Below are 57,671 nucleotides of genomic sequence, written 5' to 3' on the forward strand. Positions count from 1 at the left end.
ATTCTGGCGTGGTCGCCGGATTCTAAGAAGATTGCTACCTTCAAACAGGATCAGCGGCAGGTGAGCGATATGTATTTGGTGACAACCAACGTGGGCAAACCCACGCTGAAACAGTGGAAATACCCCTTCCCCGGCGATTCTGTCATTCCCACTATTCAGCGGGTTATCATCGAGGTCGATAATCCGAAGGTAATTACGCTGCAAATACCACCCGACCCGCACCGGGCTACGCTGAGTGATGACATTTCCAGCAGTGGCACGTTCGATGATGTTCACTGGACCGAGGATGGGTCGCAACTGGCGTTCGTATCCACCTCCCGCGACCATAAGCAGGAAAAAGTCCGGCTGGCCGATGCCAGAACGGGGGCGGTGCGGGAAGTGTTTGACGAGGTTGTAGCTACCCAGTACGAATCGGGCTGGGGGTCCATCAACTGGCGGTATCTGCCCAAAACAAATGAGTTTATCTGGTTCTCGGAGCGCGACAACTGGGGCCATCTGTACCTGTACGATGCGACCACCGGCAAGGTGAAAAACCAGATTACAACCGGTGACTTTGTGGTTACCCGGCTGCTGAAAGTGGATGAATCCAAACGGATGCTCTACTTCATGGCCGTTGGGCGGCAGCCGGAAAATCCTTACTTCGCCCAGTTTTGCCAGATCGGATTCGACGGTAAGAACTTCGCCGTACTCACGCCCGAAGCGGGTAATCATCAGGTGAGCCTTTCGCCCGACGGTACTTATTTTGTGGATACCTATTCAACACCGACGGTCCCACCCGTGAGCGTGGTGCGCAGTTTGACCGGCAAAAAGACGCTGATGCTGGAGAAAGCCGACATTTCGCGGCTGACGGCTACGGGCTGGCATGCGCCAACGCCCATTAAGCTAAAAGCGCACGACGGAGAAACGGACATTTACGGACTACTATACACGCCCACCAACCTTGACCCTGCGAAGAAATACCCCGTTATTGACTACATCTATCCGGGTCCGCAGGGTGGCAGCGTGGGCAACTGGGGCTTTTCGGCAGCCCGGAAAGATAACCAGGCCCTGGCCGAACTGGGGTTTATTGTGGTCGAAATAGAAGGGACCAGTAACCCACTGCGTTCCAAAAAATTCCACGACATGAGCTACGGCAATATGTCGGAGAATACGCTGCCGGACCAGGTGTCGGGCATCCGGCAACTGGCGCGGCAATACGCCTACATGGATACGAGCCGGGTGGGCATCTGGGGGCACTCCGGGGGCGGATTCGCTACCGCAACGGCCATGTTCAAGTACCCCGATTTCTTCAAGGTAGGCATCTCCGAATCGGGTAACCACGACAACCGCAATTATGAGGACGACTGGGGTGAGCGGTACGACGGCCTGACCGCGAACTCAGACTACGAAGCCCACGCCAACCAGAACTACGCTAAAAACCTGAAGGGAAAGCTGATGCTGGCCCACGGCATGATGGACAACAACGTGCCGCCATCCAACACGCTGCTGGTGGTTGAGGCCCTGGCGAAAGCCAACAAGGATTACGACCTGGTCCTTTTCCCGAATGCGGCCCACGGATTTGGCAGCTACTCGCCGTACATGACCCGCCGACGCTGGGATTATTTCGTCAAAAACTTGTTGGGTGCTGAGCCGCCACACGAATTCAAAATCGAGATGAAGGCCGATCCGAGAAATGCAATGCGGTAAAGACGGAGTACATTAGACAATACCCCACCCCAACCCCACCCTCGTAGGGTGGGGTATCGAAAAAATGACGGCTTCGTTCATCAACCGCTTGTCTTTTTCTCACTGACGATTGATAAAAAAAGGTTACCGTTTCGGGTAACCTTTTTTTATGCCCCGTACCCGGTGAATACGGCTCCCCTTCCAGGCCGTGCAAAAAACGGACAAAACGTTCATTATTGAACACACACTGTCCGTTTCCGTACAAATAACCAGACACCTTTCCTGAACATATCCCTGATAATCAGCGTATTGCTATTTATGGCACACCGTTTGGCATAAAGAGGGAGAACAGTAAACAACAAAAACGTATAAAGCCATGATTCATTTATTCAGCCAGGCCAGTCTGTTGGCCAGCAGCAAAAGTTTAGTAAGCGGACTCCTTTTCAGTGCCAGCGCACTGCTTGCCAATCCGGAAGCCCCGAAGAAGCCCACCTCGTTCGATGCCAGTATGTACGTAACCCAGCAGGGTAAAATCAGATTGGCCGTAGAGAAAGTTGCGCCCACTCCGGTATATGTGCAACTGCTCGATGAAAAGAAGAACGTCCTCTTTAGCCAGTACGTGGCTAAAAAAGACCTCAAAACGGCCATGCTTTTCGATGTAAGCGGTATACAGGATGGTTTGTACACCCTGGAAATCAAATCGGGTGAAGGTAGTATTATCAGGCAGGTAAGCCTGACCACCGAGACTCAAAAGCGGGCCATAAACTTCAGCAAATAGACTGAAATAGGTTAAGAAAAGTTGATTCGGAAAGCCCGTTCGCAGGGCGAACGGGCTTTTTTTATTACCCTGTGAAGTCAGTAGCAATATCACCAATCCATAATTTCGCCGGAAAAGGGTAGACAAGTGCAGACCGTGGTATTATTGTCAGTCGGTAGTACTAACAGCTCCGCCGTACTGAAAAGTAATAGGCTGACAATTGGCCAGACTGTTGTTTGTACACGTAGGGCTAATCCACGAGAAGAGGGATTGAAACGGTCGTTTATCAAACGGTGTCGACTTTGGTGACGCCACCCCGGCGTAGTGAATCGGGCCGGAGCCGGCGTCCTTTCCGCTTTCCGGGTAGCGTGGTATCCATGGCTGCTTCTTTTCTGCGCCGTTCCTGCTGGCTTATTTTCTTCTGCGCCGGATCTATCTGCTTGGTATTCCCTGGCGTGGCGGTCGCCGGTTGCGTGGTTGGCGACGGATTACTCTGCCCCGATGCGCTTATCAGCAAACCGATGCTGAGCATACTACCAATTATCAGGATTCGTTTCATACCGATGTTGCGTTAATACCCCCTGGTAACACGCACTGGTGATGTTCGGTTATACTTTTGGCCGGATGTTGCGTAAATAACCCATTGTTGTGTGGAATAAAGATGCTTTTTGCATCCATTACGTGTACTGAGCGGCCCCTGTATGTTTCTTAAACTGTTTCGTAAATCCAGACCTACCCCACCCCGTAGTAATGCCGCCGATTACGTGGCGGCCTATCGCGCTACGGGCGATCTGGCAATTTTGGGTGAGTTGTATGAACAGCACATGGAGTTGATTTATGCCGTTTGCTACAATTACCTGCGCGATGAGGAGGAGGCAAAAGATGCCGTTATGAGTCTATTCGAGCAGTTGATAACCGACCTGCGTAAACACGACGTGCAGCAGTTTGGCCCCTGGCTGCATAGCGTTGCCCGTAACTACTGCCTGATGCAACTACGGAAAAATCAGGCCCATCCCAAAGCACACCTGGTGACCAATGCCAGCGGTGAGTTGGTGGATGGCTCACTGACGGCCTTATTGCCCGATGAAACCGACCCACTTGACCAGGAGGCAGACCTGACACTCATGGAAACCTGCCTGAAAACGCTGCCCGCCGAGCAGCAAACCTGCCTGACCCTGTTTTATCTGGAACGCAAAACGTACACCGAAGTAGCCGACCTCTCTGGGTTTGACATGAAACAGGTAAAAAGTTTTTTGCAAAATGGCCGCCGAAATCTGAAAATTTGTATGCGTAAAGAAAGTCTATGAATAACCAACTGACGTTCGATGAATTGCAGGCCTACCAGGAGGGGCGGCTAAAAGGCCCGGCCCGGCACCGGGTAGAACGACTGCTGCTGGAAGACCCTTTTTATGCCGATGCGCTGGCGGGTCTGGAAGCCATGCAACATACCGCTACGGGTCTGGCAACCGGCCCCATGAGCGGACAAATAGCGGATCTTCGCGATGCGCTGCACCAGCGCATCCACGAATCGGCCACGCAAAAAAGGCTTTGGCCCCTCTGGATTGCCACCGCTACAGCGGCCATTCTTTTTATGCTGGCAGTGGCTATTTACCTTATTTATTTCGCCCCAAAAAGACCTGCCAAACCAATACCGACGGCCCCTCAGAAAACAACGTTCGTATATCCTGCACAGTCTGGAGACTACCCCTTAGACTACCCTCTTTTTTCATAAAAACCTTTCTATTTTTACCGCTGCGCTATCATTTCTTTATAACATTTGTGGAACATCGGGCGTTAATCCGGCATATCAACTAGTATTCCATCTATGTTTCGCGCAACTTTAGTACGCTCCATCCTCTTTTCATTTATCCTTTTTTCCTATTGCCTATCAAGCAGTTATGCTCAACAACGCTTCAGCGTGGGTCCCCGTGTCGGCTTGAATTTGTCTAATTACTGGGGTAATGCGGACAACATGAGTTTCACCCCCGGCTTATCGGCAGGAGCCTTTCTGATGTATAGCTCCCTGAACCATTTTGGCATCTCGGCCGATGTGCTGTATTCGCAGCGGGGCACAAGCTATAACGATCACCGACTGAAGTTTATCCAGCGTGTCAACTACCTCGAAATTCCGGTGCTGGCCCGCTATTTCCTGACCCTGTCCGGCAATTTTAGGCCCAACATCTTTATCGGACCGTCACTGGGTATAAAGATGAACGCCAAACGAATCAAAGGGGATTATCTTCAGGGAACCGGGCCCGTTCTCAACGGCGACAATTCGAACGATTTTAATGACCTGGACCTGGGTGCAGCCGGCGGATTCCAACTCAACTGGGGCACCGGCAACCGGCAGCACTTTTTGATTGATGCCCGCTATACACTGGGTCTCAGCGACGTACAGAATAACCTCCCCAACGTGTGGGGTACCCGCAACTCCCTGCAAAATTCAACCTTTACGCTGGCGCTGGGCTATAGTTTTGGCGTTGGCCGGGAACACCCCAGCCGCTACAAACGGTAATTGGCTGTGCGGCCAGGCAGGAAAACTAAACTACTACCATTCGGGTTGGCGCGTACGCGCCAACCCGTTTCATTTACCGCGTCGACCTTCCAGAATTCGATAAAACGACCGGCTGCGAATTTCGTCCAGCGTCAGGCCCGTAGTCAGGGCTTCCTCTTCGGAGATGGCCCCGCAATTCATGGCTTTCAGGAAGAAATTGAGCAGGCCCTGCCCGGTGGCGGCATCGTCGAAAATATCTTTCGTGAGTGTGGAAATAGCCGCCCGTTCCACGAACGTTTTCAGGCGAAAAACGGCGTCTTCGTAACTACTCAGAAAAAACGCGTAAGTGGCAGCGTAGCGCATCGGTAACTGAGCCGGGTTAAGGTCCCAGCCCTGGTAAAAGCCATTGATGAGCGAGTGGGTGGTGTGATTAAACCCAAGCCGCCAGGCACGATGGACCGATTCCCGGTTTTCGGCCAGTTGCTCAAACGTCAGAGTATCGCCCCGGTGCGGCCCAATGGGAATAACATTCGTTGCTCCATCCGACAGGAAAATGCCGGTACCACCCAGGGCCACTTTGGTCATGTGGTGGGCAAAATCGCAAACCGGGTGCCCCATCGTCTGGTATTTGGCCGTAATGCCGCAGGAAGCCGTGTAGTCGTAGGTTCCGAAATGGGCGGCTATGCAACGCCCTTCGCTCGCCCTGATGATGCGCATGAGGGGATTGCGTCCTTCGTCGTCCATCACAATCTGCGTGGCCTCCACCATCGTTTCCATACGTAGCGTGCCGGGGGCCAGGTTGTTCCCTTTTTCGAGCAGGTCAAACAGCCGGACAATCGTACTGACCTGTTCGGGAATGGTCACCTTGGGCAGCATCACCACGAAATTATCGGGCAGTAAGCCCCCCGTTTTGTCGAGCAGGGTGGACAGAAATAAGTCGAGCGTACGAACACCCCGAAACTTTAAATCTTCGGTAAAGGGCTTGATACGGATGCCGATAAAGGGCGATAGGGTGTTGTTTTTCATACCCTCGGCCACTTCCAGCGCGGCCCGAACGGCGGTGGCATCCTCTTCATCGTCGGGCCGGTTACCAAAGCCATCTTCAAAATCAATCCGAAAATCCTCAACGGCTTCGGTCTGAAGTTTTTGCCTAATTTTAGTGTAAACCGAATAGGCCAGCCAGGCCGGTTCGTTCCGTCGCTCCGTGTCGGACAGGGCATCCAGCCGACTGGTGAGGTCGGCGATTTCCTGTAGGCCGTGTGGCAGGTATTCATAGCCGGGTAGTTGCAGCACACGGGCCAGCACCACAAAATTGGGCGCATAGGTCTGGAGGTTGGTCAACGCAATCTCCCCCATCCGGACACAGGTATCCGATTTGAACAGATTTGCTCCGCCGTATACGGTGTGTACCGGTTGCCGGTCGGGTTTATCACCGGGATAAGTGCTCTGGAAGGCCAGATTAGCCGTTTTCAGCGTGTCCAGTAACTGGGTTTTATCGCTTTCCTGAATCGAAAACTTCATGGTTGTTGGTTTAGTGTCACTACGTCATGACCCGCGATAGGTCGAATAGCCGAACGGATTCAGCAACAGGGGAATATGGTAATGCTCGCCGGTAATTAGCTGGAACACGATTTCGACAAAGGGGTAAAACGCCGGAGTATCCAATCCAGCGAAGTAAGCGCCCGTATCAAATCGCAGTTTATAAACTCCCGATGTAAGGACGGCTTCTTTCGGTAATAAATCACCGACTCGACCGTCGGCATTGGTGATGCCACGCGCTACTTCGGTCCATTCGCGCTGTTGCCGGGACAAAATAACATGAACACCCACGGCTGGTTTCCCCCGCGAAGTGTCGAGAATATGGGTTGTTACGGGGCTCATGTCAGTAGTTTTTCCAGTCGTATTCGCGTTATCTTTCCCTGTTCCTGCATGGCAATCCGGATTTCGGCTTCGGGGGCATTGGGCAGGCGGGCGTTCAGACTGTCCAGCATGTCGCCCGCCGATTTCCCGGTGGCGCAGATGATAAAGATATAACCAAATTTTTCTTCGTACAGCCGGTTTCCCTCAGCCAGTTCTTCCAGTATTTGTTGCGACGCCGACGAAACACCCGCCTGCTCTCCCGCAGCCCACGCCTTGGTACTGGCGAATTTGGCCCGCAGGGAATCGATATCGCCAATTTTAGGATGGTGCGTGAACGCTTCCCGCCAATCCGTTTCAGCGCAGGTAAGCCAGGTGGTTTCGGCCTGTTCAAAAAGCATCCCGGCAGTCTCGAAGGGAAACAGGCTGGCCATCCTATCCACCCAAACCGATGAACCGCAACAGGTAGTGAGGGCGGCTTTTCGTTGAGAAACGGGCAACTGATTGAGTTCGGCTAACGTCATGTTGTATTGAAGGAATAAGGGATAACGTCTGATGAGTCTATCCATAATAAACCCCGCTCAGCCCTCTCTACTGGGGAGAGTTGGGTAGGGTTTTTAATCCTAAACCACTGTGGGAAACCGGTTCACGTTTTTATAATAAATATACACTGCTGGTTCTTTCCCCATCGCCGTAAACCATTGCTGGCAGTAGGGTGCCATCCAGATCGAATCCCCTTTTTTGATGGGATACCAGTCCTTATCGAGCATGTACACTCCCTGCCCCTGCAGGTAAATCAGGCCGTGCTCCATGATGTGCGTTTCAACCAGCGGCAGATGTCCACCCGGATCATAGGTGAAAATATTGACGGCCATATCAAAACGCAGGTCGTCGGGTAACAGCACCTGCAACCGCAGGGCCGGATCGCCCATGTACATCGGCCCGGCTACACTGGCCGCATCCCCGAACAGCACCGACGGTACATCATACCCATCCAGTTTTTCATAGACCTTGTGGAATGTAAGCAGTTGCGTACCGGCATCCGGCTGGTCAATCAGATACTCGTTGCCAATGGGGATGTACACAAACTGGCCCGTTGCCAGCGTCTGTGTTCCCCCATGTACAGTAGCCGTACACTGACCGCTGATGACGTAGAAAAACAGTTGTGACGCGACGGTTTTACCCGTGAGTTTGCCGGTGTCGGTCAGGGTAATGAGCGTCTGACAGAGGTTTGCCCCCATCTGCTCGTTGATGATGACGTTAACGGTGCAATTGTCCCAGCCGGGTACGCGGCTATTAATGTATCCGTCGGGGCTGATAACGGCGTGATTGCGTTTGACAACGGATCGGGTGAGCGCAGAAATTTCCATCTGGTTTTGTTAGGGATATTGTTCAATGAGGGAATCAAGAAATGTATCGGCCACCCGGAGCGCAGCAGCCATGTCGGCCAGTTCAACGTCTTCCAGCGGGTTATGGCTGATGCCTTTATAACAGCGGACAAACAGCATGGCAATGGGCGACACCTGCGAAATTGGTACACCATCGTGCCCGGCCCCACTCACCAGCGGAATCACGTCATATCCGCTCTCCTGTATTGATTTAGCCAGTACGGTCGTCAAGCCAGTATCACAAAGCACCGGTGCGGTTTCCTGAATCAGGTTCCAGTTCACCCTAATGGGTCGGTTGGCACCGATGCTGATTGCCAGTTCGTGCAGGGCCAGATAAGTGGTTTCCAGCAGATCCGCATCGTTACTCCGCACATCCAGGCTACAGCTCACCTCGCCCGGAATGACGTTACTGGCGGCATTCACCACGGTCAGTTTGCCCACGGTAGCGACCAGATTATCTTTGTGCGTGAGGGCAAATTGCTCCACGGCCAGCACAAACCCGGCGGCCGCGCACAGGGCATCCTGACGCATAGCCATCGGTACAGTTCCGGCATGACCGGCCATACCGGTAAAGGTGATTTCTACCCGTTTCTGCCCGGCAATGGCCGTAACGACCGCAACGGGTACGTGACGTTCGTACAATACGGGGCCCTGCTCGATGTGTATCTCAAAATAACCCAGCCAGTCGGCGGGGGCCAGTGCGTCGGATGGCAGGTCCGTGATTGTAGAGCCCATCCGTTGAAGTACCTCGGTCAGGGTCATGCCGAATGCGTCCTTTTTGTCGAGCAGGGCATTGTCAAACGAACCCGCAATCACTTTGCTGCCCAGATAGGTGGTATGGAACCGCACCCCCTCCTCGTCGCTGAACGCGATTAGCTCGATGTGAAATGGCAGCGGCTTCCCGGACTCGACAAGGCGCGTAACGAGGTCCAGCCCCATCACGACGCCCATCGGCCCGTCGAACTTCCCGGCGTTGACCACCGTGTCGATATGCGAGGCAATAACGAATGTTTTAGCCCCCGCGTTTGGGCTCACAAACCGCGCCCGGACGTTGCCAATGGCATCGACCCGCGTTTGCAAACCCGCCAGTTCCATCCAGTCCTGCACCCTTCGCCTGCCCGCCAAAAAGGCATCGGTGCCGAACGTTCGGGTTAGGCCCGTGGCGTCTTCACTAATGGCAGCCAGTTCGTTGATTTTTTCGAGAACGGCGGCAGCGCGCTGTACGTAATCAGTCATTGCCGTCCCTTAAAATTAGCTTCCCGGCATTCAGTTTCGTGGTTGCTCCCTGGCTGAAAACAGGCACACCACCCAGATACGTTTGCTCGACAACCCCGTACAGTTCCTCGTTCAGATACGGCGTCATTTTGTGTTTATGGTACAACCGATCTTCCGAAACGGTAAACGACTTTTCCGGATTCCAGACGACCATATCGGCATCGTACCCCGTTTCAATCGTCCCTTTTCTGGTGGATACGCCCGCTAACCGGGCCGGTTTTTCACTCAGCCACCGGGCCACATCATCCACCGTACAGCCACGTTGCCGGGCGGCTGTCCACAGCACGGGCAGGGCCAGTTGGAGTGAAGCAATCCCTCCCCAGGCGGTCATAAAATTACCGCTTTGCCGCTGTTTCAACTCGGGTGGGGCCGGTGAATGATCAGTAGCCACAAAATCAATGATACCGGCACGTAAAGCTGCCCACAACCGATCGTTATTTTCATTCTCCCGAATGGGTGGCGCACATTTGAACTGAGTCTGCCCATCCGGGATGGTCTCGGCGTTGAAAAACAAGTAATGCTGCCCTGTTTCAACCGTCAGGGGCAAGCCTTTCCGCTTCGCTTCGGCAATGGGTTCGATGGCACTGGCCGAGGACAAATGCACAATATGCGTCCGGCAGTTGTATTGCTCGCACAGCCGAATCATCAGCGCAATGGCCGTATCTTCCCACGCGTTGGGCCGCGATGCGAGGTAGTTGGCGTAGGACCGGACATCGCCTGTAGCCAGCGTTTCGTCCGTCGATAGTTCACAGTGGACCAGCAAGGGCAGGCCGTGCCGGGCAATAATTGGCATGGCTTTGTGCAGATCAGCCTCCGTTACGTTCGGAAATTCGTCGATGCCGGAATGCGTCAGGAAAGCTTTGAACCCCAGAACCCCTTTTTCAATCAAGCGTTCGATCTCGCCTGTATTACCCGGAACCAAACCACCCCAAAAGCCACAGTTGGTATGCAGTTGTCCGCTGGTAGCCGCCAGTTTCCGGTCTAAAGCATTAGCAGTAGTCGTTACGGGCGATGCGTTCAGCGGCATATCGACCAGCGTTGTAATGCCACCGGCAATTGCGGCTTTGGTAGCCGTATCGAAGCCTTCCCAATCAGTTCGGCCGGGTTCGTTGATATGAACGTGCGGGTCGATAACGCCAGGCATCAGGACACTATCCTGTAGGTCGATGACGTCGGCGTCAAACCCGGCCGGCACTTCCGACAGTACATCGGCAATCCGCCCGTCTTTTACCAGCACAACGGCGGGCCGGATACCGGTTGGTGTCAGGACGTTGTTTCCCCTGATGGCAAAATCAATCATACGACTAAATAGAAAATAAATTTCTATACTAGGGGTCAATACTAGCCAAAACCGCGCACACAACCATGAAACCTACGCTGAAAACGAATGCATACGGTAAGAATGCCATCAACCTGTCCAAAATTATCCGGTATCTCGATTACCATGAGTTCAGGCAAATTTCGGTCAATGTATCGCTGAAAGGGGATTTCGAGACGGTCCACACTCTGGGCGACAATACCCATATTTTACCCACCGACACCCAGAAGAACACGGTGTACGCCCTGGCAAAAGAACAGTTTACGGGGTCAATCGAGGACTTCGGGCTTTACCTGGCCAATTATTTTATCACAAATAACCCGCCGGTATCACAGGCGACAATTCATATCGTTGAACACCCCTGGACGCGAATGACCTTCGATGGAGAGCCGCACCATCATGCCTATACGGGTGGGGGCTCAGAGAAGCGAACGACGACCATTGTGCAAACGGCAGCCGGTATCACCATTACGTCGGGCATCAAAGACCTGTTGATTCTGAAAACGACCGACTCCGGTTTCGAGGGCTACATCAAAGACCAATATACGACGCTGAAGGAAACGTCGGACCGGATTCTGGCTACCCAGTGCGAAGCCAACTGGACGTACACCAGTACAGACCATGACTTTACCGCGTTGTTTGCCCGTATCCGCGAAAACCTCCTGAAGTCATTTGCGCACCACAAGAGCCTGTCGGTTCAGCAAACGCTACTGGCCATGGGGACGGCGGTGCTGGAAGCGAACGAGGTGGTCAGTGAGATTAGCCTGATTATGCCCAACAAGCACCACATCCCCTTCAACCTGGAGCAATTTGGGATGGAGAACAACAACGAAATCTTCATCGCCACCGACGAACCGTACGGCTACATTACGGGGACAGTAGTGCGGGAAGGATGAACGATAACCGGGTTACCGGTGCGACTACGTCTTACCGGTCAGGGCTTCAGGATGCTGAAACGATCAACAACTAGAGGGCCGAACGGCTTCCGCAGAATGGTATTAGTCTGTACATCGGCTGTTTTTCACCCGAATAATCTCGGCGGCAATACTCACCGCAATCTCTTCGGGGGTCTGGCTGGCAATGGCCATACCAATGGGTGCATGCATACGCTGTAGCCACGCTTCATCCAGCCCTTCCGAGCGATAGGCAGCCAGTAACGTCTCCACCTTGGTTTTGCTGCCCAATACCCCCACATACGCAAAGGCATTGCCTAATAACGTTCGGATAACCAGATCATCGGTACGGTAGCCCATGGTCATGACCACCACGTACTGATGGCGGCCGGCGGGAATCAGCCCGGTTAGTTCGCTGTAGTCGGCTAGTATAATCTGCTCATGAGCAGCCTGGTTCTGAATCATTGTATGCAGGTCGGGCCGGTCATCGAAAACGAGGACATAAAAATCCATTCGGCGCATCAGTTCGCTGAGGGCCAGCGCGCAATGCCCCCCGCCAATGATCGTAAGCTGGTTTTTGTAGCCAAGTTTCTCCCGGTAGAGCCAATCTAAATCCGACTCCTTTGTGAACTGATAATCAGCTTCGGGAACCTGATCAGGCAAAAACCGAATACCGGCAGGCGATAAGTCGAGCCACCCGTTTTTGTGCTGTTCCAGACAGGTAACAATGGCCTGAATCGCAGCCGAATCGCCGGGCTGAACTGGATACAGCAGAATCGTCTGCTCACCGGAGCAGATCATGCCACTTTGATTGTGGGCCGCATTCTTGTCGTGATACTGCGTCCGGATAGCAGGTTCGGGACTGGTCAGAGCGGATTGACTTTGCCGGAGCACGTCTTTCGCCAGCTCGACAAATTTGTGCTCCATAATGCCCCCACCGATGGACCCGGCCATTACACCAGCACCATTTACCGCCATCAGGAAACCCTGTCGACCGGGGCTGCTGCCGTGGCTTTCGAGCACGTACAACAGCGCAACGGGCAGGTTCTGCCGGAGGCTATTATGAATTAACTGCCAGGTCGTCAGCGATTTTATCATGGGCAACAGGTGATGCGGTAGGTGTCGTGTCGTACAACGCCAGCAGCACTTTTTCGGGGGTCATGGGTGCATCGAAGGGAATAACTACCGATGGATTGAACGCCCGAATAGCGTTGCGCAGGGCGAAATAGACGCCAATGCCGTACATCAGGGGAGGCTCACCGACGGCTTTAGACCGGAAAATAGCCAGGTTATCCGCCTGCGTTTCCAGAAAATCAATGGCAATTTCTTTCGGCACCGAATAGATGTCCGGCACTTTGTAAGTCGATAAGGCATTGGACCGCAACCGCCCCGTCTTATCGTAAATGACCTCTTCCAGGGTCATCCACCCGATTCCCTGCACAATGCCGCCTTCAATTTGCCCCCGGTCGATGAGCGGATTCATGCTGGCCCCGAAATCGTGGACCACCTTAACGGCATCGGTCTCGTAGGTTCCCCGCACACAATCAATCGTCACCTCCACAACCGCCGTACCGTACACGTGGTAGGCAAACGGATGCCCTTTTTCGGTAACGGGGTCGAACTGAATAACCGGTGTTGCATAGTGCGCGTGTTCTGACAGGCTGATGCGTCGGCCATACGTAGCCAGTACCAGCCGTTGCCAGGTGTAATCCGTACACTCGTCGCCCACATATACCCGCTCGTCTTTCAGGGTTATAGCCGCTTCGTCGGCGTGCAGTTCGATGGCGGCAACGGCTTTCAACCGATTCAGAATATCGGTGCAGGCAATTTGCACCGCTCTGCCATTCAGGTCGGCGGTAGCGCTGGCTGCCGAGGGCGATGTGTTGGCGATGCGATACGTACTGGTCGACTGAATTTTAACGCGCTCCGGCTGAATAGAAAACACCTGAGCCGCCACCTGCAACATCTTGGTATTCACCCCCTGCCCCATCTCGACGGCACCGGTACTTACGCCTACGCTACCGTCGGTGTACACGTGAACCAGTGCCCGCGCCTGATTCATCCGGGTATTGGTGAACGAGATACCGAAACAAACCGGCATGAGGGCCAACCCTTTCTTGTACAGGACATTGGCGGCATTGAAAGCCGCTATCTCGTTACGACGTGTATTGACCTCATACCCGCCCACGGTTTTATCCCAGCATGCCCGCGCTTCGCTTTCGGCTTTCTGCCCGTAGGGAAACTCGTCGCCGGTCTGGTTCAGGTTTTTTGCCTGAATCACGGCTGCATCGATACCGAGTGCGTCGGCCGCTTTGGCGATAGCAGCCTCAATCACGAACATGCCCTGTGGCCCACCGAAGCCCCGAAAAGCCGTGTTCGGCGGGAGATTTGTCCGGCAGCAATAGGCCGTGGCCAACACGTTGGGAATATAATAGCTGTTGGTGCAATGAAACAGGGTCCGCTCCAGCACCGCCGGGGAGAGGTCGGCCGCAGCACCGGCATTCTGGTAGAAGGTAGGTTCATAGGCAACAATCTTCAGGTCGGCATCCAGGCCAATTTTGAAGTCGGACGAGTACGGGTGCCGTTTGCCGGTCATGGCCATATCCTCTATCCGGTTCAGGGCGTACTTGACGGGGCGTTTCAACACATGAGCGGCCAATGCGCATAAAGCAGCCCACATGTTGGCCTGGTCTTCCTTACCGCCAAAACCGCCACCCAGCCGCGTTACATCCACATCAATCTGGTGCATAGCCAGACCCGACGACCGGGCTACGGCCCGTTGCACCGCCGTTGGCCCCTGCGTGGACGAATAAAGTTTCAGGCCGTTGTTCTCCTGCGGAACGGCGTAGGCTCCCTGCGTTTCAATGTACAGATGTTCCTGCCCGTTGGTATCGGCCCGGCCTTCGAAAACGTGCGCGCACTGCGCCCAGGCATCCGTTACGTCGCCCAGCCGGAACGTTCTCGCCCGCACAATCAGATCCCCTCTGGCCTGCGCTTCGCGGGGGTCGGTAATGATGGGCAGGGGGTCAAAATCGACCGTAATTTTTTTGATGGCGGCATGGGCCTCCTCATCGGTTTCGGCCAGAACGAAGGCGATGGGCATGCCGCAGTAATGAACGTGGTGTTCGGCCAGAAGGGGCTCATCGGGTACGATACCACCAATCTGATTTTCGCCGGTCACGTCTTTGTACGTTAGAATCCTGACGACACCGGGCATGGCCTCAGCCGCTGTCAGGTCCAGGTTTTTCAGGCTGCCGTGGGCAACCGGCGATCCGAAAGCCGCCCCGAACAGCGTACCGCGAATCACCGGTATATCGTCCAGATAAACCGACTCGCCCCGCACGTGTGTCCTGGAATCTATATTTTTCATCGTGTTGTTGTCACTTTTTCAGGGATTCGCCTGGTTCTCAAATTTACGGGAATCAAGGTAAATACCTACTGAAGTAATAATGCGTGTGCGTTTGTCATTCCGACTTCGGGAGGAATCTAAAAAAATCAGGTCGCAGCGTTTTTGTCAGCAGGTAAACGAATGAACTAATAATTCACTCCAATCAACGCTTTTGGCCCGAATACGTCCAGTTACCACACATTTATTTACTTTTTCTAATCCAATCCATCCGTAGGGAGTTATAAATAGATAACCCGCTGCTGATTATGTGTTGCATAGCCGTGGCAACAATATCCCTTTTGTAACCTCCAACTAACCAGTTATGACAGACAAGCAAATCGATCTCGACCTCGACCAACTCAGTATCAATACCATCCGGCTACTGGCCGTCGATGCCGTTCAAAAAGCTAACTCCGGTCACCCCGGTCTGCCGTTGGGAGCCGCGCCGATGGCCTATGTACTTTGGTCCCGTTTTCTGCGCTTTAACCCCAAAGACCCGCTTTGGCCCGACCGCGACCGATTTGTTTTATCGGCGGGTCACGGGTCGGCGTTGTTGTACAGCCTGCTGCATTTGTACGGATACGACCTCTCGCTCAACGACCTGAAACAGTTCCGCCAACTCCACTCCCAGACACCGGGTCACCCGGAATCGAACCTGACGCCGGGTGTGGAAGTGACAACCGGGCCACTGGGACAGGGGTTTGCCAATGGCGTGGGTATGGGTATGGCCGAAGCATTTCTGGCTGCAACTTACAATAAGGAGGGTCATACGCCCATGAACCACTACACCTATGTCCTCGTCAGCGATGGTGATTTGATGGAAGGTATCGCGTCGGAAGCGGCTTCGCTGGCCGGGCACCTCAAACTGGGGAAACTCATTTATCTCTACGACGATAACCTGATTTCACTCGATGGCCCGACCGATCTGGCTTTCACCGAAGACCGGCTACAGCGTTTCGACGCGTATGGCTGGCACACCCAGCACGTAGGCGATGGCAATGATTTAGACGCTATCGAAGGAGCGATTCGGGCCGCTCAGATGGAAACGGAGCGGCCGTCCATAATCTCCGTCCGAACGATTATCGGCTACGGCAGTCCGCAGGAGGGTACCAGCAAAGTTCACGGCAGTGCCCTGGGTGAGGAAAATGTGCGGAGAACGAAATCCTTTTTAGGATTCGATCCCGACAAATCGTTTGTGGTGCCCGACGACGTGCGCGACCACCTGCGCGAACCGGGTAAGCGGGGAGCCAAACTCCAGGCCGACTGGCAAAAAAAGTTCGATGCCTATAAAAATGCGTTTCCAGCCGAAGCAAAGCAGTTTCTGACCTCCTTTGCCGGTAAACTTCCTGATGGCTGGGATGCCGACCTGCCCACATTTACGCCCGATGATAAAGATATGGCCACCCGTCAGGCATCGGGCAAGGCCCTCGATGCCCTGAAAAAGTCGGTTCCTTACCTGTTTGGCGGCTCGGCGGATCTGGCATCGTCCAACGAGATGCCAACCAAAGGCGATGTGAGTTTCCAGCCGGGTCACTACGACCACTCGAACATTTGGTTTGGCGTTCGGGAACATGCCATGGGCGCAGCGCTCAATGGCATGGCGCAGCACGGCGGTGTACATCCCTACGGCGGCACGTTCCTCAACTTCTCGGATTACATGCGCGGTGCCATTCGGTTAACGGCCCTGGCCGAATCGAAGGTAACCCTGGTTTTCACCCACGACAGTATTGGTCTGGGGGAAGATGGCCCAACCCACCAGCCCGTTGAGCAGGTCGTTTCCCTGCGAACCATTCCCAATATCATCGTCATTCGGCCGGCTGATGCCAATGAAACCGTTGAAGCCTGGCGCATTGCCATGATGCAACCCAAAACGCCGGTTTTACTAATCCTGGGCCGCCAGAAACTACCCGTTCTCGACCAGAAAAAATATGGCTCGGCACGGGGGGTAGAGAAAGGAGCGTACATCCTCAGCGAGTCCGACGGAACACCCGAACTGATTCTGATCGGGACCGGGTCGGAAGTATCACTGGTGATGAAAGCGCAGGAGACACTGAAAAAACAGGGTATTAAGGCGCGGGTGGTCAGTATGCCATCGTGGGAGCTGTTCGAAAAACAGGATCAGGCCTACCAGCATGAGGTGTTGCCCCCTTCAATTCGGAAACGGCTGGCCGTAGAAGCCGGTTCGCCCATCGGCTGGCACAAATACGTCACGGATGAGGGCAGTACAATCAGCATGAACCAGTTCGGGCTGTCGGGTCCCGGCGAAGAGGTAATGGCCTTCTTTGGCTTTTCGGTCGATAACGTCGTCAAACAGGCCAAAGCCGTACTGAAAGGGCAGGCACCCGGTCTGGAGAAAAAGGAAATCTTATCGTAAGTACACCGACAGGCAAACGGAAACACAAAAAAATAACGACACAAAATCATGGAAAATAACGTAAAGAAGATTCACAATTTTGACCAGAGCGTCTGGCTCGATTATATTGACCGGAAAATTATGAACACCGGTGAGTTGCAAAAACTCATCGACGAAGACGGTATTCGGGGGCTTACGTCCAACCCGGCTATTTTCGAGAAAGCGATCAGCAGCGGTTCCGACTACGACGAGGATATTAAAAAGCTCGCGCAGGAGGGCAAACCCAATGAGGACATTTTTTACGGGCTGGCCGTTGCCGACATTCAGCAGGCTGCCGATCTGTTTAAACCGGTTTACGATGAAGAGGTACGGGGAGCTGATGGCTATGTGAGCCTGGAGGTTTCTCCGCATCTGGCCTTGAATACAGATGGTACCATCAAACAGGCGCGGGCACTTTGGCGAGCGGTAGACCGGGATAACGTGATGATCAAAATTCCGGGTACGGCCCAGTGCCTGCCTGCTATTCGGCAAAGCATCAGTGATGGAATAAACATCAATGTTACGCTGCTGTTTGGCCTGGAGCGGTACGAGGCCGTTGTCGACGCCTATATGTCGGGGCTGGAGGAGCGGGTTGAGAAGGGCCAGATAGTAGATCAGATTTCCTCCGTTGCCAGTTTCTTCCTCAGCCGCATCGACGTGCTGGTTGACCCCCTGCTACACGAAAAAGGGCTGGGCGACCTGAAAGGGGAGGTTGCCATTGCACTGGCCCGTAAAGCCTACGAAATCTACAAGCGCGAATTCAGCAGCGACCGGTTTAGAAAACTGCAGGCAAAGGGCGCCAAGCCCCAGCGACTGTTATGGGCCAGCACCAGTAGTAAAGACCCCTCTTTTTCGGATGTAAAATACGTGGAGGCTCTGATTGGCCCAAAGACCGTGAACACCATTCCGATGGAAACTCTCGAAGCCTTCCGCGATCATGGGAAAGCGGCTTCCCGGCTGGAAGACGACCTCGACAAAGCCACGCAGGCGTTGGAGCGCGTACAGAAGGCAGGTATTGATTTAAAAAGTATCAGTCAGCAGCTGGAAGATGAAGGCATTGAGAAATTCAACAAACCATACGACAAATTGCTCGAAGCCATTAATACGCAGAAAGAAAAGTCGCTGGCATCGGCCTAATTACGATTGAATACGATATAGAGAAGCCGTTGCACAGCAAGTAGTCTGTAGCAGCGGCTTCTTTGACTTTTTCCAGTACATACTATAGCATCGAAGTACTCAGCAACTGCTCCACTTTCAATTCCGGAAATAACTTTATAAAATGCGCCTTAATAAGTTGGCTCAGCAGCAAACGCTTGTACATCTCCGTACCACGGGCATCGCTGACGGGCGAAACTTCAGTTTGGGCAACAGCCGTTGCATGCAGAATCAGTGCCTCGGTGAGCCGTTTTCCGGTTAGAAACGTTGCCGTTTTTGTCAACTGTTTTGGAATGGGCGCAACGCCCCCGGCCGATAACCTGACGGATGTGACAACATCATCCTCAACCAGGATGCTCATGGCCGAGTTAACGCTGGCAATATCGAGGTGCGTCCGTTTGCTGACTTTCTCGAAATTGAACCGGGTGTTTTTGTCGGGTAGGGTAAAACTAATTTGTTCCAGCCATTCGTCGGGTCGTTTGTCCAGCGTTTTATAGCCCAGGTACAAATCGCGCAGGGGTAACTCCCGTAACGGATGTCCATCACTGAAGGTCAGGGTAGCGTCCAGTGCCAGAAAGAAAACGGTGAAATCGCCGATGGGTGACGCATTGATGAAGTTACCACCAATGGTTGCCATGTTGCGGATGGGCGTGGATGAAATCAGCTTTGTGTACTGACGAAAATCAGGAAAATGAGCCTGTATAATCGGCGACTCGATAAGGTCCGTTACCGTCGTTGATGCGCCCATCAGGCACTGGTTACCGGCCTGCCGGATACCTTTTAAACCAGGGGTATCGAACAAAAACCGGATGGACGCGTCCCTGATTTCGTCATGCTTCTGCACGTATACATCTGTGCCTCCCCCAACCCGATGAGCGGCCGGGTTCTCGTTCGTTAGTTCGCCATTGAGGTTTAACGCCAATGCCTGAAGCCGGTCGGCAACAGTCGAAAAATAAGTCGGTACAATGGCCTGGCTTGCAGCATAGTTTGCTGGAGCTTCTTCACTCCTATCTGCCAGCAATTGAGCCACCCGCGCAGCCGCCCGCTCGATGGATTTGTAACCCGTACACCGGCAAATATTGCCATCAACGGCCGCAATGGCATTTGCCGTGGTCGGGGCTTTTTTACTCAGGCAGAATCCAGCCATCGACACCACAAAACCAGGCGTACAAAAGCCGCACTGCGTCGCCGACTCATCGGCCATAGCCTGCTGTATCGGGTTCAGTTCATTCATGTTTAGCCCTTCAACGGTAACGATGTGCTTACCGTGCGCATTACCCAGCGGCATCAGGCAGGAGGTAGCCGTACGGTACCGTAACTCCCCCGTTGATACCTCACCGACTAGTACCGTACAGGCACCACAATCGCCCTCGCGGCAACCAATTTTCGTACCGGTCAGGTATTGATTGTACCGCACAAAATCGAGTACCGCCGTGCCGGATGGCATAGTGGTACTCACTTCTCTGTTATTTAGGATGAACGTTATCAAGCGCTTGAATTGACTATACTATTATTAGACCACCTCGGCGGGGTTTTCTTCCAGCCTATTTGTTTTGTTGCCGGTTGGTATCAATAGATTAAGCAGCAGCGCGGCTAATCCACCAGCCGAAACCCCGGACTCTAAAAACGTTTGAACCACTGTCGGTAGTGTTTTCAGCCACTCGGCCTGCGACGGAACGCCAATACCAATACCCAGTGAAATAGCGGCAATCAGCGCGTCCCGTTGTGATAGCCCTCCCGACATCATCAGGCGTAAACCAGATACCGCCACCAGCCCAAAAAGCATGATGGCCAGCGCGCCCAACACGCAGGGCGGCATGACCGTTATCCAGCGGCCTACCGGCGGAAAAAGTCCCAGACAGAGCAGCATAATGGCCATGATCCAGCCAATTCGGCGGGCTGCTACGCCTGTCATTTGAATAACGCCGTTGTTTTGGGCATAGGTAGCACTCGGAAATCCACCAATCAGCGTGGAGCTGATGCAGGTAAGTCCGTCCGCTACGACACCACCCCGAATCCGGGCCCAGTGGTCGAGGCCGGTCGTGGGCAAACCAGAGAGCTGCGACGTAGCGGTAATGTCACCCATGGCTTCCAGCACACAGACGAGGTAAATAAACGCAAAAGGAACTAACAACTCCCATTGAAACGCCAGTCCATACGGGAAAAGTTGCGGCACCGTCAGCCAGGAGCCGTCACCCGGTTCGGGCGTTTGAAGCCAGCCCATCACCCCACAAAGAATATAGCCGGTAGCTACGCCAATCAGTACAGCGGCCATTCGCGCCCAGGCTTTGCCAATGGACTGCGCAGTGATCATAACGATAACCACGACCAGGGCAATCAGTCCCCCACTCCAGCCCGGTGCGCCTTCGGCCGGTAGGCGGGCAATACTCCGCATCCCCGTCGGAATAAGCGAAAGGCCGATCAGCAACACAACGATCCCGGAAACCAGTGGGGTAAATACGCGTTTCAGTTTGGGTAAAAAGGGGGCCAGTACCAGTTGTACTGGCGTTCCGGCCAGCGACATACCCACCATAAGTGGCAGTCCGCCCGTAGTACCCGCCTGAATCAATGGGGCCAGAAAGGCAAAACTGGTACCGGTGATGCTGAGCAGCCCCGACCCAACAAAGCCAAATCGCATAGTCTGTAGAAATGTACCCAGTGCCGATGCGACCAGTGCCATGCTGACCAGATAGGCCGTAACCTGTGGACTGAAATGTAGAATACCCGACAAAATCAGTGCCGGGGTGATGGTGCCAACAACCATAGCCCCCACCTGCTGCACACTCACCAGAAGCGCCGGAACCAGAGGAACGGTATCGTCCAGACCGTAAACGAGACGGGTAGCTTTCGCGTCAATGGGTTCGCTCATAGGGTATCCGTGCGTAAATCAGTGGTCATTCAGCGGCATTCCGCGCTGTTGGAATTCTTTCCAGTTCAGGTATTCATCGCCCTTGCGCTGCTCTACCATGGTGATGCAACTATCCACCGGACAAATTAATTTACACAAATTACAACCTACGCACTCATCTTCTTTGATAGAGTAGGTGTTATAGGGGTTACCATACGTCAGATTGATGGACTGGTGGGAGGTATCCTCGCAGGCAATGTAGCACAGGCCGCAGTGAATACACTTGTCCTGGTCGATGTTGGCAACGATGTGGTAGTTGATATCCAGGTCTTCCCAGTGGGTAATGGTCGGGACAGATTTACCAATGAAGTCATCGAGGGTTTTGAAGCCTTTTTCGTCCATCCAGTTGTTCATACCATCAATCATATCCTCCACAATCCTGAACCCGTGCTTCATCACGGCGGTGCAAACCTGCACGTTGGAAGCCCCCAACAGCATAAACTCGACGGCATCTTTCCAGGTGCTTACGCCACCAATCCCCGACACCGGAACGCGGGCCGTAACCGGGTCCTGCGCGATGGTCGTCAGCATTTTCAGGGCAATAGGCTTCACCGCCGGGCCGCAATACCCACCATACACCGATTTGCCAGCCACGTACGGATTGGGCACAAACGTGTCCAGATCCACGCCCGTTATCGACTGAATGGTGTTGATCAGGGAAAGCGCATGGGTACCACCTTCCACCGATGCCCGGCCCGTTGGCACCACCGAATGCACGTTGGGTGTCAGCTTGGTAATGACCGGGATGGTAGCTCTTTCCATCACCCATTCCACCACCATTTTAGCAATTTCGGGGTCCTGCCCCACGGCGGCACCCATGCCCCGCTCGGTCATCCCGTGCGGGCATCCGAAGTTGAGTTCCAGTCCGTGGGCACCGGTATCTTCCACCTGCGCAATCAGTTCGTGCCATTTCTCCCGACTGTTGTCGGCCATGAGCGACACCACCATTGCCCGGTCGGGAAACAGGCGAACGCACTCGGCAATCTCGCGGAGGTTAATGTCCAGAGGACGGTCGGAGATAAGCTCGATGTTATTGAATCCCATCACTTTATGACCGCCGTAATCAACCGCCGAATAGCGGGAAGAGACGTTCTTCACCTGACTGCCCAGAGTTTTCCAGACTACGCCCCCCCAACCCGCTTCAAAGGCACGGAGCACGTTATACTGTTTATCCGTTGGTGGGGCACTCGCCAGCCAGAATGGGTTCGGCGATTTGATACCCAGGAAGTTTGCGCTTAAGTCAGCCACTTTTTAATGAGTGAATGAGCGAATGAGTGCAAGAGCGAATAGAGGAAGGGACCTGCGTCAGCATTTCACTCTTTCGCTCTTGCACTCATTCGCTCTGTATGAAGTTTAAAATCGCCTTCGCACCGTCTTTCCCCGCCTGCACGGCGTCGACCACTTCTTTTCCGCCGTTGACGCAGTCGCCACCGGCAAACACGCCGGGCAGGTTGGTGGCCTCCCCGTTAATGGCGATTTTGCCGTTCCAGTGGTCTAACTGGTTGGTGCTGACCAATGCTTCGTAGGGGACCTGACCGGCGGCTTTGATGACCATGTCGACATACAGCGCAATCGTTTTGCCGGTTTCTACGGGTGAGCGACGCCCGCTGGTATCGGGTACCCCCATTTCCATGACGCTACAAATGAGTTGGGTAACGCGTCCGTTTTCACCTTTTATTTCCTTGGGCGAGGCCAGCCAGATAAGGTTGCACCCGTCCAGTTTAGCCAGATTCAGTTCTACTTCGGTGCTCGGCATTTCGGCCTGGGTCCGGCGATATACAATGGTTACTTCACTAGCCCCCAGTCGTTTGGCCTGTGTAGCGGCATCGATGGCCGTCATACCCAGACCAATTACCGCAACTTTGTCGCCAATGGGAACGGACGGATAGCCCCGTTCGCGAATGTCGTAGATGAACCGGATGGCATCTTCTACACCCGTTAGGTCCTCACCCGGAATGTTTAGTTGCCGGGCCACGCCCACACCGATACCGAGGTAGACTGCATCATAGTTGGCCCGTAACTCGTCCAGTGAAATGGTTTTGCCCAGTTCCTGTTCATACTTAATATCGATACCCCCCAGCGAGGTAATAAAATTGACCTCCTCTTCGCAGAATTCGGGGGTTACTTTATAAGCCGCAATCCCATAAGTCATCAGCCCACCGCCTTTACTTTCTTTCTCATAAATGGTCACGTCTACCCCTTCCCGACTCAGCGCATGGGCGCAGCTCAAACCAGCCGGACCTGCCCCCACGACCGCTACTTTCCGCCCCGTAGATGGTTTGCGCTGGAACAGCGGCCACTTGTGGGCAATGGCTTTTTCGGTGGAATACCGCTGGAGTTTGGCAATGGGAATGGGCGGTTCATCCATCAGGTTGAAGACGCAGGAACCTTCGCACAGCTTTTCTACCGGGCACACTTTTGCGCAGCCGCCCCCCATAATGTTGGCATCCAGGATGGTATAGGCCGACCCTTTTATGTTGTCCGTCGTAATCTGCTTGATAAACTTGGGAACATCGATGCTCGTCGGGCAGCTTTTGGTACAGGGGGCATCATAGCAAAACAGACAGCGATTCGCTTCCACCAAAGCCGCTTCCCGTGAGTCGAAGGGCGGATGAATATCGCTGAAATTCTGCTCGTACTGCTCTGTCGTGAGCCGGTTGTTCTGTATGGCCACTTTGTATCAATGATAAATTATAAATGATGAATGATAGGATTCTTTTTCCCCATTCCGTCAACGATTATTTTTACTGGTGATAATAATGCTTCGAATCAGTTTCAGTAACTCATTTGCATCCTGGTGAATACTATCGAATTCATGGCCAATGAGATAGTCTGTCTCCTTGAGTAATTCAAGCCAGTACATTGTCTCATCCGTTTCTTTCTGGGCAATTCCCAATTTATGAATAAAATCTGCTTTACTTTCCGCATTGTCTGCTTCACGAACATTAGCACCTATTGATGTACCAGACCTCAACATTTGCTTACTCAGGACAAACTCTTTTTTGCTATCTATGAGATGCTGATATAGTCGAATTACACGGATGGCAAAGCGAAAACTTTTGTCAAGAACGGCATTATCCTTTTTCATTGTGATGGTGGGTTATGAAATCATTCATCATTCATCATTCATCATTCATCATTCATCTACAACTCCACCAGTTTATCATACGTCTCCGGGCGTCTGTCCCGGAAGAACTGCCACGTGTTGCGGACTTCGTCAATCATGTTGAGGTCGAAGTCGGTGATGAGCAGCTCGTCTTTATCTTCCGAAGCCGTAGCAAAAATCTGGCCGCGTGGGTCCACGAAATACGAGGTGCCGTAGAAGCGGCCAAGATCCCAGGGTTTCTCTTCACCAACGCGGTTGATACAGCCCATGAAATAGCCATTGGCCGCGGCATGGGCGGGCTGCTCCAGTTTCCAGAGATACTGCGACAATCCTGCTACCGTAGCCGACGGATTGTAGACTATTTCGGCACCATTCAGCCCCAGACACCGCGCTCCATCGGGAAAATGGCGGTCATAGCAGATGTAGACGCCGATAGTGGCGTATTTGGTTTCAAAAACCGGATAGCCCAGGTTACCGGGTTTAAAGAAATATTTCTCCCAGAAACCCGACGTGTGCGGAATATGGTTTTTGCGGTATTTGCCCAGATAGGTGCCGTCGGCATCAATCACAGCCGCCGTGTTGTACAGTACCCCCGGCTGCTCTTTCTCATACACCGGCACAATGATGACCATGTTGTATTTTTTGGCGTATTCGGCCATACGGTCGGTGGTGGGGCCGGGCACCGATTCGGCGGAGGCATACCATTTACTATCCTGCCCCGGACAGAAATAAGGCGTGTTGAATATTTCCTGCAGACACAGAATCTGCACGCCTTTCTGACCGGCTTCTTCGATGAGTGGAATGTGCTTCTGCACCATCGCTTCCTTAATTTCCTCAATCGTCCCTTCCCCTTCGGTCATGGGCAGACTCATTTGGATTAAGCCCGATTTAATGATTCTTGGCATCTCTTTTAGGTGGTTTATAGTTTATAGTTTACGGTTTATGGTCTTCGGTTTACGGTTGGCTGACGCAAAAATGATGACGCGTCAGCCAACCGTAAACCGAAGACCATAAACCGTAAACCGCCCTCATATCTTCCCGCTCACTTTATTTCGCTTGATGAACTGTCCGTACCCTTTGTCGACCAGACAGGTATTATCATCAATGGCAACGGTGCCGCGCAGCAAAACGGTTTTCACTTTGCCGGTCAGCTCCATGCCTTCGTAGCCCGAATAATCAACGTTCATGTGGTGCGTTCCGGCCGAAAGCATATGTCTTTCTTCCGGGTCAAAAATAACAATGTCGGCATCGCTACCCACGGCAATGGCTCCCTTGCGGGGGAACATGCCGAAGATTTTTGCCGGGTTAGTGCAGGCTACTTCCACGTATTTATTCAGGGTAATCCTGCCTTTGTGAACCCCTTCGCTGTAGAGCAGTTCCATCCGGTTTTCGATGGCCGGGTGTCCGTTGGGAATCTTTGAGAAATCGTCTTTCCCCATTAGTTTCTGTTCCCACATGAATGGGCAGTGGTCAGTGGCTACCACCTGCACCAGGCCCTGGTTGATACCTGCCCACAGGGTTTGCTGGTCTTTTTTCTCCCGCAACGGTGGACTCATAACCCACTTGGCTCCCTCGGCCTCATTTTCATAAAGCGAGGCATCCAGAATCAGGTACTGAATGCAGGTCTCGACAAATACTTTTTGGTTACGCCGGGTGGCATTCCGAACGGCATTCAGGGCACCCTCGCAGGTCAGGTGAACAATGTAGCCGGGGCAACCGGTATAATCGGCCATGTCGGCAAAGCGGCCGCTGGCTTCCGCTTCCGTCACTTCGGGTTGCGACAGGTAATGGTACAGGGGCGACAGTTTCCCCTCGGACCGGTGTTTGGCCACGAGGTAATCGATAACATCACCATTGGTGGCATGCACCGTCACCATACCGCCCTGCTTTTTCACTTCCTGCATAAGGCCAATCATCTGACTATCGTCAATCATCAGCGCCCCTTTGTAGGCCATGAAGGTTTTGAAGGATGTAATTCCCTCCTCTTCCACCATTTCCCGAATTTCAGCTTTCGTATTTTCGTTGAAATCGGTCACGGCCATGTGAAAACTATAGTCCCCCACGGTGGTTCCTCTGGCACGGGAATTCCAGTCGGCCAGGGCTTCTTTCAGCGAATGTCCCTGCTTTTGCAACACAAAGTCAATCACTGTGGTTGTGCCGCCATGCAGGGCTGCCCGAGTGCCTGTTTCGTGCGTGTCGCTCGAAAAGGTACCCATAAACGGCATGTCCAGATGCACGTGCGGGTCGATACCACCGGGAAATACCAGTTTACCCGTAGCATAAATCGTCCTATCGGCCTGCATCGGCAGGTTCTTTCCGATAGCTGAAATGGTTTCGCCATCTATAAAGATATCGGCTACGTAATCGTCCGTGGCGGTAACGATGCGGCCATTCTTGATGAGTATGCTCATTAATGTAAATCGTTTCGATGCCGTTCAGTAGTACGTGCATATGAACCCACGGATACCTCTTTTTATGGTTTACAGCTGCACTAAACGTAATGACTACCGGCAAGATACCCTATGAATCAACTTCCCGCTTAATGATGGCCTCACCCCCTACTCTGGCAGCAACATTGGTTAAGAGAAGGACAACCACCACCGCAACAACCGTTGCCACAACGGCATAAATGTATTTTGATGCCAGGCCGTCATTACCACTCAGTAACAGTTTAATCGTAGCCTTAATGGCATCATTCCAGGCAAGGGCCGCCACCAAGCCGAGTGCTGCACTGGAAAGGGTAATCATCGATTGTAGAATCATTTTGGTTGTCTGTGCAGTCATGATCCTTCCGCTTGATTTGATAAATGGTTATCTCTTAGTCCGTAAAATTAGTTGACATATTTGACCGAAGGATGCTCAACAGGCAAACCCTGGCTTATCTGACGGTTAAATAAACGATTATCCATCAATACCAGATACACTCCACCGCTCACAAAGAATCCAACAAACCAGGCGTAGTTGTACAATTGCGAAATCCAGCCGGGAACGCTACCAGCCGGAATAACTTGTATCGTCGTCAGAAAGCCAGGAATGTTGGGCAGAATACCGAGTAATAGAGCTATGATAGCGGCCGTATTAAAGCCTTTCCTAAAGGTATACATCCCCGTTTCGCTGTACAAATCACCAACCCGGAGCTGCTGTTTCCGCAGGAAGAAATAATCAGCAATCATGATCCCTCCTACCGGACCGAGCAGGCTGGAGTAGCCCACCAGCCACGTAAAAATAAAGCCCGTGGGGTCGGCAATGAGCTTCCAGGGAAAAATCAGAATGCCAATCACACCCGTAATGTATCCCCCTTTTCGGAAGTCGATTTTCGCGGGAGCCAGATTGGCAAAATCATTGGCCGGACTAACGATGTTGGCCGCTATGTTAGTGGCCAGCGTAGAGATAGCCACGGCAATCATGGCGAGACTAACCAGCAGTTTACTGTCAAATTTCCCGGCCAGAACGAGCGGGTCCCAGATAGTGGTGCCGTAAATAATTGTGGTAGCCGACGTTACCACTACGCCGATGAACGAAAACAGCGTCATGGCTGGTGGCAGGCCGATAATCTGCCCGGTAACCTGCGCTTTCTGACTGACGGCGTAGCGGGTAAAATCGGGGATGTTCAGCGACAGGGTAGCCCAGAAACCGACCATGCCGGTAAGGGCCGGGAAGAAAAACGCAAAAAAGGCTGCCGTAGATGTGAATTTGGCGGGTTGCTCCAGGATAGGTCCTAGTCCATTACCGGCTGAGATGGCCCACCAGAGTAACGCCAGAGCGGCCACTGGCAGAAAAAAGGCTTTGAAAACCAGCAGTTTCCGGATGCTATCGACACCAAGGTACACGACATACATATTGAGCAACCAGAACAAAAAGAAGCAGATAGCCGGACCCGTTTCTAACCCGAAGGAAGCTGGAAAAACGGTCGGCAGTGTCTCCAGCGAGGGTATCCATAACCTCAGCATCTGGTAGATAGAAAAACCACCAATCCAGGTCTGGATACCGAACCAGCCACAGGCGACAATGGCCCGGAGTAACGCCGGAATATTGGCCCCTTTGGTACCAAAACTGGACCGGACCAATACCGGAAACGGAATGCCGTATTTGGCCCCCGCACGGCCGTTCAGCACCATCGGAATGAGCACAATGCTGTTCCCCAGAAAAATAGTCAAAATGGCCTGCCACCAGTTCATCCCCCCCTGAATGAGCGAACTGGCCATCATATACGTAGGGATACACAGGCTCATACTGATCCATAGGGCCGCGTAATTCCAGGTCGTCCACGTTCGTTTCGACGCGGGTATAGGGGCCAAATCCTCGCTGTAGAGCGCAGCCGATTCGGCAATGGGGGCTTCGGTTAGTTCCGGCATAGCAGGGCGATTTTCAGTTAGTCCACGTACGCATCGGCAATTTTCAGGGCTTCGCTGATGATGGCCAGGCCTTCGTCGATTTGCTCCTTCGTAACGCACAGGGGTGGTGCCACGAAGATATAACTCCAGCGCACAAACGTGTACATGCCCAACTCCTTAATTTTTGCGGCTACCTTACTCATCACGGCCATTTCGTCTGGTTTAGCATTGAAGGGTGCCATTGGCTCTTTAGTCGTTCGGTTTTTGACCACTTCAAAACAGCCCAGTAAACCCGTCGTCCGGAAATCGCCAATGCTGGGGTGTTTCTGCTTCATCAATTCAGCCTGAGCCGCTACGTAAGTACCCATTTCGGCCGCGTTTTCGATCAGGTTATCAGTCTCATAAATGTTGATGTTTGCCAGCGCAGCCGCACATCCCACCGGGTGGGCCGCGTAAGTCATGCCCGTTGCCAGCACGGTATCGTCGTAGCGGGAAGCAATTTTATCCGTCACCATCAGGCACCCAAAGGGGATATAGCCACTGGTGATTCCCTTGGCCATCGTCGCCATATCGGGCACGATACCGTGGTTTTCAAACCCAAACCACTTCCCCGTCCGACCAAACCCGCTCATCACTTCGTCGATAATTAGCAGCATCCCGTGTTTATCGCATATGTCCCGCACGGCGGCCATGTAGCCCACCGGGTACTGCAAACAACCCGACGTACCCGATTCGCCTTCCAGCATAATGGCGGCTATCGTACCCGGCCCTTCGTAGGCAATGATCCGCTCCAGTTGCGCCACGGAATCGGTCAGCATACTGGCTTCGTCGTGATTCCAGCGGTATTTGTACGGGATGTCGATGTGTACGAAGTTGGGTGCCTGTTGAGAATCGTCGGGGATCTTGCGGGGGTCGCCCCCAACGGACAGGGTGCCGTAGGTAGCCCCGTGGTACGACTGGTAACGACTCAGAATCTTATGGCGACCGGTGTACAACCGGGCCAGTTTGATGGCGGCTTCGTTGGAGGTGGCTCCGCACAGGGTGAAGAAGGCTTTATTCAGGTCACCGGGGCATATCTCGGCCATCTTTTTACCCAGTTCTCCCCGCACTTTGGTTACGCAGTAAGGTGTCACGTAGCTCACTTCCTGCATCTGCCGGACCACGGCATCGGTGATACGCTGGTCGCCGTGGCCGATGTTCACGTTCATCAGGCCCGACGAAAAGTCGAGGTAGCGCTTATCGTCGTAGTCGTACAGGTAAACGCCTTTACCATATTTGACGGCTATGGGCGAAATGTTTTTCTGTTTGCTCCAGGCAAATACCGTGTAGTCAAAACTATCCTGTAGTACGTCCTGCGTTTCGGAAAGCGTGGCGGTGTCAAGCATAAAGTTTGTAGTTTGATGTTCGTAGTTTGACGTTAGCTGACGCAAGAATGTTAGCGTATAAACTAACATCAAACCTCAAACGACGAACGTCAAACAGTTTTGATTAACTCATCCAGTTTATCCCGGCTTCGGGGTTCCACTTGGTGGTGCTCTTCTTGAGTTTTGTCCAGAATTCGATGGAGCTTTTGCCGGTAATGTCGCCTACCCCAAAGCGGCTCTCGTTCCAGCCACCAAAGGAAAAAGGCTCACGGGGAACAGGAACGCCCACGTTAACGCCTACCATCCCGGCACTGGCTTTATCCATGACGTACCGGGCCATGCCACCATTTTGCGTAAACACCGACGCAGCATTGCCGTACGGATTCGCGTTTTCGATGGCTAGTGCTTCGTCCACTGTGTTGGTACGCATGATGCTGATGACCGGCCCGAAGATTTCTTCTCTGGCGATGGCCATGTCGGGCGTTACATAGTCAATTACCGTTGGTCCCACGTAGGTACCGTTTTCTTTCCCGGCCACCGTTGGATTACGACCGTCGACCAGCACCTTAGCGCCCTGACTTTCGGCTTCGGTAATGTAGTGTTCTATTCTGTCTTTCGACTCCCGGTTTATCACCGCACCGAGGTTCTGGCCGGGTACCACTTTCCGGGCCTCTTCACAAAGTTTCTCAATAATATGGTCGACGGGGCCAACGGCCACCATGGCCGAAGCCGCCATGCACCGCTGACCGGCGCAACCCGCCATGGAAGCCGTGATGTTTTGGGCGGTCATGCCAGGGATGGCGTCGGGCAACACAATCAGGTGATTTTTAGCTCCACCCAGGGCCAGGCATCGTTTCAGGTTTCCCGTAGCCCGTTTGTACACTGCTTTCGCGATTTTGGTGGAACCAACGAAGGATACGGCTTCAATGTCGGGGTGGTCGCAGATGGCTTCTACAATTTCCCGGTCGCCATGCACCACGTTGAATACCCCCGGCGGCAGTCCGGCTTCCTGTAGCAGTTCAGCCAGTCGACCCACGCTAAGCGGCACTTTTTCGGAGGGTTTTAGAATCATGCAGTTACCCAGCGCAATGGCATTGGGAATAGTCCAGTTGGGGACCATGCTAGGGAAATTGAACGGGACAATACTCGCCACCACGCCTAGCGGTACATGTTCCGTCCGGCATTCGACGCCCCGGCTCACTTCCAGAATTTCGCCCGTAACGAGTTGGGGCAGGGAGCAGGCAAACTCGGCCAGTTCTGCCCCTTTTTCAATTTCGGCTACGGCTTCCTCGTAGGTTTTCCCGTTTTCTTCCTGAATCAGCAGGGCCAATTCTTTCAGGTTTTTCTCCAGCAGGGCTTTGTAGCGGTAAAAGACCTGCACCCGCTCCTTAATGGTGGTTCGACTCCAGGCTGGGAAGGCTTTTTTGGCCGCTTCTACGGCGGTTGCCAAATCCGTCCCTGTCGACAGAGGAACGGTAGAAAGCAGGGAGCCATCTACCGGAGAGATAATGGGTAAGGTCCGGTCGGTGGCGGCTGCCACAAATTGCCCATTGCTGTAATTTTGAACCGGGGTGTACTTCATATAGTTTACGCCGACAACTGCATATTTTGCAGTATAATAAGATGCAAACTAAAAAAAAGTCAGTAACCCGGCAATTAAATCTATTATTTTTAGGAAAATTTATTGCCGTGGAGAAAACGCAACTCATACTGGACGACTTGGACTTCGGTGTGCTTTCCTGTCTTCAACAAGATGGCCGGATGTCGTTTACCGACATGGCCGACCGGCTGAACGTATCGGTTGGAACGGCGCGAACCCGGCTGAACCGCCTGATCGACGACGGCATCATCAGCATCATTGGTCGGATTGATCCTGACAAGGCCGGTTTTGGGGCTTACGCTCACATCGCGGTATATGTTCGACCGGCCACCTTGAAGGAGTCGGTTGCCCAAACCATTGCCAGCCGCCCCGAGGTTAGCTTTTTAGCCAGCACCTCGGGTGAGTACGACCTGGAAGTGGATGTAATGTGCCCGGACAATGCCCACCTGGTGCAGTTTGTGAGCGATCTATCGAGCATCGAGGGTGTTCACCAAACCAAAACAACCCTCTATTTCAAAGTCTACAAATACGCCCAGCCGGATTTGAGTTTGCTGAAGTAATACACAGTAAGCCAGCAAGGCACAGCGGAGAATTGCTATGCCTTGCTGGCTCAGACCGTTCTTTCGGAACCAGTTACTTTTTTATCAGCCTCAAAACCTGGTTATCCTTACCGGTTTCTACCTGATACAGATACACGCCAACGGGCAGGCGACTCAGGTCGAGTACTGTGCGGTGTGTACCGACCGGTTCAACCGCCTGTCCGTCTGATTGCCGGATCATACGCCCATGGGCATCCGTAAGCGTTTGCCTGACGCGGAGTGATTCAGGCAAACTATATTCTACCGTCGTTGTGGTTTCAAACGGATTCGGGAACGCCCTGACCGTTAGTGTGGTGCCGGGTTCAACCGACAGGGCACTCGTTGCGGGCTGTATCGTTGCCAGGAAGACGGAGCCTGCCTGCGCCACAAAACCCGGCTGTAGCGTGACCGACTGGCCAGCCGTGTAACGAACTGTAGCCCTGGTCTCCACTACATTAACAGCGGTCAGATGGTCGATGGCCTGGTCTTCGCGAACGGTCCCGGCTGTTACAGACTGAGTAAGAGTAGCCGTGCGGACATTTCCCTGTGCAAAGGCGCCCACGTAGGCTAGCAAAAAAGCAAGGGTAATCAGTAGTCTTTTCATGATTCGGTCGTGTTATAAGGTTGACTTTCTGCGTAGTGTATTACTTTTCTTTACGGGTTGGGTACGCTGCTGACGGAGTTGTTCAACCTCATTGTGCAGGGTTACGACGTAAAGGGTCAGTTCTTCTATTTTCTCCAGTAGTTTGGCATTCATCTTCGCCACGTCCATACCCTCCTTCACCACTTCCTCCGCCGAGGCAATACCCGGCAGGTGCTGATGCTGCTGAATGTACTGTGCCACCTCACCCAGCGGAGCCAGCCGGTAGCCCGGGGCAAAAACCTTATCGCTCCAGTCGTCGGTGTTCTTGATGGCCACTTTCACCTTCTCGGCCAGCAACCCCTGACCTACGTACAGGCTGTAGCCCGCCGGGGTCTTGCTCACCCCTTCACCAATCACCACGCCCCCGGCCCTGTTGCGCACCAACTCCCCCGACCGCTCCCAGAGGGCGTCCTCCGCGGCCACACGGGCACTGCTGCCATTGGTGCTGCCCAGAATGACGTTGCCGCTACCATCGACGGTGAGGAATTTGGTCTGGTTGAGGGCGGTGGCGGGGGAGCCGCTGGTGAGGTTCTCTAATCGTAATCCCGCTTGGTTGGCCACGCCACTGGTGAGGTGGAGTTTGCTGGTGGGGTTGCTTGTACCGATACCTACGTTGGCATTGTTGCCCAGTACGAGGGCATTGCTGATGTTGACTTTGGCGTTGTTGCCGATGGCCGTGGCGTTATCCAGATTGCCTGATCCGGCATCGGCCTGGTAACCCAGAAAAGTATTGTTGTTACCGGTAGTGTTTGTGTTGCCAGCCTGGTAACCCATAAAGACATCTTTGGTGCCGGTTGTGTTAAATTGACCAGCCTCCTTACCCATGTACGTGTTGGAGTGGCCCGTGGTGCTGCGAACACCGGCGTTATATCCGACAAAAATGTTATCATAACCTGATGTGTTAGCCAGACCTGCCTGACTGCCTAAAAATGTATTGTAAACACCTGAAGCGCCAGCGTTGCTACCTATCGATATATTGCCAAATCCAGATGTGTTACTTAGGCCAGCACTGCTGCCAATAAGTATATTTCTGAAGCCGGTCGTATTGTTAATACCTGCTCTGGCACCCAAGAAAACGTTCTCCCAGCCAGTGGTGTTTCTCACGCCCGCTTCGTTGCCCAGAAACGCGTTACTATAGCCATTTGTGTTGTTGGAACCGGTGTTCTGGCCCATAAACGTATTCTTGCTGCCGGTGGTGTTGGAAAAGCCGGTGAACGAGCCGACAAATACGTTGTCCTCCCCCGTGCTCGTTGGATAACCGGCATTATACCCCACAAATGTGTTTCTGTTGCCCGTGGTGTTCAGCGAACCGGCCCTGTGCCCCATGAATGTGTTGGCACTACCCGTTGTGTTTTGCAGACCGGCACCAAAGCCGACGAAGGAGTTGCTGCTGCCCGTTGTGTTCAGATAACCTGCCTGATAGCCCATGAACACATTACTGTCACCCGTCGTATTGAACCGGCCGGCACCCGAACCGATAAATGTGTTATTCGGAGCGGTTGTGTTTTCATATCCAGCCTGATAACCCATAAACGTGTTGTCCACACCCGTCGTGTTACCTCTGCCTGCCTGATACCCCACAAAGGCATTTCGACTGCCCCCGGTATTCAAATACCCAGCCTGGTGCCCTGTAAACGCGTTGAAACTGCCCGTCGTGTTAAAGTGACCTGCGTCTAAGCCCGAAATGACGTTGAAACTGCCCGTCGTATTTTCGTAGCCCGCGTAAGCGCCGGTAAAGACGTTAAAACTGCCGGTCGTATTGGAATAGCCAGTCTTGCTGCCAATGAACGTGTTGTTGGAGACGGTGTTGTTGAATCCTGCCGAATCCCCAATAGCCACGTTGTTGTGTCCTGTTTGGTTAGCGCGACCTGACAAAACACCCAGATAGGCATTACTGTAGCCGGTGGTGTTATTTACACCCGATTCGGCACCGACAAATACATTTGTACTACCTGTCTTGTTGGCCTGCCCGGTTCGGTAACCCATAAAGGTGTTTGTATTGCCCGCATTATTCGAGTTACCAGCTTCATAACCCATGAACGTGTTATTGTTCCCTGATGCATTACCGACTCCTGCGTATGTTCCTACTATCGCGTTTTTACTGCCCGTTGTGTTGTTTACACCCGTAAACCCTCCTAAAAAGGTATTAGTACTTCCTGTCATGGTTACATTACCTGCAGAAGGACCGACCAGGGTATTTTGTGAACCCGGTGTAGCTGAATTGGGCGTGTTAGCCACATAGTTGGTTTGAGCCAGCAGCGAAAGGGAGGTCAGCAACAGCATCGTTACAAGGCCCGAACGAAAGAAAGTATTTGTTCTCATGATCATAGAAGGTTGACGTGAAAATAGAGAGAAAATTCAGGGTAGCGACCGAACTCGTGGCCAGGAAATCAAGCCCTGCCATTGCGGTTTTACGGGTGGTTTAAAGGCCCATATCAACTCGCCCGGGTATTGCATCCCGGCAGCTAATGTATTGCATAAAACCACGAATTAATTAGCCGGTCAACAGAATGTCCCAAAACCGAAAGGAATAGTCCCAGGATTGATAGGGATAGTGCCTCAGCGAGCTTTTTCAGTGTACACTGACGGGCTGAAACACGGTTCGGGCCGCCTACAGGATATGGGCACGATAACAAGTTAGGCATCTATTTATTGACAAAATACCCTACAAAAGAGGTATTGTGAGTCGGGGCGTCACCGATAGCCTTGTTCTGACAATTGTAGAAAAAAAACTGTCAATAATGGCGAACAGGTGCCTAAGAAACGGGCCAAATACGTAACTGGTAAGCTGGCGCATCAACGCTACCCGCCCGATAATTTACCAGACTAACCACGATACGGCAAACCCGTTAAATCTGGCAGCCTTCAAAACACAATTCCGAACAGGCAGTTGTATTTGTTCATACAAACAAGTTAAAAACAACAGCTGATGAGCAATGAACAGAATATAAATGCCCAGAAGAAATTTGGTGAAGCCGTTAACACAGGAAATCTAGAGTCGATACGCAATCTGGTAGCCAGTGACTCTGTCGATCATGACCCAGCTCCCGGCCAGGTTGCCGGTCCGGAAGGATACATCAAATTTTTCACGATGATGCGCACCGCCTTTCCGGATTTTAAACTGGAGGTAGAGCAATTAGTGGCCGATGACGATAATGTAGCCTTCGCTTATACTGCGACGGGTACCCACAAGGGTGATTTTATGGGCATTGCCCCAACCGGCAAATCAGTCAGATTTCGCGGATTGCAGATCAGCAAGTTTAAAAATGGTAAGATGGTAGAACGCTGGGGTAGCTCGGATGAACTGGGTATTCTGAAGCAACTGGGTGTTGCTCCCGTCAACGCCTGATCAAATCAGGCATCCCAGACCTCCCGTACAGCTGTCCTGGGCACATCGCTCAGGACAGTTGTGCGTTCGAGGATAAGCAGCAGTAAACCGGACTTCAGATGCTCATAGCAAGCTGATAGATGGGGCGGGCCACATCCGAAAATCAGTGTTTTCCTATCCCGCCAGCTACGGGTTCAAATACATTTCTATTCAGTCGAAAGGCGAGTCTTCATGTACCCGAAAAACAAGGCTAATCCGGTCGTACATACGTTTTTGGTATAGAACAACCGAACGATGCAGCTACACATGGTGTTATAAATATATAACCAATCTCCGCCATTCTTTTTGCCGTATACACCTTATGTAGTTGCATAAGTCTATGCTTTTGCGTCTATATTTGGCCGATTCGTAGTCAAGTGGCAGCGGAAACAGTTTCAACCTGAACACCATATTATGTCGAAAAACTTAGTCATTGTGGAGTCGCCGGCAAAGGCGAAGACCATAGAAGGCTATCTCGGAAAAGACTTTACCGTGAAGTCCAGTTTTGGACACGTCCGTGATCTGCCCAAAGATGGGATGGCCGTTGACGTGACCAATGGCTTCAAACCTTCGTACGAAATTTCGCCTGATAAAAAGAAGTTGGTTAGTGAACTAAAGGCACTCGCCAAGTCATCTGATGAAGTATGGCTGGCAACGGATGATGACCGCGAAGGGGAAGCCATCTCGTGGCACCTGAAAGAAGCCCTCGGTCTGCGCGACAATACCAAGCGGATTGTCTTCCGCGAAATTACCAAGACGGCCATCCAGAATGCGATTAAATCACCCCGCACCATCGATGTCGATTTAGTGAACGCCCAGCAGGCCCGTCGCGTGCTGGACCGGCTGGTGGGCTATGAACTATCCCCGGTGCTGTGGCGCAAAATTAAAGGGGGCAGCACGGGCCTGTCGGCCGGACGGGTGCAGTCGGTAGCGTTGCGGCTGGTGGTAGAACGGGAACGCGAAATCGACCAGCACAATTCGAAATCGTCCTTTAAGGTAACGGCGCAGTTTATTGTGGATGGCAATAAAGTCCTGAACGCCGAAATCCCCAAAAACTTTCCCGTTGCCGGTGATGCCCGCGCGTTTCTGGAAGCCTGCATTGGCGCAACGTTCACCATTAAAAACCTGGAGACACGCCCGGCCAAAAAATCACCCGCGCCCCCCTTTACAACTTCTACTCTACAACAAGAATCCTCCCGCAAACTCGGCTATTCGGTAGACCGTACCATGCGGATTGCGCAAAACCTCTACGAAGCCGGTAAGATTTCGTACATGCGGACGGACTCGATTAACCTCTCGGAAGAAGCGGTTGGAAAAGCCGTTGCTGAAATCAGTACCGAGTTTGGTCAGCAGTACGTGCAGACGAGGCATTTCAAGAATAAGAACGAATCGGCGCAGGAAGCCCACGAAGCCATCCGCCCCACCAACTTCAATGACCGCAACGCCGGGGGTGACCGCGACCAGAAACGGTTGTACGAACTCATCTGGAAACGCGCCATTGCCTCCCAAATGGCCGACGCCCAACTGGAACGGACTACCGTGACGATTGGCATTGGCAACATGAAAACCGCTGGTGCCGGTAAGTCAACCCCAAGTTCGCCGGATGACAGCCCGTTTGCCGAAACAGTCAGTCAAACGCAATCGGCAAACTTCCCAACGGAGTTGATTGCCCAGGGCGAAGTCATCAAATTCGACGGGTTCCTGAAAGTGTACCTGGAATCGAAAGATGATGAGGACGACGAAGATGCCAAAGGCATGCTTCCCCCGCTCACCATCGGGCAGAAACTGGATTTGGGTCAGATGAAAGCGACCGAAAAATTTACCCGTCCGCAACCGCGTTACGCCGAGGCATCGCTGGTGAAAAAACTGGAAGAAATGGGTATCGGTCGTCCGTCTACCTACGCCCCTACCATCTCCACCATCGTGAACCGGGGTTATGTAGTGAAGCAGGATAAGCCCGGTCAGGAGCGCACGTATATCGAGTACACGCTCCGGCAAAACAACGTCAGCGAAACCAGCGGAAAGGAAACCTTCGGGTCTGAAAAAGCCAAGTTGTTCCCGACCAACACGGGTATCGTGGTCAATGATTTTCTGGTCGAATACTTCCCCGACATTGTAGACTATAAGTTTACGGCAACGGTAGAGAAGGAATTTGACGAGATTGCCGATGGCCGCATGAACTGGCAGACCATGCTCCAGAGTTTTTATGGCGATTTTCACAAAAACATTGAAGTCATTCAGGGCTCCTCCGTCGTATCGTTCAAAACGGGCGAACGGGTGCTGGGCGTCGACCCGCGTTCGGGCAAGAAAATATCCGCCCGGCTGGGAAAATACGGTGCCTACGCCCAAATTGGGGAGTCGACCGATGACGAGAAACCCCAGTACGCTAACCTGCGCGAGGGTCAGTTGATTGAAACCATCTCGTTACAGGATGCGCTGGATTTGTTCTCGCTGCCCCGCGAAGTGGGTTTCTTCGAAGACAAACCCATGACCATTGGCATCGGTAAGTTTGGCCCGTACGTGAAGCACGACAGTAAGTTCGTTTCGCTGACCAAAGAGGATGACCCTTTTACAATCGACGCCCAGCGGGCTACGGAGCTTATTACCCAGAAACGGGCGGAAGCCGTTAGTGAAGCCATCGGCGATTACGAAGGCAAACCCGTTTCAACCGGCAAGGGTCGTTTTGGCCCTTACGTGAAGTTCGAGGACAAATACATCTCTATCCCGCGCAACGAAAGCCTGGCGGGTATGACGCTGGCACGGGCCATTGAGTTGATTGACGCCAAACGGGTATCGGAGGCCAATAAATACATTAAGGAATTCCCGGAGAATCCGGCCATTAAAGTTATGAATGGACAGTATGGTCCGTATTTGGCGGTGGGCAAACGCAACGTTAAAATCCCAAAAGATGTAGACGCGGCCAGCCTGACCCTCGAAGACTGTCTGAAGCTGGCAGGCGACGACCCAACTCCGTCTAAAGTAACGGCCAAAAAAGGCGCCAAAACTGCACCCGCAACCAAAGCCCCTGCTAAAACGAAAGCCACCACAGCCGCACTTAAGAAGGCAACCACAACCCGAAAGGCAGTGGCGAAGAAGTAATTAGACCGATTTCCGCTATGACTTCGTAACGGGAACCGCTTTGTTCATCCGATAAAAAAGACCTTCTTGCTGGAAGGTCTTTTTTATGTCAGTCCTCTGGCATCATTTTAACGAATTAGTATCTTGTGCTGATTTATAGCTTCTGGTATTGTATAGGACGCAATGAATTGGTTACGAAACATAAGTTATAAAAAGGCACAACAAAAACTATAAGTAACTGACAATTTGACGATTGAAGTTTCGCAGTTTGGCGCACCATAACAGGATGGGTGCAAAGTCCATGAAGTCTTGTTCGGTGGGTTTCGTGCGCTATGCAGCGCATCCTGGTACTCAGGTTTGAATTTCCATTTTCGGAGTGCGTCTAACAAAGCGAATACACCAGCTTGCAGGTTTGACTTTCATTTCCGGGTATTCGGTTGACGAGTTGAACTCCCCATTGGTCGAAAAGAGTTATCCGCGTAGTTTTGTCTGGCAGGCATGTAAATCAATTGTAAACGAGAATGAAAACTGACAACCTTTTGAAGCAGATCGATTTCATCAAAGAAATTGACAAACTCAAATATATACAGCGCAAAACCAGGTTGTTCAACAGCAACAGGCATGAAAACGACGCCGAACATAGCTGGCATTTAGCCATGATGACTATTGTTTTATCAGCGCATTCAGATGTTCCTATTGACGTGTTGAAAGTCATTAAAATGGTTTTGATTCATGATATCGTAGAGATTGATGCAGGCGATACATTTATATACGACACGCAAAAGAATCACACAAATACCCAGGAAGAGTTAGCTGCTGCAAAGCGAATATTTGGACTATTACCCCAGGAGCAAGCGGATGAATTTATTGCTATCTGGGAAGAGTTTGAGGAAGGATTAACGGATGAAGCGAAATTTGCCAAAGCAATGGACAGGTTTGAACCACTGCTACAAAATACGTCAAATGATGGTGGGACTTGGGTAGAATTTGATGTGAGATACCAAAAGGTATATGATAAGAAAAAGGCTATCAAGAATGGTTCAGCTACCATTTGGAACTACGCGGAGCACTTAATCAACCAAAGTGTTGCCAGTGGCATACTAAAAAAGTAACCACTCCAGTTTCCGTCGACAGGAAACCTGTCCTGACGAAGCGTCTCCAGTCCCGTCAGGTGAAGTTTACATTACCTGACGGGACATCATTCATTTTCTGATTAGTGAAATGCCCTCCCCACCCGAAGGGCATTTGTTTGTCGCAGCGTTAAAAATTCCTCCTTAATATGCCGCCCGAACCAATCGCTACCGGCCTGTTTGCATGAAATACCTGCTGCTTTTCTTCCTATTACCCTCCCCTACTTTTGCCCAAACAGCCGACTATCAGTACAACCTTATTCCTTTTCCCGCCCAGTTTTCCGGTCAGGCGGGTCAGTTCGCCCTTACCCCTGCTACCCGCATTGTGATAACCCCAGCCAGAAACCCCGCTGTTCGGGCCTGGGTAAACGCTTCCCACCCACCTCGGTCGACATTGCTCTCTCCAAAGACGGGAGCGATTTTAAAGAGGCTTTTACCCAGCCCATCACGTATGACATGACCGGCCCCTGGGCCATTCTGCCGGTAGTGGCCGATTTCAAAACGGCCCGCGCCCGCTACTGGCCAAAAACGCGGGCAACTTCCCCGCCGGAACCCCAATGCCGGGCAAAAAACCTACTTCGCTACGGATGAAATTGTCGTGGAATAATCGTATATTGAGTGAGTAGCAGGAAGCGTATGCCAACGTATAGAAAGCTCATAACAGTAATACTTCTCATTTCACAATTAATGGTGTCTGGCTGTTCGGAACAGCGCAACAAGGATACCTCAAGCCGTAGAACTGACACCATGAACGCAGCAATAATCAAGTCGGTTGACGTTTTCAAAAACAGACCGATTTACAGCAAATTAACAGCCGGAATTGTTGCTGCCACACCTGATAGTACGCTGCTGCAAACTGTGTTTGACAATTTAAGTACAAAGTTACCCAGGGATCAACAGCATGACTATGAGACCGTTATGAGCTGGACAAAACCGCAGCAGGCTATTTACATTAGCTGGGTGTTAGAAGCGGAAGTGAATAATGGAGGATTTAATCAATACTATTTTAACCAAAGTGGACAATTCGCGGACTTGACACCCGATGCGCTGACCCTCGTTGGTGCAATGAGATTGGCAAATTTAGCCCTCAGAGCCAATGAGATTTATAAAACGAATAAGGAACAAATAATCAGGTATCAGGATGGTTCGCTGGAAGGTTTTGCCAAATCATACGACGACAACCCATTAGGCACAATTGACGACGAGTTTTATGACCTGCAGGGGAAAGAAAACTTGCAGAAACTCCAGATTGCCTACATAAGAAGCCACGTAGCGTACTTTATCGATAAATAAGAAACTACCTCTAAATCAATACAGGCCTTACCAATCCTATGAAAAAAATTGTTGTTTTATCCGGCGCGGGCATCAGTGCGGAAAGTGGTATTCCAACTTTCCGAGCATCGGATGGCCTGTGGGAAAACCACCGGATTGAGGATGTTGCCACGCCCGAAGCCTGGGAGCGTAACCCAACGCTGGTGCAGGACTTCTATAATCAGCGCCGGAAACAGGCTCTTAGTGTTCAGCCCAATGCGGGGCACCTGGCCCTGGTGAAGCTGGAAGCCCAATACGACGTGACTATCATTACCCAAAACGTCGATAACCTGCACGAAAAAGCAGGTTCGTCCAGGGTAATTCACCTACACGGCGAACTAGCCAAGTCGCGTTCCTCTGTTGATGAAACGCTTATTTACGACATCGACGGCTGGGAGATCAAAATGGGGGATAGCTGCGAAAAAGGGGGGCAGCTGCGTCCGCACATCGTTTGGTTCGGCGAGGCCGTACCCATGATGGATATAGCTGCGTCTGTAACTCAGGAGGCCGACATTTTTATCGTAGTGGGAACGTCGCTGAACGTATACCCAGCTGCGGGCCTGGTCTTTGCGGTTCAAAAAGGCGTTCCCATTTACGTGGTTGACCCGTACAGTCCCGAAATACAAAAGCGGGCCAACATAACATTCATCGCCGAACCTGCTACCATTGGCCTGACGCAGCTGGCGGATCAGTTACTGCGTTAACTGCTTCAAGGAAAGCAATTTCAACCCATCCCGGCGTAATATGCGTGGAGCAGTCGGGGCCTTTTTTCACTAACAATCGTTAATAACCTAATGAACACCAACCGTTTATTTCTGCTTATTTTGGGTCTGTTCCTGTTTTCCGTTGCCGCTTCGGCTCAGTCGACTGCCCCCGCGCTTAAGGCTTACTATGGCGTGAAGAATGCGCTGGTAGCTACCGATGGGACAAAAGCCAAAACACAGGCAACAACCCTGGTCAACGCCCTCGGCAAAGTGCCCGTAGCTACCCTCAGAGCAACTGATAAAAAGGTCCTCGCTTCAGCTAGAACCAGCGCACTGATCATCAGTAAAACGGTCGATGTAGCCGCCCAGCGCACAGCATTTAAGGTCCTGTCGACCAACATGATTGCCCTGGCCAAAGCAACCAAACCCGCTAAGACCTATGTGCAGTATTGCCCCATGGTGAAGGCATCGTGGCTTAGCGAAAGCAGAAACGTAAAGAATCCCTACTACGGCAACGATATGCTGACCTGCGGTAGCACCAGGGAAGTAATCGAGTAATTTGTAACCCATTCAATACGCACACTTCGCTATCGTATCGGAAGCGATTTTCTGCGCCTGCCCGTGCTACATTATTGAAAAAAATAACTACAGGCGGAATAAAATAACCATCTTTTCAATAGTATCCATAAATAATATTGCTAATCAACTTATTTTCAGAATTTACATCTGTCTGTTTTGAATATTGACAGGCTGTTGGGCATATTTGACTACAGGACTTAGATTTAGGTATATTACCCAACTAACTAATCACAATAAAAAGTACGTTTTACACGCTGGCTGTGGTTTGCATCATGGGGTGTTCCATTGTAAACGCCAAACCCAAACAGCCAGGTTGGAAAGCCGTGGAGGACGAAACCAGGCAGCATTTTCAGGCTATACTGCGGATGAATACCAGTGACCCGCCGGGGACTGAAGCACCGGTTGTTGACTACCTGATATCGGTTTTACAAAAAGAAGGTATCGACGTTCAGACATTTGCCCTCGACCCGAATCGCCCCAACCTGGTCGCCCGTTTGAAGGGAACCGGCAAAAAGCGCCCGTTACTCATTAGGGCCCATACTGATATGGTCAATCTGGATTCGACCCTTTGCCGTACCCGCCCTTCTCCGCTACGCGTAAAGATGGCTGCGTGTACGGCAGAGGGTCTGTGGATGATAAGGACAATACAGCTACGGACCTGATGGTCATGCTGTTGCTGAAACGGTCGAATGCTACGCTGGACCGCAACGTACTATTTCTGGCGGAAGCCGGTGAGGAAAGAAACGTAAAGTTCGGCCCTGACTAACGGGGTCAAAAATGACTGCCAGCGATAGAAGCCGAGTATTGTTTTGCGGAAGGGAGCGGGGTGCCGCACACCGGTGGAAAATCCAGTACGTCACGGTTGCCACGACCGAAAAGATTCCACGCGGAGCCAAACTGGTGGCAAAAGGTATATCGGGACATGGGTCCGTTCCGTTGCAGCGTAATGCCGTTGTCCATCTGGCGCAGGCAGTTGCCAAAGTGGCGGCCTGGCAAACGCCTACGCGCCTTAATGAGACAACTAAAACGTTTTTTAAACGGCTCGCTGGAATCAATCAACCCGAAGATGCAGGCCGATACCAGGCGTTACTACGTGGCAACAATGCCGAATCGGCGCAGGCCTATCTGGCAGTGAAGGAGCCCCGGGCAGGTAGTAAAAAGAGCCTATACGGATAACTAGCCGTCTGCGTCCTGGTTTACCAGTTCTGAACTCCTGGCGGCCTCTGTACGGTTAAGGTAAAAACTACTATTAACCGAAAGCAGCTATGGAGATTGGCATTGATAGCTTTGCGTCCGTGGCGCCGGATGGCAGCAATAGCCCGACAATTGAAGGCCACGAAGCCATGGGGCAGCTACTCGACCGCATCGAACGGGCAGACCAGGTTGGCCTGGATGTGTTTGGCATTGGCGAACACCACCGCGAAGAATTTCTGGACTCCGCACCAGCCCTTATTCTGGCCGCAGCCGCAGCCCGCACCCGGCGCATTCGGTTGACCAGTGCGGTAACCGTATTGAGTGCCGCCGACCCGGTACGTGTATTTCAAAACTTCGCGACCCTCGATCTCATCTCCGGCGGGCGGGCCGAAATGGTGGTTGGTCGTGGCTCGTTTACCGAAGCCTTTCCGCTTTTTGGCCTCAAACTGGCCGACTACGACAGTCTCTTCGCCGAAAAACTCGACCTGCTGCTCACCATCCGGGAGAGCGAGCACGTCCACTGGTCGGGCCGACACCGTCCCGCACTGACGGGGCAGGGCATTTACCCGCGTCCTGTGCAATCCCGGATACCCATCTGGCTGGGCGTGGGTGGTACCCCCCAATCGTTTGTTCGGGCGGGTACGCTGGGCCTGCCGCTGATGGTAGCCGTCATTGGGGGCGAAACACACCGGTTTCGGCCGTTGATCGATATGTACCGGGAAGCGGGCCGACGCGCCGGGCATTCACCGGAGCAGTTGAAAGTAGGCCTGCATTCCCTGGGTTACGTGGCCAGCACAACGGAGGAGGCTATGAACGACTATTTTCCTGGCTATGCCGAAACTTTTACCCGTATTGGGAAAGAACGGGGCTGGCCGCCCGTCACCCGGTACCATTTCAATGAGCAGGTGGGCGACCGGGGCGCATTACTGGTCGGAAACCCGGACGAAGTAGCCCGTAAAATCCAACGTCACAGCGAGGCACTGGGTGGCATCGACCGGCTGACGTTTCAGATGGATAATGCTGCCCTGCCGCACGAAAAACTGTTGCAGTCCATTAACCTGATTGGTACCCGTATTATCCCGTTACTCACCCAGCCCGACGGAGCCAGAAAATAAAAGATAGCCCCTTTCGGGTCAGAACAAATGACAAACAATTCGTTATTCATTCGATAGCTGGACAAACAGCCTGGTGAAGCACGACAAACAATCCATGAATCAACAAATTGACCGTATACAAAAGGCCATTGAGCCTTTGCGGCAACAAATCATCAATCACAAGGTATATTCAGTAATCGAGGATGTCGATGACCTGAGGATTTTCATGCAGCACCACGTTTTTGCCGTGTGGGATTTCATGTCGCTGCTGAAAGCGCTACAGAATAAACTCACCTGCACGAGTGTCCCCTGGTTTCCGACGGGGAATGCCGATACGCGCTACCTGATCAATGAGATTGTGGCGGGTGAAGAATCCGATGTCGATAGCAATGGGGAGCGGAAAAGCCATTTTGAGTTATACCTGGAAGCCATGCAGCAGTGTGGGGCCGACACAAACCAAATGGGTCTGTTTACCAAAACGCTACAGCAAACGGGCGATCTGGGGCGTGCGTTCAACGAGTCCGGGACACCCCAATCCGCCCGCGATTTCGTCAATTATACCTTCGACGTCATCAACAGCGACAAAGCATATTTGCAGGCAGCTATTTTCACCTTCGGCCGGGAAGACCTGATTCCGGGTATGTTTCTGTCTATTGTAGATGACATGCACCGGAAATTCCCGGACAGTATCGCTATTTTCAAGTATTACCTGGAGCGCCACATCGAAGTAGATGGCGACCATCATAGCCACCTTGCCCTGCAAATGACGGCCAGCCTGTGCGGCACCAACGAGCAGTTCTGGCAGGAGGCTGAGGAGGCCACCCGCCTGTCGCTTCTGCAACGGATTTCCCTTTGGGATGGGGTCTACGCACAGTTGAAGCAGAAAACAGAAGCCGAATAACGTCGATAGCAGCGCAGGTACCGGCTATCGGCTGAATCCTGCGCTGCTATTTTTTTACAACTAGTACCTTTCATATCGGAGCGAATGCAAAGTTTAGCCCCGTCCTTTCACAACTAATTTAGCAGAAACAAATCCTTTCTTTTTTAGATACTGAGTGTTTTTAACGTTTGCTCATACTGCCCACCAATAGCCCTATTCCTCTTTCAGCATATACCCCATACCGATAACCGTATGGATAAGTTTTTTGGGGAAGTCTTTATCAATTTTTTTGCGCAGAAAGTTCACATAAACGTCGATTACGTTCGTGCCCGTGTCGAAATGAATATCCCATACTTTTTCGGCAATATCTATCCGCGAAACGACGCGGCCCCGGTTACGCATCAGAAATTCAAGCAGACCAAATTCTTTAGCGGTCAGCTCTATACGTTTATCACTCCGACGGGCTACTTTTTCATTCAAGTCCAGTTCCAGATCGGCCACTTTCAGCACGTTTGTCTGCATACCGGCGTCATTGCTCCGTTTGGTAAGTGCCCGCAACCGGGCCATAAGTTCTCTGAATTCAAAAGGCTTCACCAGGTAATCATCCGCACCCGCTTCAAAACCAGTAAGTTTATTATCCACCGATCCCATTGCCGTTAGCATCAGCACGGGCGTACGGTTTTTTTCCTGACGGATTGACTGAACCACATCAAAACCGTTCATCTTGGGCAGATTGACATCCATCACAATCACGTCGTAGCTATTGTTCAGGGCCATTGTACGACCAATCTGACCATCGAAAGCCACATCTACTTCGCAGGATTGCTCTTCCAGCCCTTTCTTTACGAACGAGGCCAATTTAGGCTCGTCTTCCACCACCAGGATTTTCATATCGGCAACATACATAGCTATCTTCTGATTTAAAAACGGTCGATTAAAATAGTAGTTGAAAAGCAACCTGATAGGGAGTTATTTCGGTCAGTAGCAATAATAGGCATTGCTTTTTTCAAGCCCTCAAGGTCGGCTCAGTGTATTAAAAGAGTTTGAAAACAGGGTTAAAAGGCTGTTAAAGTCAGCGAGAAAACAGGAAGTTGAAACTAATTTAAGAACAAAAAAGCCGTCCCGAATATCGGGGCGGCTTTCCGCTTCTATCCACACCATTTCAAGACTGACGACCGGGAGGCCGCCGAATCTTGATGTTCAACCTTCCCTTTGTAAAAGGATTGTTATGCGAAACTACGCAATTTCTTTTAAATCAAATAAAATAGCCACTTTTTTTTTGATATTTATGCCCACCAGATCGCTCCATTCATTACGCTAACACACTGGCAAATAAATAGGTCAATGTGTTTTTAATTAAAACGAAAAATACGTCTCTAAAATTATTTAACGCCTATAAAATAGTCGTCTTTTACCCTTCACTCAGACGTTACCGATGGAATGAATAGAAACTAAAGGTAAAGACAAAGAGGGTTGCCGTAATCAACTCACCGATAACAACAATAGCCAGTGTCTTAGCCGTTATCGACCTTACACTCGCCTTTATTGGTTTGCGTAGCGGCTTTGCCACGGACAGTAAATCCGGCCTAATCCGTAGTCAACAAACATCCTTTAACTACCCGAGGATTATTGCTTTAGTCCGCTCTTCAACGCAGACCATGCCTGAACGGCCTTTTTTAGCGAAACCTGCGCCTGCCCAACGGCAGCAATGGCCTGCGTAGTGGCGGGCATATCAGTATCCTGCAACACGCCGAACAAGGCGCTGAACGTACGATTCATCCCGGCCAGGCTGGTCTGCGTAGCGGCAACGCCCTTTTTCTGGTCGTCGGTTTTCGCCTGATCCGCCATAGTTCTGGCTTCCTGCTGCATGAGCATTACCTGCTTCCGCCCCTCGTATACCAACAGCGACAGGTCATGCTGCTGCTTCAGCGAAGCCATACTTGTTTTTACGCGCGGGTCCATCGTAATGGTCAGTGGCTGGGCGTACGTTTTTCCGTTCACGGTCAGTTTTACCATGTAGGTTCCCGGCATTACCCAGGGCGATGTGGGTTCGGGGGCGGTTTGATGGTAGGTAGCGGCAATGGGGTAAGCCGGGGGTAAATTCAATGGGGGATAGTGCATGTCCCACATGAACCGGTGCGCCCCGGCCTCACCCGACAGTAGCTGCTGCGGACGAATCCAGTAAGCGGGCAGGTTGACGTCGGGAATGGTATAGGATTTCTCATCACTGCTGTACCGGCGTACCAGTTTACCGGCCGCATCCGTAATCTCCAGCGTCACCGGCGACGTGGCCTTATCCCGGATGTAATAGTTAATCATGGCTCCATCAGGTGGATTCTGTCCGGCTGGCTCTTCCGGTGGCAGGGGGGTATCGGGGTTCATATTCCAGCGAACGCGCCAGGCCCGTTGTGGTTTAAAAAGCACCGTTCCGCCAGTTTCCATAGTGGGGTCAGCCTGACGCAGGGGCGTAATGTCGTCCAGAATCCAGAACGACCGGCCGTGGGTGCCGACCACAATATCATCATCTTTTATAACCAGGTCGCGGATAGAAGTAGCGGGCATGTTGTGCCGGAGTGACTGCCAGTGGTTACCATCATCGAATGAAACGTACACGGCGGTTTCGGAACCGGCAAAAAGCAGTCCCTTCCGAATAGGGTCTTCACGCACAGTATTGATCGGGTCAGTAGCGGGCAGGCCGGTTACAATTTCCTCCCAGCTTTTGCCCCCGTTGTGGGTGCGGTAAATGTGGGGCTTCAGGTCGTCGCAGCGGATGCGGTTCACGGCGGCATAAGCAGTGTTGACATCGAAATGGCTGGCGTCCATCAGCGAGACTTTGCTCCACGAGCCAACGCCCGCCGGGGTCACGTTTTTCCAGGTCTTACCGCCGTCACGAGTCACCTGAATGTACCCATCATCCGTACCCGCCCAGATGGTGTTGATATCTTTGGGCGAGGGAGCAATGGTATAGATAACGCCCCGGCGAGGCATGGTTTTCATGGCGTCGGTTCGGTATACGCCCACGCTTTCGGGAATGTCGGGATAGGTTTCGCGGGTCAGATCGGGGCTGATAACCTGCCATGAGTTGCCACCGTTCTGCGTTTTGAATAGCACATTCCCCGCAAAATAGAGCGTTTTGGGGTCAACGGGCGAAAACAGCACCGGGGCCGTTCGCACAAAGCGGTAGCGGCCACTTCGCACGGCTTCGGGGGCGACGTTCTGCACCTGCCCGGTCCGTTTATCGAACTTCGTGACCTTACCCCCGTAAATGATATTCGGGTCCAGCGGGTCGGCGGCTACGTAGCCATACTCTTCCACCCCCACCGGATGCCACTCCCGGAACGTGACCTGCCCATCGTTTCCCCGACTGGCAATACCCACCGAGCCACTCTCCTGCTGACCACCCAGTACGTTGTACGGAAAACTAGTATCAGTGCTGACATGATAAAACTGGGCGGTAGGCTGATTGTACCACGAACTGAACGTCTGCCCACCGTTGACGGTGATAATAGCTCCCTGGTCACCTGCCAGCAATATGGTATTGGGGTCGTTGGGATTAATCCAGAGCCGGTGGTAATCGTCGCCACCGGGTGCGCCCCGGAAGTCGTTCCAGGTCTTGCCCCCGTCTTCGGATTTCCAGGCGGCTACATCGGCAATAAATACCACATCAGGATTAGTAGGATGCACTTTTACCTCGGCAAAATCGCTGCCCCGACCCCACAGCCGTTGGTCTTCGCTGAAACGCGTCCAGGTGGCACCAGCATCGTTGGAACGGTATACCCCGCCAAGCTCCGGTGCATCGACTGTAGCGTAGAGTCGGTTAGGTTCGCTGGGGGCAATGCAGAAACCGATGCGACCCAGTCCCTGCGCCACGGTGGGCAGGCCGTTCGTCAGTTTCTGCCAGGAGGTGCCACCATCGGTCGATTTATACAGACCACTTTCCGGTCCCTGCCACTCACCGTTCTCCCACGGCCCCTGCCGGGCGGCCCACAAATCGGCATACACGGTGCTCGGATTCGCTGGGTCTATGGTGACCTGCACGGCACCCGTGTTCTCATCTTTATATAACACCCGTTCCCAGGTTTTGCCGCCATCGGTCGTACGATAAACGCCCCGCTCGGTGTTAGGTCCGTACGGATGACCCAGCACGGCGGCAAAAACACGGTTTTCATTACTTGGGTCAACACTGATGCCGCCAATCTGCTGGCCCTCTTTCAGGCCCAGAAACGCCCAGGTCTTTCCCGCATCCGTGGATTTGTACATCCCCGTCCCAACCGACAAATCCGGGCGTTGCAGCCCTTCACCACTGGCCACGTAAATAACATTCGGGTTTGACGGTGCCACGGCAACATCGCCAATGGAGCCAGTGGGCTGATCGTCGAATATCGGGAACCAGGTGTGTCCGTAGTCCGTCGTTTTCCAGACACCCCCGTTGTTGACGCCGATGTAAAATACGTTGGGTTGTTGCGGTACACCCACCGCGCCTACAGTTCGCCCGCCCCGGTGCGGCCCAATCATTCGCCATTTCATGGCCTTGAACAGGTTAGGAGACACCAATTGCGCCTGAATGCTGGTCAGTGATAAGGAAAACAAGAACGCAGCGCAGAGTCGCTTTGCTGTAGAAAAGGCCATAATGGTGGTTTTGGTTGATGGCGAGACTGCTATTTCCTGCCTGATTATATACTGTTCAGTTGGCGCAGAATATCTTTCGTGATGGTTTTGCGGCAGGCTGCAAAGGCTGGATTGGGAGTCTTTCGATTCTTGATGAGCTGGGTTGCAAAAAAACAGGGCTTTCCCTGCTTCTCAACGTAACCAATCCACCAGCCGGTATCAACGCCCCCGTCCCGTGTCCAACCCGTTTTAGCGCGAATGACATAATTATCAGTCCTTTCTGTAACCATCAATCGTTTGACAATGGCCATGTTTCGACTAGAAAAAGGCAGCTTCCCGGCATACAGAGCTTTCAAAAAGGCAACCTGGTTCCTGGGAGAAATAGCAAATGGACCAAAATTCCAGAAATCAACCCCCTTTTCGGAAAGATTCCCGTTCCCGTACTGGCACTGCGTTAGGTAGTTTCGATAGCGGTCACGCCCGATTTTCTTCGCCAACTCGATATATACCCACCCTGCGGACTGCTCGAAGGCTTCTTTGATATTCATGTCGTGGTAAATCTCCGGACGGTACCCGTACAATACCGTATCAGCCTCACCTACCCACTTGACAAGGTCGTTTTCGTCCTGAATCACTCCGGTTTCCAGCGCAATTAACGAGTTAATAATTTTGAATGTCGATGCCGGAAGCGTCGCTCTCTGACTATCGGCTGAGTCACTGAACAGCCACGTCTTCTGTCCGTAATTGTAACTAGTTATACTACCGTTGATTTGACATTCCTGAAATGGTTTCTGCCAGTCTATCTGACCGAAAACGGTGAGTGGAGCGAGGAAAATAATGACCAAAAGTCGTTTCATGACAGTAATTACATTCGTTCACACCGTACCCGCTACACCGCATCTGACAAGCTGGTGAAGGTAAATTCCCGGATTTTCATCGGTGGAATCAGGTAATTCTGATCGGATTCGGTGCTGACCACGCGCTCCGGTTTGCCCAGCGCTTCGAGGTTGTTGAGCATGATGACCGGGCTCTCGTTGAACCGGAAGTTTTTTACCGGGTGCTTTATTTTACCGTTTTCAATGAAGAATGTCCCGTCGCGGGTGAGGCCGGTGAGCAGAATCGTTTGCGGGTCTACTTCCCGGATGTACCACAGTTTGGTAACCAGAATACCCCGCTGCGTGCTTTTAATCATGTCTTCCAGCGACTGTGTGCCACCCGCCATAATCACATTGTTGGGAGTGGGAACGGCTTTTTTTCCCTGCTTCTGCGCCCAGAAGCGCGAATAGGCCAGGTTCTTAACCACACCTTTCTCAATCCACATCGTTTTTTCCTGCGGTCGTCCATCCCCCGACCAGGGCGATGCGGGTAGCTCAGCATGGGTCGGGTCGGAATAAATTGTAACGCGCTCATCCACAATTTTGTCGCCCAGCCGGGACTTCCCCCCGTTTTGCTGAAGTACGACCGTCCTTCGTCGGCGGAGCGGGCATCCATGTTGAAGAAGATGTTTTCGAGCAGGACGGCAGCCGCCGTTGGTTCCAGAATGACCGTGTATTTACCCGGCTCGATGGCCCGCGCCTGGGCTGACCCCTGGGCTTTCAGCAACGCAATCCGGGTAGCCGCTGCGGTGTCCAGTTTCGTAAAATCGTTATAGCCCCGTGCTACATAGCCCGAGCCTTTGCCATCGTCGGTACGTACCGTGAGAGAGAAGTTGACATTGGTGCTGGGGTAGTAAGCGAATAACCCCTTGGAATTCATCATGGCCTCGTAGCCGTTTCTGTCGTCCATAAACCCGGCGCCGATGAGGTTGGCATCGCGGGTTAATTTCAAACTTTTTGCCACCGCATCGGCGCGTTTATCGGGCGTCAGGCTGGCAATGCTGTCGAAAAAGCCACTGGCTTTCAGGTACTGCTGCGGGGCCAGAACGCCCATGTATTCGGAATTTTCGGGGGCTAGCTGCGCTAACTCTTCCGAACGACGTACTACTTTCTCAAGCGAGGCATCGTCAAATTCAGTAATGGTAGCGGTGCCCACTTTCTTACCAAAGGCCGACTGCACGCCAAGAAGCTGGTTGGCCAGCGCACCACTGGTACTAACTTCATTACGGGCATAGCGGATATTACCACGCTCGGCCCCCGACAGATTAACCTCGCACGAATCGGCTTTCGAGTAACTGAGAACTTTGGTGAGCAGGGCTTTGGCTTCTGCTTCGGTGAGTATGATGGCCATGGGTGTAGGGGTTCTGGTATTCGGTTTTTGGTTTGCGGTTGACTGACGTATCAACAACTCTCGCGTCAGCCAACCGTAAACCATAAACCAAGATTATATTTTCCTCGCAGTATTGATAACATTGACGCCATTGAACCGGGTAGTTGAACTACCGTGCGACACGGCACTCGATTGTGGGGGTTGTCCCTTGCCATCGAAGAATGAGCCACCCAGCCGGTAATCCGACGCATCGCATACCTGTACGCACGAATTCCAGAACTCCTGCGTGTTCGACTGGTAGGCAACATCTTTCAGCATGCCCACAATCTGGCCGTCTTTGATTTCGTAGAACAACTGACCACCAAACTGGAAATTATACCGTTGCTGGTCGATGGAGAACGAGCCATCCCCGATGATGTAAATTCCCTTCTTCACATCCTTAATCATGTTGGCCACCGACAACGGCGTTTTACCCGCTTCCAGCGATACGTTGGCCATGCGCTGAAACTGAACCGAACTCCAGCTATCGGCGTAGCAGCAACCCTGCGAATGGTCTTCGTTGATGATATGCGCCTGGTCGCGGATGGCTTGATAGTTCACCAGTGTACCATTCCGCACCAAATCCCATTTCTGAGTTTTTACCCCTTCATCATCATACCCCACGGCACCCAGTGAACCCACCTGCGTTTTATCGGCAATGAGGTTCACCTGCTTGCTGCCGTAGTTAAAGTCTTTGGATTTCCATTTGTCCAGCGTGGCGAAACTGGTACCCGCAAAGTTAGCCTCGTAGCCCAGTACGCGGTCCAGTTCCAGCGGGTGGCCAACCGATTCGTGGATGGTGAGCCACAGGTGAGAAGGGTCAAGCACGAGGTCATACTTGCCCGCTTCCACCGATTTGGCCTTGTGCTTGGCGCGGGCCTGTTTAGCGGCTGCGGTAACGTCTTCCAGCATATCGTAGCCTTTGTTGTAACGGGTGGTGATGCCCGTTACTTTATCGGCGGGATTGCTTTGCAGGTACTCGTAGCCCATTCCCATCGGCGCGCTCAGGGCATTGCGGGTTTCAAACTTGCCGGTTTTAGGATCGATAGCCGTAACGTCGAAAATGGGCCAGATCCGATGAATATCCTGATCGGCGTAGGTGCCATCGGTCGAGGCAAAGTACTTTTGCTCATTCACCATGAACAGCACCGAGTTAACGAAATTAGCCCCGTTTTTCAGGGCGGCATCATTCACACCCAGTAACAGATCCACCTTCTCTTTGATGGGTACCTCAAACGCGTTACGCTTGATGGGAGCTTTCCAGCTTACCTCGCCAAACCCTTTCTGCGGAGCCAGCTGCACGGGCTCTTTCATCAGTTTGGCATTCGCTCTGGCAATGGCTACCGCCGTTTCGGCCGCTTTGGCGGTTTCGGCTTCACTTTTGGCATCGACCACGGCCGCAAAACCCCAGCAGCCGTCGGCAATCACCCGAACACCCACGCCATAGGATTCCGTATTGACAATGTTCTGCACTTTGTCTTCCCGAGTGATAACATACTGGTTGAGATAGCGCCCGATGCGCACATCGGTATAGGTAGCTCCTTTGCTTTTAGCCGCGTTCATGGCCGCATCGGCCAGCCGTTTCTTGATGGCTACGTCGAGGCCGGGTTCCAGCAGTTGCTCCGGGCTAACGGTCCGGGAAAAGGCGGGTAGGCTGGGCAGGACGATTCCCGCCGTTCCAAGGCCCATGAGTTGATTGAAAACGCGACGATTCAAGATAGTTTGAGGTTTATAGTTTGATTACGGTTTATGGTTTGAAGTTTGTGATTTATGGTTGGCTAACGCACGCAATTAGGACGCTAGTCCGCCGGTGCTAGCCAACTGTAAACCATAAACCAAATACCATAAACTGCTTACACCGCGTCGGATAGACTGGTGAAGGTAAAGTCACGGATTTTCATGGGCGGTATCAGATTACCCCCCGCCCGGACGGGTTTACCCAGCGCTTCGAGGTTATTGAGCATAATAACCGGGCTTTCGTTGAAGCGGAAATTCTTCACCGGAAATTTAATCTGCCCGTTTTCGATGTAAAACGTTCCGTCCCGGGTCAGGCCGGTGTACAACTGCGTTTGGGGGTCAACGGCCCGGATATACCATAACCGCGTGACCAGAATTCCTTTTTCGGTGCTCTTGATCAGGTCGGCCAGGGATTGAGTGCCGCCCAGTAAAATAAAACCACCGGGTGCCGGAATAGGCTGAACACCTTTCTTATCAGCCCAGTAACGCGAGTAATACATGTTTTTCACGACGCCGTTCTCAATCCAGGTGCGTTTTTCCTGGGGTAAGCCATCGCCACCACCACCGCCAAAACGGCCGCCCCCTCCACCGCCACCAAAGGGCGATAGGGGCAACTCCTCATTCATGGGGTCGCTGATGATGGTCACGCGCTCGTCGAAGAGTTTTTCGCCCAGGCGGGTACCACCCCCCTTTTTACTCAGGAAACTCCGCCCCTCGTCGGCATTCCGGGCGTCCATGCTGCGCATCATGTTTTGCAGCAATTCAACCGCTGCCGTTGGTTCCAGAATAACGGTGTATTTACCCGGCTCCAGCGCCCGTGCCTTGGCCGAGGCCATGGCTTTTCCCATGGCTATTTCGGTGGTAGCTTTGGTATTGAGTTTACTGACATCGTTCACATCGGGATTTGCATAGCCGGACCCCAGGCCATCGTCAGTCCGAACGGTTATCGAGAAATCGACGCCTGTAGACCGGTTGTACCCAAAATTACCTTTGCTGTTGCCGATGGAGGTGAAGCCCGTAGTGTCTTCCATATACCCGGCCGCCGTCAGGTTTTTCTGCCGACAGGGGTCAATACTATTAAAGGCTGCGGTGGCCCGGAACTCAGGGTCAATTTTGGCCGTGCTTTCGGCGTACGTTTTGGTATCCAAGTATTTCTGCTGGCCCAGCATGGGCATGTATTCCGGATTTTCGGGTGCCAGCCGGGCAATTTCTTCGGCCCGCCGAACGGTTTTTTCCAGCGATGCATCATCAAATTCGTTGATGGTCGCCGTACCAGACCGTTTGCCATACACCGCCGTTATTGACAGAGCCAGATTATCGGACTCGCCACTGGTCGATACCGAGTTACGGGCATACCGAATATTACCCGTCCGGTTTCCCGACAGGCTTACGCTCATTTCATCGGCTTTGGAATAAGCCAGTACTTTATCGATTATTTTCTTCGCTTCTTCTTTCGTTAAAATTGCCATCTGAATAGTTTGTCGTTAATGGTTTGTTCCGGGCTGCCGGTTCGGTTTGTGGTTTGCTGTTCGTAGTTGTCCGGATAGCAAACCACAGATGAAGGACGGGTTTTAGATTTTGCGGGCTGTATTGATCACGTTGACACCGTTAAACCGGGCCGTTGCACTACCGTGTGATACGGCGCTGGATTGTGCCGGCTGTCCTTTCCCGTCGTTGAATGCGCCCCCCAGTCGATAATCGCTCTGGTCACAAACGGCCACGCAGGAGTTCCAGAATTCCCGGGTGTTGGCCTGATAGGCAACATCTTTCAGCATGCCCACAATCTGGCCGTCTTTGATTTCGTAGAACAGCTGACCGCCAAACTGGAAATTATACCGTTGCTGGTCGATGGAGAACGAGCCATCCCCGATGATGTAAATTCCCTTCTTCACGTCCTTAATCATATTGGCTACCGACAGTGGGGTTTTACCCGCTTCCAGCGATACGTTGGCCATACGCTGAAACTGAACCGAACTCCAGTTGTCGGCGTAGCAGCAACCCTGCGATTCGTTCTCTCCGATAATGTGAACCTGATCCCGAATGGCCTGGTAGTTGACCAGTGTACCATCGCGCACCAAATCCCACTTCTTGGTTTTAACCCCCTCATCGTCCCAGCCCACGGCGCCCAGCGAATACAGCTGCGTTTTATCAGCAATGAGGTTTACCTGCTTGCTGCCGTAGTTGAAATCTTTCGACTTCCACTTGTCGAGGGTGGCAAACGAGGTGCCGGCGTAGTTGGCTTCGTAACCCAGCACGCGGTCCAGTTCCAGCGGGTGACCAACCGATTCGTGGATGGTGAGCCACAGGTGAGAGGGGTCCAGCACCAGGTCATACTTGCCTGCTTCCACCGACTTGGCCGTCAGTTTCTCTTTGGCCTGTTTGGCGGCTGCGGTAATGTCTTCCAGCATGTCGTACCCTTTATTATAACGGGTTGTAACGCCGGTTACTTTGTCGGCCGGGTTGACCTGCAAATAGTCATAGCCCATCCCCATCGGCGAACTTAGTGAGTTACGGGTAGAGAACTTTCCACTCTGTGGGTCAACGGCGGTTACGGTGAAGTTTGGCCCAATCCGGTGAATATCCTGGTCGGCATAGGTGCCATCGGTCGAGGCAAAGTACTTCTGCTCGTT

Annotated in this window: 49 protein-coding genes and 1 pseudogene (2 of these 50 cut by a window edge); 21 read left to right on the forward strand and 29 right to left on the reverse strand. The window is 52.5% G+C overall.

Annotated features, from left to right (window positions below):
• On the forward strand, positions 1–1,686 hold the 3' portion of the coding sequence (locus tag B156_RS0128360; protein ID WP_018623199.1) for a S9 family peptidase. It extends 654 nt beyond the left edge of the window; 1,686 of the gene's 2,340 nt are visible here — the last part of the coding sequence; its start codon lies off the left edge, out of view; its stop codon occupies positions 1,684–1,686.
• A gap of 355 nt (positions 1,687–2,041) precedes the next feature.
• Positions 2,042–2,443, forward strand: a complete 402-nt coding sequence (locus B156_RS0128365) for a hypothetical protein (RefSeq protein ID WP_018623200.1) — start codon at positions 2,042–2,044, stop codon at positions 2,441–2,443.
• 265 nt (positions 2,444–2,708) lie between these two features.
• Here B156_RS0128365 and B156_RS0128370 read toward each other — a convergent pair whose 3' ends face one another.
• A complete protein-coding gene (locus B156_RS0128370; RefSeq protein ID WP_018623201.1) occupies positions 2,709–2,981 on the reverse strand; it encodes a hypothetical protein in 273 nt (90 codons plus the stop codon).
• 142 nt (positions 2,982–3,123) lie between these two features.
• Between B156_RS0128370 and B156_RS0128375 the strand changes: the two genes are divergently transcribed.
• From B156_RS0128375 to B156_RS0128385, 3 genes are all read left to right on the forward strand, one after another.
• Complete coding sequence (locus B156_RS0128375) at positions 3,124–3,729, forward strand: RNA polymerase sigma factor (RefSeq protein WP_018623202.1); 606 nt, start codon at positions 3,124–3,126, stop codon at positions 3,727–3,729.
• On the forward strand, positions 3,726–4,154 hold the full coding sequence (locus tag B156_RS0128380; RefSeq protein ID WP_018623203.1) for an anti-sigma factor: 429 nt from the start codon (positions 3,726–3,728) through the stop codon (positions 4,152–4,154). Before B156_RS0128375 ends, B156_RS0128380 begins: the two co-directional genes overlap by 4 nt.
• Positions 4,155–4,247: 93 nt before the next feature.
• A complete protein-coding gene (locus tag B156_RS0128385) occupies positions 4,248–4,937 on the forward strand; it encodes a porin family protein (RefSeq protein WP_026261120.1) in 690 nt (229 codons plus the stop codon).
• A gap of 69 nt (positions 4,938–5,006) precedes the next feature.
• Here B156_RS0128385 and B156_RS0128390 read toward each other — a convergent pair whose 3' ends face one another.
• From B156_RS0128390 to allB, 6 genes are all read right to left on the reverse strand, one after another.
• Entirely contained in the window at positions 5,007–6,437 is a 1,431-nt protein-coding gene (locus tag B156_RS0128390) for a DUF6986 family protein (protein ID WP_018623205.1), read from the reverse strand.
• A 24-nt stretch (positions 6,438–6,461) separates the two neighbouring features.
• A complete protein-coding gene (uraH, locus tag B156_RS0128395; protein ID WP_018623206.1) occupies positions 6,462–6,797 on the reverse strand; it encodes a hydroxyisourate hydrolase in 336 nt (111 codons plus the stop codon).
• Positions 6,794–7,297 carry a 2-oxo-4-hydroxy-4-carboxy-5-ureidoimidazoline decarboxylase gene (uraD, locus tag B156_RS0128400; protein ID WP_018623207.1) on the reverse strand — a complete coding sequence of 168 codons (504 nt, stop codon included), beginning with the start codon at positions 7,295–7,297 and terminating at the stop codon, positions 6,794–6,796. Before uraD ends, uraH begins: the two co-directional genes overlap by 4 nt.
• 99 nt (positions 7,298–7,396) lie before the next feature.
• The gene (gene allE / locus B156_RS0128405) at positions 7,397–8,143 is read right to left on the reverse strand and encodes a (S)-ureidoglycine aminohydrolase (RefSeq protein ID WP_018623208.1); all 747 of its coding nucleotides are present in this window, start codon (positions 8,141–8,143) and stop codon (positions 7,397–7,399) included.
• A gap of 9 nt (positions 8,144–8,152) precedes the next feature.
• Entirely contained in the window at positions 8,153–9,397 is a 1,245-nt protein-coding gene (locus tag B156_RS0128410) for an allantoate amidohydrolase (protein ID WP_018623209.1), read from the reverse strand.
• Positions 9,390–10,736 (reverse strand): allantoinase AllB, encoded by a 1,347-nt coding sequence (gene allB, locus B156_RS0128415; RefSeq protein ID WP_018623210.1) that lies wholly within the window; start codon positions 10,734–10,736, stop codon positions 9,390–9,392. Before allB ends, B156_RS0128410 begins: the two co-directional genes overlap by 8 nt.
• Before the next feature lie 65 nt (positions 10,737–10,801).
• Here allB and pucL point away from each other — a divergent pair, with 65 nt between their 5' ends.
• Positions 10,802–11,650 carry a factor-independent urate hydroxylase gene (gene pucL / locus B156_RS0128420; protein WP_018623211.1) on the forward strand — a complete coding sequence of 283 codons (849 nt, stop codon included), beginning with the start codon at positions 10,802–10,804 and terminating at the stop codon, positions 11,648–11,650.
• A 102-nt stretch (positions 11,651–11,752) separates the two neighbouring features.
• On the opposite strand, the gene B156_RS0128425 is transcribed toward pucL, so the two are convergent.
• Both B156_RS0128425 and B156_RS0128430 read right to left on the reverse strand, forming a co-directional pair.
• The gene (locus B156_RS0128425) at positions 11,753–12,745 is read right to left on the reverse strand and encodes an XdhC family protein (RefSeq protein WP_018623212.1); all 993 of its coding nucleotides are present in this window, start codon (positions 12,743–12,745) and stop codon (positions 11,753–11,755) included.
• Positions 12,708–15,017, reverse strand: a complete 2,310-nt coding sequence (locus B156_RS0128430) for a xanthine dehydrogenase molybdopterin binding subunit (RefSeq protein WP_018623213.1) — start codon at positions 15,015–15,017, stop codon at positions 12,708–12,710. Before B156_RS0128430 ends, B156_RS0128425 begins: the two co-directional genes overlap by 38 nt.
• A gap of 340 nt (positions 15,018–15,357) precedes the next feature.
• On the opposite strand from B156_RS0128430, the gene tkt reads away from it, so the two are divergent.
• Positions 15,358–17,409, forward strand: coding sequence for a transketolase (gene tkt, locus B156_RS0128435; protein WP_018623214.1), 2,052 nt, complete (start codon positions 15,358–15,360; stop codon positions 17,407–17,409).
• Between the two features lie 48 nt (positions 17,410–17,457).
• Complete coding sequence (gene tal / locus B156_RS0128440) at positions 17,458–18,564, forward strand: transaldolase (RefSeq protein ID WP_018623215.1); 1,107 nt, start codon at positions 17,458–17,460, stop codon at positions 18,562–18,564.
• 82 nt (positions 18,565–18,646) lie between these two features.
• Here tal and B156_RS0128445 read toward each other — a convergent pair whose 3' ends face one another.
• The 11 genes from B156_RS0128445 to B156_RS0128495 form a co-directional block, all read right to left on the reverse strand.
• On the reverse strand, positions 18,647–20,071 hold the full coding sequence (locus tag B156_RS0128445; RefSeq protein WP_040586490.1) for an FAD binding domain-containing protein: 1,425 nt from the start codon (positions 20,069–20,071) through the stop codon (positions 18,647–18,649).
• 24 nt (positions 20,072–20,095) lie between these two features.
• Positions 20,096–21,451, reverse strand: coding sequence for a uracil-xanthine permease family protein (locus B156_RS0128450; RefSeq protein ID WP_018623217.1), 1,356 nt, complete (start codon positions 21,449–21,451; stop codon positions 20,096–20,098).
• A gap of 18 nt (positions 21,452–21,469) precedes the next feature.
• A complete protein-coding gene (gene preA, locus B156_RS0128455) occupies positions 21,470–22,738 on the reverse strand; it encodes an NAD-dependent dihydropyrimidine dehydrogenase subunit PreA (RefSeq protein ID WP_018623218.1) in 1,269 nt (422 codons plus the stop codon).
• Between the two features lie 85 nt (positions 22,739–22,823).
• The gene (locus B156_RS0128460; protein ID WP_018623219.1) at positions 22,824–24,164 is read right to left on the reverse strand and encodes an NAD(P)-dependent oxidoreductase; all 1,341 of its coding nucleotides are present in this window, start codon (positions 24,162–24,164) and stop codon (positions 22,824–22,826) included.
• A 57-nt stretch (positions 24,165–24,221) separates the two neighbouring features.
• Positions 24,222–24,578: a four helix bundle protein gene (locus B156_RS0128465; RefSeq protein ID WP_018623220.1), complete on the reverse strand. Its 357-nt coding sequence runs from the start codon at positions 24,576–24,578 to the stop codon at positions 24,222–24,224.
• A 56-nt stretch (positions 24,579–24,634) separates the two neighbouring features.
• The gene (locus B156_RS0128470; RefSeq protein WP_018623221.1) at positions 24,635–25,501 is read right to left on the reverse strand and encodes a nitrilase-related carbon-nitrogen hydrolase; all 867 of its coding nucleotides are present in this window, start codon (positions 25,499–25,501) and stop codon (positions 24,635–24,637) included.
• A 123-nt stretch (positions 25,502–25,624) separates the two neighbouring features.
• A complete protein-coding gene (gene hydA / locus B156_RS0128475; protein WP_018623222.1) occupies positions 25,625–27,007 on the reverse strand; it encodes a dihydropyrimidinase in 1,383 nt (460 codons plus the stop codon).
• Between the two features lie 109 nt (positions 27,008–27,116).
• Complete coding sequence (locus B156_RS0128480) at positions 27,117–27,380, reverse strand: DUF5654 family protein (protein WP_018623223.1); 264 nt, start codon at positions 27,378–27,380, stop codon at positions 27,117–27,119.
• Positions 27,381–27,427: 47 nt separating this feature from the next.
• Positions 27,428–28,951, reverse strand: a complete 1,524-nt coding sequence (locus tag B156_RS0128485) for an NCS1 family nucleobase:cation symporter-1 (RefSeq protein WP_018623224.1) — start codon at positions 28,949–28,951, stop codon at positions 27,428–27,430.
• A gap of 17 nt (positions 28,952–28,968) precedes the next feature.
• Complete coding sequence (locus B156_RS0128490; protein WP_026261121.1) at positions 28,969–30,315, reverse strand: aminotransferase class III-fold pyridoxal phosphate-dependent enzyme; 1,347 nt, start codon at positions 30,313–30,315, stop codon at positions 28,969–28,971.
• Between the two features lie 103 nt (positions 30,316–30,418).
• Complete coding sequence (locus B156_RS0128495; RefSeq protein WP_018623226.1) at positions 30,419–31,876, reverse strand: CoA-acylating methylmalonate-semialdehyde dehydrogenase; 1,458 nt, start codon at positions 31,874–31,876, stop codon at positions 30,419–30,421.
• A gap of 41 nt (positions 31,877–31,917) precedes the next feature.
• Between B156_RS0128495 and B156_RS0128500 the strand changes: the two genes are divergently transcribed.
• The gene (locus tag B156_RS0128500; protein ID WP_018623227.1) at positions 31,918–32,454 is read left to right on the forward strand and encodes an Lrp/AsnC family transcriptional regulator; all 537 of its coding nucleotides are present in this window, start codon (positions 31,918–31,920) and stop codon (positions 32,452–32,454) included.
• Positions 32,455–32,527: 73 nt separating this feature from the next.
• On the opposite strand, the gene B156_RS0128505 is transcribed toward B156_RS0128500, so the two are convergent.
• Positions 32,528–33,076 (reverse strand): T9SS type A sorting domain-containing protein, encoded by a 549-nt coding sequence (locus B156_RS0128505; RefSeq protein WP_018623228.1) that lies wholly within the window; start codon positions 33,074–33,076, stop codon positions 32,528–32,530.
• A gap of 12 nt (positions 33,077–33,088) precedes the next feature.
• On the reverse strand, positions 33,089–35,437 hold the full coding sequence (locus B156_RS30160; protein ID WP_245563886.1) for a beta strand repeat-containing protein: 2,349 nt from the start codon (positions 35,435–35,437) through the stop codon (positions 33,089–33,091).
• Between the two features lie 607 nt (positions 35,438–36,044).
• Here B156_RS30160 and B156_RS0128515 point away from each other — a divergent pair.
• The 12 genes from B156_RS0128515 (at position 36,045) to B156_RS0128570 (ending at position 46,473) form a co-directional block, all read left to right on the forward strand.
• Positions 36,045–36,464: an ester cyclase gene (locus tag B156_RS0128515; RefSeq protein ID WP_018623229.1), complete on the forward strand. Its 420-nt coding sequence runs from the start codon at positions 36,045–36,047 to the stop codon at positions 36,462–36,464.
• A 432-nt stretch (positions 36,465–36,896) separates the two neighbouring features.
• Complete coding sequence (gene topA / locus B156_RS0128520) at positions 36,897–39,581, forward strand: type I DNA topoisomerase (protein ID WP_018623230.1); 2,685 nt, start codon at positions 36,897–36,899, stop codon at positions 39,579–39,581.
• Positions 39,582–40,081: 500 nt separating this feature from the next.
• The gene (locus B156_RS0128525) at positions 40,082–40,672 is read left to right on the forward strand and encodes an HD domain-containing protein (protein ID WP_018623231.1); all 591 of its coding nucleotides are present in this window, start codon (positions 40,082–40,084) and stop codon (positions 40,670–40,672) included.
• A 198-nt stretch (positions 40,673–40,870) separates the two neighbouring features.
• Entirely contained in the window at positions 40,871–41,281 is a 411-nt protein-coding gene (locus tag B156_RS32025) for a hypothetical protein (protein WP_026261124.1), read from the forward strand.
• A 45-nt stretch (positions 41,282–41,326) separates the two neighbouring features.
• On the forward strand, positions 41,327–41,983 hold the full coding sequence (locus tag B156_RS0128535; protein WP_245563887.1) for a DMP19 family protein: 657 nt from the start codon (positions 41,327–41,329) through the stop codon (positions 41,981–41,983).
• A 38-nt stretch (positions 41,984–42,021) separates the two neighbouring features.
• Positions 42,022–42,705, forward strand: a complete 684-nt coding sequence (locus B156_RS0128540; RefSeq protein ID WP_018623234.1) for an SIR2 family NAD-dependent protein deacylase — start codon at positions 42,022–42,024, stop codon at positions 42,703–42,705.
• 90 nt (positions 42,706–42,795) lie between these two features.
• Positions 42,796–43,263: a DUF3347 domain-containing protein gene (locus B156_RS0128545; protein ID WP_018623235.1), complete on the forward strand. Its 468-nt coding sequence runs from the start codon at positions 42,796–42,798 to the stop codon at positions 43,261–43,263.
• A gap of 293 nt (positions 43,264–43,556) precedes the next feature.
• Positions 43,557–43,946 carry a hypothetical protein gene (locus tag B156_RS31875; protein ID WP_026261125.1) on the forward strand — a complete coding sequence of 130 codons (390 nt, stop codon included), beginning with the start codon at positions 43,557–43,559 and terminating at the stop codon, positions 43,944–43,946.
• Positions 43,913–44,050: a hypothetical protein gene (locus tag B156_RS32725; RefSeq protein WP_425423323.1), complete on the forward strand. Its 138-nt coding sequence runs from the start codon at positions 43,913–43,915 to the stop codon at positions 44,048–44,050. Before B156_RS31875 ends, B156_RS32725 begins: the two co-directional genes overlap by 34 nt.
• Positions 44,051–44,061: 11 nt before the next feature.
• A complete protein-coding gene (locus B156_RS30665; protein ID WP_018623237.1) occupies positions 44,062–44,460 on the forward strand; it encodes a hypothetical protein in 399 nt (132 codons plus the stop codon).
• A gap of 89 nt (positions 44,461–44,549) precedes the next feature.
• Positions 44,550–45,593, forward strand: a complete 1,044-nt coding sequence (locus B156_RS0128565; RefSeq protein ID WP_018623238.1) for an LLM class flavin-dependent oxidoreductase — start codon at positions 44,550–44,552, stop codon at positions 45,591–45,593.
• Positions 45,594–45,687: 94 nt separating this feature from the next.
• The gene (locus B156_RS0128570; protein ID WP_018623239.1) at positions 45,688–46,473 is read left to right on the forward strand and encodes a DUF3050 domain-containing protein; all 786 of its coding nucleotides are present in this window, start codon (positions 45,688–45,690) and stop codon (positions 46,471–46,473) included.
• Positions 46,474–46,665: 192 nt separating this feature from the next.
• Here B156_RS0128570 and B156_RS0128575 read toward each other — a convergent pair whose 3' ends face one another.
• From B156_RS0128575 to B156_RS0128605, 7 genes and pseudogenes are all read right to left on the reverse strand, one after another.
• Positions 46,666–47,343: a response regulator gene (locus B156_RS0128575; protein ID WP_211211259.1), complete on the reverse strand. Its 678-nt coding sequence runs from the start codon at positions 47,341–47,343 to the stop codon at positions 46,666–46,668.
• A gap of 735 nt (positions 47,344–48,078) precedes the next feature.
• Positions 48,079–51,081 (reverse strand): VPS10 domain-containing protein, encoded by a 3,003-nt coding sequence (locus tag B156_RS0128580; protein ID WP_018623241.1) that lies wholly within the window; start codon positions 51,079–51,081, stop codon positions 48,079–48,081.
• 44 nt (positions 51,082–51,125) lie between these two features.
• Positions 51,126–51,917 (reverse strand): penicillin-binding transpeptidase domain-containing protein, encoded by a 792-nt coding sequence (locus B156_RS0128585; protein ID WP_018623242.1) that lies wholly within the window; start codon positions 51,915–51,917, stop codon positions 51,126–51,128.
• Between the two features lie 32 nt (positions 51,918–51,949).
• Positions 51,950–53,286 (reverse strand): annotated as a pseudogene (locus tag B156_RS30170) (TldD/PmbA family protein).
• A gap of 93 nt (positions 53,287–53,379) precedes the next feature.
• Positions 53,380–55,020: a TldD/PmbA family protein gene (locus B156_RS0128595; protein WP_026261127.1), complete on the reverse strand. Its 1,641-nt coding sequence runs from the start codon at positions 55,018–55,020 to the stop codon at positions 53,380–53,382.
• 137 nt (positions 55,021–55,157) lie between these two features.
• A complete protein-coding gene (locus tag B156_RS0128600; RefSeq protein WP_018623244.1) occupies positions 55,158–56,510 on the reverse strand; it encodes a TldD/PmbA family protein in 1,353 nt (450 codons plus the stop codon).
• 102 nt (positions 56,511–56,612) lie between these two features.
• Positions 56,613–57,671, reverse strand: partial view of a TldD/PmbA family protein gene (locus B156_RS0128605; protein ID WP_026261128.1) — the 3' portion only. 582 nt of this gene lie beyond the right edge of the window; only the last 1,059 of its 1,641 coding nucleotides appear in the window; its start codon lies off the right edge, out of view — the gene reads right to left on this strand; it ends in the stop codon at positions 56,613–56,615.

The sequence above is a fragment of the Spirosoma luteum DSM 19990 genome (assembly GCF_000374065.1).
GTDB classification, from domain to species: Bacteria; Bacteroidota; Bacteroidia; order Cytophagales; family Spirosomataceae; genus Spirosoma; species Spirosoma luteum.

Bases quoted from the DNA above. Each gene is read 5' to 3' on its own strand.
- allE (WP_018623208.1), bottom strand. From the start codon at position 8,143: ATGGAAATTTCTGCGCTCACCCGATCCGTTGTCAAACGCAATCACGCC.
- B156_RS0128390 (WP_018623205.1), bottom strand. From the start codon at position 6,437: ATGAAGTTTTCGATTCAGGAAAGCGATAAAACCCAGTTACTGGACACG.
- uraD (WP_018623207.1), bottom strand. From the start codon at position 7,297: ATGACGTTAGCCGAACTCAATCAGTTGCCCGTTTCTCAACGAAAAGCC.
- B156_RS0128565 (WP_018623238.1), top strand. From the start codon at position 44,550: ATGGAGATTGGCATTGATAGCTTTGCGTCCGTGGCGCCGGATGGCAGC.
- B156_RS0128470 (WP_018623221.1), bottom strand. From the start codon at position 25,501: ATGCCAAGAATCATTAAATCGGGCTTAATCCAAATGAGTCTGCCCATG.
- pucL (WP_018623211.1), top strand. From the start codon at position 10,802: ATGAAACCTACGCTGAAAACGAATGCATACGGTAAGAATGCCATCAAC.
- B156_RS0128495 (WP_018623226.1), bottom strand. From the start codon at position 31,876: ATGAAGTACACCCCGGTTCAAAATTACAGCAATGGGCAATTTGTGGCA.
- B156_RS0128570 (WP_018623239.1), top strand. From the start codon at position 45,688: ATGAATCAACAAATTGACCGTATACAAAAGGCCATTGAGCCTTTGCGG.
- hydA (WP_018623222.1), bottom strand. From the start codon at position 27,007: ATGAGCATACTCATCAAGAATGGCCGCATCGTTACCGCCACGGACGAT.
- B156_RS0128500 (WP_018623227.1), top strand. From the start codon at position 31,918: ATGCAAACTAAAAAAAAGTCAGTAACCCGGCAATTAAATCTATTATTT.
- tkt (WP_018623214.1), top strand. From the start codon at position 15,358: ATGACAGACAAGCAAATCGATCTCGACCTCGACCAACTCAGTATCAAT.
- B156_RS0128425 (WP_018623212.1), bottom strand. From the start codon at position 12,745: ATGATAAAATCGCTGACGACCTGGCAGTTAATTCATAATAGCCTCCGG.
- B156_RS0128385 (WP_026261120.1), top strand. From the start codon at position 4,248: ATGTTTCGCGCAACTTTAGTACGCTCCATCCTCTTTTCATTTATCCTT.
- B156_RS31875 (WP_026261125.1), top strand. From the start codon at position 43,557: ATGGGGTGTTCCATTGTAAACGCCAAACCCAAACAGCCAGGTTGGAAA.
- B156_RS0128600 (WP_018623244.1), bottom strand. From the start codon at position 56,510: ATGGCAATTTTAACGAAAGAAGAAGCGAAGAAAATAATCGATAAAGTA.
- B156_RS0128370 (WP_018623201.1), bottom strand. From the start codon at position 2,981: ATGAAACGAATCCTGATAATTGGTAGTATGCTCAGCATCGGTTTGCTG.
- B156_RS0128525 (WP_018623231.1), top strand. From the start codon at position 40,082: ATGAAAACTGACAACCTTTTGAAGCAGATCGATTTCATCAAAGAAATT.
- B156_RS0128430 (WP_018623213.1), bottom strand. From the start codon at position 15,017: ATGAAAAATATAGATTCCAGGACACACGTGCGGGGCGAGTCGGTTTAT.
- topA (WP_018623230.1), top strand. From the start codon at position 36,897: ATGTCGAAAAACTTAGTCATTGTGGAGTCGCCGGCAAAGGCGAAGACC.
- B156_RS0128505 (WP_018623228.1), bottom strand. From the start codon at position 33,076: ATGAAAAGACTACTGATTACCCTTGCTTTTTTGCTAGCCTACGTGGGC.
- tal (WP_018623215.1), top strand. From the start codon at position 17,458: ATGGAAAATAACGTAAAGAAGATTCACAATTTTGACCAGAGCGTCTGG.
- B156_RS0128485 (WP_018623224.1), bottom strand. From the start codon at position 28,951: ATGCCGGAACTAACCGAAGCCCCCATTGCCGAATCGGCTGCGCTCTAC.
- B156_RS0128580 (WP_018623241.1), bottom strand. From the start codon at position 51,081: ATGGCCTTTTCTACAGCAAAGCGACTCTGCGCTGCGTTCTTGTTTTCC.
- B156_RS0128575 (WP_211211259.1), bottom strand. From the start codon at position 47,343: ATGAAAATCCTGGTGGTGGAAGACGAGCCTAAATTGGCCTCGTTCGTA.
- allB (WP_018623210.1), bottom strand. From the start codon at position 10,736: ATGATTGATTTTGCCATCAGGGGAAACAACGTCCTGACACCAACCGGT.
- B156_RS30665 (WP_018623237.1), top strand. From the start codon at position 44,062: ATGACTGCCAGCGATAGAAGCCGAGTATTGTTTTGCGGAAGGGAGCGG.
- B156_RS0128450 (WP_018623217.1), bottom strand. From the start codon at position 21,451: ATGAGCGAACCCATTGACGCGAAAGCTACCCGTCTCGTTTACGGTCTG.
- B156_RS0128490 (WP_026261121.1), bottom strand. From the start codon at position 30,315: ATGCTTGACACCGCCACGCTTTCCGAAACGCAGGACGTACTACAGGAT.
- B156_RS0128465 (WP_018623220.1), bottom strand. From the start codon at position 24,578: ATGAAAAAGGATAATGCCGTTCTTGACAAAAGTTTTCGCTTTGCCATC.
- uraH (WP_018623206.1), bottom strand. From the start codon at position 6,797: ATGAGCCCCGTAACAACCCATATTCTCGACACTTCGCGGGGGAAACCA.
- B156_RS30160 (WP_245563886.1), bottom strand. From the start codon at position 35,437: ATGAGAACAAATACTTTCTTTCGTTCGGGCCTTGTAACGATGCTGTTG.
- B156_RS0128410 (WP_018623209.1), bottom strand. From the start codon at position 9,397: ATGACTGATTACGTACAGCGCGCTGCCGCCGTTCTCGAAAAAATCAAC.
- B156_RS0128545 (WP_018623235.1), top strand. From the start codon at position 42,796: ATGAACACCAACCGTTTATTTCTGCTTATTTTGGGTCTGTTCCTGTTT.
- B156_RS0128540 (WP_018623234.1), top strand. From the start codon at position 42,022: ATGAAAAAAATTGTTGTTTTATCCGGCGCGGGCATCAGTGCGGAAAGT.
- B156_RS0128365 (WP_018623200.1), top strand. From the start codon at position 2,042: ATGATTCATTTATTCAGCCAGGCCAGTCTGTTGGCCAGCAGCAAAAGT.
- B156_RS0128375 (WP_018623202.1), top strand. From the start codon at position 3,124: ATGTTTCTTAAACTGTTTCGTAAATCCAGACCTACCCCACCCCGTAGT.
- B156_RS0128585 (WP_018623242.1), bottom strand. From the start codon at position 51,917: ATGAAACGACTTTTGGTCATTATTTTCCTCGCTCCACTCACCGTTTTC.
- B156_RS0128515 (WP_018623229.1), top strand. From the start codon at position 36,045: ATGAGCAATGAACAGAATATAAATGCCCAGAAGAAATTTGGTGAAGCC.
- B156_RS0128535 (WP_245563887.1), top strand. From the start codon at position 41,327: ATGCCAACGTATAGAAAGCTCATAACAGTAATACTTCTCATTTCACAA.
- B156_RS0128480 (WP_018623223.1), bottom strand. From the start codon at position 27,380: ATGACTGCACAGACAACCAAAATGATTCTACAATCGATGATTACCCTT.
- B156_RS0128380 (WP_018623203.1), top strand. From the start codon at position 3,726: ATGAATAACCAACTGACGTTCGATGAATTGCAGGCCTACCAGGAGGGG.